General features: G+C 44.3%; 35 protein-coding genes and 2 pseudogenes. 23 read left to right on the plus strand and 14 right to left on the minus strand.

Annotation, left to right across the window (positions count from 1 at the left end; translation table 11 throughout):
• Positions 1 to 100: 100 nt before the first annotated feature.
• From JZI27_RS19925 to JZI27_RS19955, 7 genes are all read left to right on the plus strand, one after another.
• Positions 101 to 748, plus strand: a complete 648-nt coding sequence (locus JZI27_RS19925; protein WP_280208912.1) for a hypothetical protein — start codon at positions 101 to 103, stop codon at positions 746 to 748.
• A gap of 762 nt (positions 749 to 1,510) precedes the next feature.
• Complete coding sequence (locus JZI27_RS19930) at positions 1,511 to 1,822, plus strand: hypothetical protein (RefSeq protein WP_280208913.1); 312 nt, start codon at positions 1,511 to 1,513, stop codon at positions 1,820 to 1,822.
• Between the two features lie 404 nt (positions 1,823 to 2,226).
• Positions 2,227 to 2,913: a hypothetical protein gene (locus JZI27_RS19935; protein WP_280208916.1), complete on the plus strand. Its 687-nt coding sequence runs from the start codon at positions 2,227 to 2,229 to the stop codon at positions 2,911 to 2,913.
• Complete coding sequence (locus tag JZI27_RS19940; protein WP_280208918.1) at positions 2,910 to 3,200, plus strand: hypothetical protein; 291 nt, start codon at positions 2,910 to 2,912, stop codon at positions 3,198 to 3,200. Before JZI27_RS19935 ends, JZI27_RS19940 begins: the two co-directional genes overlap by 4 nt.
• Positions 3,197 to 3,604 (plus strand): hypothetical protein, encoded by a 408-nt coding sequence (locus JZI27_RS19945; protein WP_280208919.1) that lies wholly within the window; start codon positions 3,197 to 3,199, stop codon positions 3,602 to 3,604. The genes JZI27_RS19940 and JZI27_RS19945 overlap by 4 nt, the downstream gene beginning before the upstream one ends.
• 239 nt (positions 3,605 to 3,843) lie before the next feature.
• Positions 3,844 to 3,984 carry a hypothetical protein gene (locus tag JZI27_RS19950; protein ID WP_280208921.1) on the plus strand — a complete coding sequence of 47 codons (141 nt, stop codon included), beginning with the start codon at positions 3,844 to 3,846 and terminating at the stop codon, positions 3,982 to 3,984.
• Between the two features lie 73 nt (positions 3,985 to 4,057).
• Positions 4,058 to 5,635, plus strand: a complete 1,578-nt coding sequence (locus JZI27_RS19955) for a recombinase family protein (protein WP_280208923.1) — start codon at positions 4,058 to 4,060, stop codon at positions 5,633 to 5,635.
• Between the two features lie 116 nt (positions 5,636 to 5,751).
• Here the strand turns inward: JZI27_RS19955 and hepT are convergent, their stop codons facing one another.
• The 9 genes and pseudogenes from hepT to JZI27_RS20000 form a co-directional block, all read right to left on the minus strand.
• Positions 5,752 to 6,159 (minus strand): type VII toxin-antitoxin system HepT family RNase toxin, encoded by a 408-nt coding sequence (gene hepT / locus JZI27_RS19960; protein WP_122910676.1) that lies wholly within the window; start codon positions 6,157 to 6,159, stop codon positions 5,752 to 5,754.
• Positions 6,152 to 6,562: a type VII toxin-antitoxin system MntA family adenylyltransferase antitoxin gene (gene mntA / locus JZI27_RS19965; RefSeq protein ID WP_122910677.1), complete on the minus strand. Its 411-nt coding sequence runs from the start codon at positions 6,560 to 6,562 to the stop codon at positions 6,152 to 6,154. Before mntA ends, hepT begins: the two co-directional genes overlap by 8 nt.
• A gap of 139 nt (positions 6,563 to 6,701) precedes the next feature.
• Positions 6,702 to 7,220, minus strand: a complete 519-nt coding sequence (locus JZI27_RS19970; RefSeq protein ID WP_251242801.1) for a YecA family protein — start codon at positions 7,218 to 7,220, stop codon at positions 6,702 to 6,704.
• 238 nt (positions 7,221 to 7,458) lie between these two features.
• Positions 7,459 to 9,128, minus strand: a pseudogene (locus tag JZI27_RS19975) (DNA/RNA helicase domain-containing protein).
• A 16-nt stretch (positions 9,129 to 9,144) separates the two neighbouring features.
• A complete protein-coding gene (locus JZI27_RS19980) occupies positions 9,145 to 9,441 on the minus strand; it encodes a nucleotide pyrophosphohydrolase (protein ID WP_251242800.1) in 297 nt (98 codons plus the stop codon).
• A gap of 429 nt (positions 9,442 to 9,870) precedes the next feature.
• Positions 9,871 to 11,307 (minus strand): TIGR02679 family protein, encoded by a 1,437-nt coding sequence (locus tag JZI27_RS19985; RefSeq protein ID WP_280208924.1) that lies wholly within the window; start codon positions 11,305 to 11,307, stop codon positions 9,871 to 9,873.
• Positions 11,308 to 11,310: 3 nt separating this feature from the next.
• A complete protein-coding gene (locus JZI27_RS19990) occupies positions 11,311 to 15,603 on the minus strand; it encodes a TIGR02680 family protein (protein ID WP_280208927.1) in 4,293 nt (1,430 codons plus the stop codon).
• Entirely contained in the window at positions 15,590 to 16,807 is a 1,218-nt protein-coding gene (locus tag JZI27_RS19995) for a TIGR02678 family protein (protein ID WP_280208929.1), read from the minus strand. Before JZI27_RS19995 ends, JZI27_RS19990 begins: the two co-directional genes overlap by 14 nt.
• Positions 16,804 to 18,414: a TIGR02677 family protein gene (locus JZI27_RS20000; protein WP_280208930.1), complete on the minus strand. Its 1,611-nt coding sequence runs from the start codon at positions 18,412 to 18,414 to the stop codon at positions 16,804 to 16,806. Before JZI27_RS20000 ends, JZI27_RS19995 begins: the two co-directional genes overlap by 4 nt.
• A 281-nt stretch (positions 18,415 to 18,695) precedes the next feature.
• On the opposite strand from JZI27_RS20000, the gene JZI27_RS20005 reads away from it, so the two are divergent.
• From JZI27_RS20005 to JZI27_RS20020, 4 genes are all read left to right on the plus strand, one after another.
• The gene (locus tag JZI27_RS20005) at positions 18,696 to 18,914 is read left to right on the plus strand and encodes a hypothetical protein (protein ID WP_251242795.1); all 219 of its coding nucleotides are present in this window, start codon (positions 18,696 to 18,698) and stop codon (positions 18,912 to 18,914) included.
• Positions 18,915 to 19,174: 260 nt separating this feature from the next.
• Positions 19,175 to 19,318, plus strand: a complete 144-nt coding sequence (locus JZI27_RS20010; protein WP_251242794.1) for a hypothetical protein — start codon at positions 19,175 to 19,177, stop codon at positions 19,316 to 19,318.
• A 52-nt stretch (positions 19,319 to 19,370) separates the two neighbouring features.
• Positions 19,371 to 21,551 carry a catalase/peroxidase HPI gene (katG, locus tag JZI27_RS20015; protein ID WP_280208933.1) on the plus strand — a complete coding sequence of 727 codons (2,181 nt, stop codon included), beginning with the start codon at positions 19,371 to 19,373 and terminating at the stop codon, positions 21,549 to 21,551.
• 340 nt (positions 21,552 to 21,891) lie between these two features.
• Entirely contained in the window at positions 21,892 to 22,641 is a 750-nt protein-coding gene (locus tag JZI27_RS20020) for an STAS domain-containing protein (protein WP_280208934.1), read from the plus strand.
• Here the strand turns inward: JZI27_RS20020 and JZI27_RS20025 are convergent.
• Both JZI27_RS20025 and JZI27_RS20030 read right to left on the minus strand, forming a co-directional pair.
• A complete protein-coding gene (locus tag JZI27_RS20025) occupies positions 22,560 to 23,174 on the minus strand; it encodes a DUF2306 domain-containing protein (RefSeq protein ID WP_348521376.1) in 615 nt (204 codons plus the stop codon). The genes JZI27_RS20020 and JZI27_RS20025 overlap by 82 nt on opposite strands.
• Positions 23,162 to 23,599 carry a type 1 glutamine amidotransferase family protein gene (locus tag JZI27_RS20030; RefSeq protein WP_280208936.1) on the minus strand — a complete coding sequence of 146 codons (438 nt, stop codon included), beginning with the start codon at positions 23,597 to 23,599 and terminating at the stop codon, positions 23,162 to 23,164. Before JZI27_RS20030 ends, JZI27_RS20025 begins: the two co-directional genes overlap by 13 nt.
• Before the next feature lie 185 nt (positions 23,600 to 23,784).
• On the opposite strand from JZI27_RS20030, the gene JZI27_RS20035 reads away from it, so the two are divergent.
• From JZI27_RS20035 to JZI27_RS20050, 4 genes are all read left to right on the plus strand, one after another.
• Positions 23,785 to 24,495 carry a response regulator transcription factor gene (locus JZI27_RS20035; protein ID WP_280208937.1) on the plus strand — a complete coding sequence of 237 codons (711 nt, stop codon included), beginning with the start codon at positions 23,785 to 23,787 and terminating at the stop codon, positions 24,493 to 24,495.
• A complete protein-coding gene (locus JZI27_RS20040) occupies positions 24,473 to 25,789 on the plus strand; it encodes a sensor histidine kinase (protein ID WP_280208938.1) in 1,317 nt (438 codons plus the stop codon). The genes JZI27_RS20035 and JZI27_RS20040 overlap by 23 nt, the downstream gene beginning before the upstream one ends.
• A gap of 446 nt (positions 25,790 to 26,235) precedes the next feature.
• Positions 26,236 to 27,738: a malate:quinone oxidoreductase gene (locus tag JZI27_RS20045; protein ID WP_122910692.1), complete on the plus strand. Its 1,503-nt coding sequence runs from the start codon at positions 26,236 to 26,238 to the stop codon at positions 27,736 to 27,738.
• Positions 27,739 to 27,991: 253 nt separating this feature from the next.
• On the plus strand, positions 27,992 to 28,669 hold the full coding sequence (locus JZI27_RS20050; RefSeq protein WP_280208941.1) for a hypothetical protein: 678 nt from the start codon (positions 27,992 to 27,994) through the stop codon (positions 28,667 to 28,669).
• A 129-nt stretch (positions 28,670 to 28,798) separates the two neighbouring features.
• Here JZI27_RS20050 and ahpF read toward each other — a convergent pair whose 3' ends face one another.
• Positions 28,799 to 30,328, minus strand: coding sequence for an alkyl hydroperoxide reductase subunit F (gene ahpF / locus JZI27_RS20055; RefSeq protein WP_251242790.1), 1,530 nt, complete (start codon positions 30,326 to 30,328; stop codon positions 28,799 to 28,801).
• 14 nt (positions 30,329 to 30,342) lie between these two features.
• Positions 30,343 to 30,906, minus strand: a complete 564-nt coding sequence (gene ahpC / locus JZI27_RS20060; RefSeq protein ID WP_122910694.1) for an alkyl hydroperoxide reductase subunit C — start codon at positions 30,904 to 30,906, stop codon at positions 30,343 to 30,345.
• Between the two features lie 272 nt (positions 30,907 to 31,178).
• Between ahpC and JZI27_RS20065 the strand changes: the two genes are divergently transcribed.
• From JZI27_RS20065 to JZI27_RS20085, 5 genes are all read left to right on the plus strand, one after another.
• Positions 31,179 to 31,520, plus strand: coding sequence for a zinc ribbon domain-containing protein YjdM (locus JZI27_RS20065; protein WP_122910695.1), 342 nt, complete (start codon positions 31,179 to 31,181; stop codon positions 31,518 to 31,520).
• Positions 31,521 to 31,640: 120 nt separating this feature from the next.
• Positions 31,641 to 33,842 carry a DNA topoisomerase III gene (locus tag JZI27_RS20070; protein ID WP_280208946.1) on the plus strand — a complete coding sequence of 734 codons (2,202 nt, stop codon included), beginning with the start codon at positions 31,641 to 31,643 and terminating at the stop codon, positions 33,840 to 33,842.
• 16 nt (positions 33,843 to 33,858) lie between these two features.
• Positions 33,859 to 34,128 carry a hypothetical protein gene (locus JZI27_RS20075; protein WP_280208948.1) on the plus strand — a complete coding sequence of 90 codons (270 nt, stop codon included), beginning with the start codon at positions 33,859 to 33,861 and terminating at the stop codon, positions 34,126 to 34,128.
• A complete protein-coding gene (locus JZI27_RS20080) occupies positions 34,073 to 34,399 on the plus strand; it encodes a GNAT family N-acetyltransferase (protein WP_251242788.1) in 327 nt (108 codons plus the stop codon). Before JZI27_RS20075 ends, JZI27_RS20080 begins: the two co-directional genes overlap by 56 nt.
• 58 nt (positions 34,400 to 34,457) lie before the next feature.
• The gene (locus JZI27_RS20085; RefSeq protein ID WP_280208949.1) at positions 34,458 to 35,639 is read left to right on the plus strand and encodes a chromate transporter; all 1,182 of its coding nucleotides are present in this window, start codon (positions 34,458 to 34,460) and stop codon (positions 35,637 to 35,639) included.
• Positions 35,640 to 35,925: 286 nt separating this feature from the next.
• On the opposite strand, the pseudogene JZI27_RS20090 reads toward JZI27_RS20085, so the two are convergent.
• Positions 35,926 to 37,295 (minus strand): annotated as a pseudogene (locus JZI27_RS20090) (DHA2 family efflux MFS transporter permease subunit).
• Between the two features lie 136 nt (positions 37,296 to 37,431).
• On the opposite strand from JZI27_RS20090, the gene JZI27_RS20095 reads away from it, so the two are divergent.
• The 3 genes from JZI27_RS20095 to JZI27_RS20105 all read left to right on the plus strand — a co-directional run bounded on the left by JZI27_RS20095 (position 37,432) and on the right by JZI27_RS20105 (position 40,785).
• Positions 37,432 to 37,590 carry a hypothetical protein gene (locus tag JZI27_RS20095; RefSeq protein WP_251242785.1) on the plus strand — a complete coding sequence of 53 codons (159 nt, stop codon included), beginning with the start codon at positions 37,432 to 37,434 and terminating at the stop codon, positions 37,588 to 37,590.
• Between the two features lie 157 nt (positions 37,591 to 37,747).
• Positions 37,748 to 37,948, plus strand: a complete 201-nt coding sequence (locus tag JZI27_RS20100) for a response regulator (RefSeq protein WP_280208951.1) — start codon at positions 37,748 to 37,750, stop codon at positions 37,946 to 37,948.
• A gap of 224 nt (positions 37,949 to 38,172) precedes the next feature.
• Positions 38,173 to 40,785: a right-handed parallel beta-helix repeat-containing protein gene (locus JZI27_RS20105; protein WP_280208954.1), complete on the plus strand. Its 2,613-nt coding sequence runs from the start codon at positions 38,173 to 38,175 to the stop codon at positions 40,783 to 40,785.
• Positions 40,786 to 41,052 lie beyond the last annotated feature (267 nt).

Consider the following 41,052-nt stretch of genomic DNA (forward strand, 5'->3'; position numbering starts at 1 on the left):
GCACGAAAACACCTGAATACCGAAGATTATGATGATTTTGAATGCTGTGAAAAAATTAATGCAACGCTAGTGATATTTTATACAAAGAAAAAAACTATCCATGAGTAAAAAAACTATCATTCTTAGTGCAACTATTAATGAGAAGATATCTAAACTTGTGTTTGGAGAGGAAGTTACATTTGTAGATTTAGGATTGGTTAAGCCTGTTGGCAGTATGCTCCAAGTAACATCTAAGAGTTTTAGTAGATTTACGATCAAAGAAAATCATAAAGAGTTAAAAAGCCTAGCAAAAAACCTTATGGAACGTTATAACCCTGAAAGCGAAATCATCACATATAAAGATTTCTCCACTGGTGGCAAACATGAAGAGATATATTTTGGTAATACTGAGGGAATTGATAACCTAAAAGGAGAAAATATCACAGTAATTGGAACACCGCATCTTAATCCAATTGCCTATCTGTTAATAAGTGTTACCTTAGGTTACCGGATGGGACTTGAGGAAAGTAGGATGGAGTACAGGCCTGTTGAAAGAAATGGATTAAGATTCTATTTTACGACATATAGTAATGATACATTATTGAAGGAAATCCAATTCTATCTTGTTGAAAGTCAATTGTTACAGGCTATAGGGAGGGCAAGAGTAAATAGATTCCCTGCCAAGGTGCTTATCCTTAGTAATTTACCAGTTGTTGGCGCTGAGTACATATCATTTCCACAAAAAGAATTAATAGATCTTATGAAGTAATCCGAGTGCAGTCAGCTTGAAGAAGTTGGCTGCATTGTTTATTAATTTTGAAAGTTAATCGTTATAAGCGTTAACTTTAATTATAATGATTTTATGTATCATATTGATTATTAACAGTTATTAATGAAAATAACTCTTATGAATAGTTACTAATCGTTTATTTTTTTCATATTTTTCGATTTTTTTCGGGTGTATTTATTTTTTTCAATTTATTTCATGTAATACATATAGATTTTACTATCATCTTTATTAGTAAAAAAAATAAGAAATTAGCATAAGCCCGAAGAAATTCGTCCTTTAATTATAAAGTTGCTAAAATGGCTCAAAAACAGGCAAAACGCCGTAATTATGGCATTTTTGAAAGGTTAACATTGATGACAATTTATTGATGGTTAGATGTATTGTTTCCTCAGCTGGATGTCGCAGATTGAACAATATAAACACGAAAAAATTCAAGTTGAAAAATATACTATATTTTTTATCTACGAAAATTTTTTTGAAAGATTACTTTAACGAAAATTATTACAAAAAGTGTGAAAGAAATGATTGATATAATAGTATTTTATTCGGAAAAAGATTTTTTTATCTACGAAATTGGGCTAAAAATGCTTTCGGAATAGGGTTGCAAGGGTTTTTAAGGTGCTATATAATTGCAATCAACATCAAAAAACATAAAACAAATGTTCTCGATGTAATATTCGAAATGAGGCTAAAACTATTAAATTCTTATTACTTTTGAAGAATTAGAAGGGAGATGTTTTGTTGAAAAAGATTATCAATAAGAAAGTGTATGATACTGAGAAGGCAACTCTGATAGCAGAGTATTCCAATGGGTTACCTATTAATGATTTCAAATTTGTGTATGAGGACTTATATGTAACAGAGGCAAGCCAATTTTTTTTACATGTTCAAGGTGGTCCACTAACCAAATATAGTGAGTCAAATGGTAATTCGGCATGGGGAATTGAAACTATTATTCCTCTTAACAATGAACAAGTCTATGGATGGTTAGAAAAACATAATAAAATTAACGAAATTGAAAGTTATTTTCCACAATACATTCAAGAGGGTTGATATTTTTATAAAGTTGCCATTAAATGGGTGAATTATTTATTAGCCCTTCCAAAAGGCAGGGGACATTATGAACAAAAAATAAAAGTATTTGGCTACTTTTTAGTAGAAAAGAGAATTTTCTAATCTTTTAAGAGTAAAGGGTAAGGATGTTTATCTCATAAACTTACACTAGACCATTATATTGTCATGTCACCCAATGGATACCTAGAAGTTATATTGATATTAGCGTATCAAGATAACTTATTATCAACTTGATTATTACTATGTATCACATATGTTACCACAAGGTTATTTAAATGTGAAGTGAAAAATGAAAGATTATTTTTATTACAGAAGGTAGTTCATAACTATAGTCCAAAATAAATGGTTTGAACTATCTAACCTTAAGTAAGGGGGAATGAATTATGTTTAAAAAAGCAATGGGGTTAGTAATTTATGATCCTAAAAAATCAAATAAGATAACTATTTTCAAGAAGTGTAAAGGGATTTTAGAACTTTGTGAGAAACAGGGACAATACTTTACAGATTTCGTTTTTCGCGAAGATTCATTAGAAAATCCTATTCCTTCGGAAAAATTAGGTGAAGAAATGTATGAATTAGCAAGCAGAGAATATGGGGTTGAAATCTTTATTATTCATGATAAAGACCAAACATTTTATGAAGAATTGGGAATTAATTCAACTCTAGATCAAGAAATAAATAAAGAAGGCTTATTGGAATATTTGGCAACCGAAACATCAACAGAAGGTAGCATTAAAAAGGCAGTGGGTTATGTATTAGCCGACTTTCTGAAATCAGATAATGAACTTATTGGGTCATTATGTGACGAAGTGAAAAATTACTGTCAGGAAAACAATACAGAATTTCTTGGTTTCATCTTTATTGATGACGATATCGAAAACCCCATTAACAAAGATTCTTTTGCCTCCGAAGAATTAATAACACTTGTTAGTCAGGAGACTGATATCGATGTTTATCTTGTTCATGATAAACCTATGTATTCAGAGGGAATGCATTGGGAGAATGTTGGACCATTAGACAACCATATAGACGAACTGATTGAAATTATTTACGGGGGTGAAACTATATGAAAAAAGTTATTGGATATGTAAGTGTCAAAAGAGAACACAGGAATCACCCATATCATAAATTTGTCATGGATAGTTTTCAAATGGTATGTGACCAAAATGAGTGGGAATTGGTTAAGGTTTATGAAGATGTTTGTTCTTCTCCAAAAGAGCCAAGAATCGCTCAAATACAAATGCACAATGACCTAGCGAGGCGAAATGACATTGATATCTTACTCCTTTATGCTTTTGGAAAATTAATCGTTATGGACAACTCCGGGGGCATGAAAAGAAAGAAGGTGCCCAAATGAGTAAAGCAATCGCTTATGTTATTACAACGACAGAACAATCAAGTCATGATTGCGTAAATAAACTTAAAAATAAAATTCATGATTTTTGCAGAGTTTATAATATCAAACTTATAAATTTGTTTGAAGATATCGTAGATTACGAGTTTAGTAACCCAATTAGAAACGGCTCTGCTGGGAAAATAATGATGAATTTCATTGAAAGGAATTCAGACTCCATTGACTTCTTCCTTGTCGATGATCTAACCGATTGCGTTGAGGAAGAGGAATGGGAGCAGTTAAAAGCCTTCTTTTCTAAACATAACATCGAGGTTGTTGAGTTACTAATGTGGCAAAAATTAAGGCCAGTTATCGATCCTAAATTAAAAGAGGAACTCGAAAGAGAAATAAATAACGCATTTTCTTAATATTAGGCTGCTTTTGATAATTAAGTGTTTCCTACTTAATAGCATGATAAAGGGAAATAGTTAAAGTGCTGATACATGTACTGCCTATTAACATACGTTAAAATACTCATAAATAATAGCATAAGATGTAAATTTCGTTATTAATTATGAACATGAAAAATTAAGAACTAATTCATAAGGAGGGTGCCTTCACACTAAAAAATCATACTACAACCCTTCCTGAAAGGGGAGGAAACCAAATGAATAAAAATGAAACAAAAATTTTGAATAATGATGAAGAAAAATTCCAGATTCCTAGCGAGGAAGAAATTAAAAGAAAGGAACTAATTTCAATTCTTGCTGAACTTATTTTGAATTATTCAGTAACAAAAAATCAATAACTATTAAATTTAATAACTTAATAACTCTAGCAAGTTAGAGCTTACTAGAGCATTAATAAAGGGGGAGACATTTATGGAAGGTAATGTATTAAAAGTTGCTATCTATACACGGGTAAGTACAGAGGAGCAAAAAAGAACGGGTTTTTCATTGAAAGGACAAGAGGATGAATTAAGGGCATATGCAAAAAATAAAGGTTATGAGGTTGTTGAAGTCTATACAGATGGTGGACATTCGGGAAAAAACTTTAACCGTCCAGATGTACAAAGATTATTTAATGATATGAGAAACCATAAGTTTGATGCAATTTTAGTCTGGAAAGTAGATCGCATATCAAGAAAGAACAGAGACGTTTTAATGCTAATAGATAATGAACTCCATCCGAGGAACATTAAACTATTAGTATCAACATGTGATATAGATAGCAGTACATCAAATGGATATATGTTTATTTCATTACTGGGTACATTTGCTGAATATGAGCGAGCGCTAATTATAGAACGTGTCTCAGCCGGAATGGAGAAACGTGCAATGTCGGGGATGTGGAATGGTGGAATTATTTTAGGATACGATATAGTGGATAAAAAATTAGTTATTAACGAGGAAGAAAAGAACATAGTTAAACAGATATTTGAATTAAGGGCTAGGGGGCTTGGTTATAAGGCGATAACAAACATTTTGAATAGAGAAGGAAAGAAGACCAAGAAAGATAATCAATTCAGTATAAATGCTGTAAAAACTATCTTGGAAAATAAAACATATATAGGTGAAGTTAATTGGGGTAACTACAGAGATTGGGAAGAAAATAGGAGAAAGGGTAAAACAGACCCCATTAGTTCAAACGGTATACATGATGCAATTATCGATTTTGAATTATGGAATAGGGTACAGGAAGTGTGTCAAAGAAATAGAGAGGCTTCTACAAACGTAAAAAATATTAAAAGTGATTTTTTACTATCAGGTATTTTACGTTGCCCCGCTTGTGGTGCTGGTACGGTAATGAGTAAGACTAAAAAAAGAGATGGTTCAGGTTATCACTTTTACTATATGTGTCAAAACTACCATGCTAAGGGCAAAGAGGCTTGTCGATCGAATTTAATAAAAAAGGAAATGATTGAAAAAAAGGTACTGGACTACATAAATGGTCTGATTGTTAATGCTGATATTGTAAATGATGTGTTAGAAAAGATAACCAATGACAAACATAAGGATACTTCAGAACTACAAAAGAGGTTAGCGGCTTATAAAAAAGAGTTAAGGCAGCAAAAGGAAGAATTAGATAGACTGGATAATGATTATTTTGCTAAAAAAATTTCTGCCGAATCTTTCGATAGACTTTCCGTAAAAATTGAAAAAGAAGTCAAAAGACTAGAAGGAAATATTAGTGATTTAGAAAAGGAGAACGAGAAAATCTTGTTGTCTTATTCCATAGACGAAAAAATAGTTAACGAAGCATTAACGAACTTTAGTGATTTGTTTGAGGATGCGAGTAATGAAAATAGGAAGGTTTTAATCAGGTCACTCATTAAGAAAATTGAAATGGAACCAGATAGAAAGGATATAAAACGCATTGTCTTCTGGTTTTTAGAAGACAATGCTATATCTTCAAGTAATGCTTTACCAGTAAATGAATCGGGGAGAACCGTACCATAAGTAAATAAGGTTACAAAAAGACGAGAGAATCTTTTATTAAATTCCTTCGTCTTTTCGTTTTTTCGAGGATTTTCTAAAAACACGCAAAATATCTTCTTCATTTTAATTTAAAATAGCTATGCCTCAAGCTGTAACACTACTTTTGTAAAAATCTTAAAATCATCGATATGCTTTTCTATAATGGCTTCTAAAATACCAAGTTCTAACGCTTGGTAATCGTGTACTGCAATATTGCGGAAACCGACCATGTTCATTAAAGTTTTGGCTAACGTAGCGTCAAGTAATCCATCCTCTTGTAATAGCTTAAAACTTTCTCGACTTGCTTTCGGTACGCCAAGTTTACGTTCACTGACAATATGCATGGCTAAGTCTATACTCGCTTCACAGGCACGTTGAATGTTTAAAATGATACTATCCTGCTTTGTGTAATCTTTTAAATTTTCAGGATTCCCTTCATATACCTCGTGAATACGTTTGACACACCGTTCGATTGTCGTAGTTTTATTTAAAATGACATCATTCATCGCCAAATACACTTCCTCGCTCTTTAATGGATTCAAGAATTGGAGCACGCTGTTCATTTAATGTTGCATACATACTGTACGCGCGCATTTTTTGACGAATAAATTCATTTTCATTTCTAATATAAATGGGGATACCTTGCTCAAAAATTTGCATAGTAAAGACTGTATCAATTTGTTTTAAATCGATTAGATCTACTTCACGACCAGCTATAGCAGCTAAATCGCTAGCTAATAGAAAACGTTCATAAGATGATAAATGCTGTTCACTAAAATAGGCAAGATCAATATCGCTCTCTTCATGTATCAAGCATTTCGAGAAAGAACCAAAGAGAATGATGAAATCAGGATTTAACTGTTGTTTAATCGTTTCAATCAGCTGTTCTTGTAGTTCTTTATTCAGCATGTTATCACCACCTCTTCTTTATTATAATTGTAGATAAAAAAAACCGCACCTATACTTGATACAGGGAAACCGTACCATAAATGATGCTGCGAACGGTCAAATTTATCAAAACCAATAAAATGTAAAACAAGGACAGCTATCAAGGCTGCCCTTGTTTTTTCCATCTTACGGTGTTTATTAATTCACTTGTGATGGGTGAACTGGTATGAAACAACCACTCATCACTGAGGATTTCCTGTGCACGTTTGGAGATTGTTCCTACTGAGACACCGTATTTTTTCGATAACTCAGATTGCGTCACAGGAAGATCCAGTATTTTAGCAACACAGTATTCAATAGCAGCTTCCATGGCACCAGTTTTCCTTATAATTGGTTGAGCAGCGTTTGCGTACAGATTCCAAATTCGAATGGCAGAAGCAATGATAGAAGGTTCGTATTGGGGATACATGGAATTGACAATATTTCTAGCTAACAACTCATATACATAATGACCCCAATCAAATTCCTGTTCTATATATGTGATAAGAAGGGCTTGGGTATTAAGTGGCGCTGATGGTGAAAAACCTCTGAGCTCGTCTTTGGATAGACAACACTTTTTGTACTTTTTCCCACTTCCGCATGGACAGGGAGCATTTCTGCCGATATTCAAAATGGTCACTTCTCTCTTGCTACATATTAGTTGCTACTAGTATATCATAGGTCTATGATGTTCCTTTCAGACGCCATCGCCATGCAGAAGGAGCATCAAAAAAGGATGAAGATGGGAAGGATTGATAAAATGTCTAGAAAAAAGGCAAGTCTTCCACTTCTAAATCTTGCGAAGCTTGATGAAAGGGGGAGATGAAGCCTCCATTTCTAAGCGTGAGCGTAGGTGGAGGTTAGTTCACTTTCACTATCTAATAATCCTCCCGATCTTCAGCCACTCTCAATACTCTTCCAGGAGAAACATCAGTATAAGTTCTTGCTCGCTGCAATCGTTCTTCAAAGTAAGCATTCAACGTAGGGTCCGTACAAAATATAAAACAACCCTTTTGCCCTCTGGTCATAAGAGTTCGGTATGTATTGCGAATGATTTGATCGGCAGTTGCTTGAGCGTTTTCTGGGTCTTTTTTGGCAAGGATTTTGATGCCTTTTAGGGATTGGTCCGTCTTGGCGCGTTTTGTGTAATCAGTGATTACCTGGCCATTTTCATATCGCAAGTCGGGACCAATGATGACTCCAGCATAATCGAATTCTAATCCTTGGGATGTGTGAATGCACCCTGCTTCGCTGACTGAATTTGAATCAATTGCCCAAATGCTGTCTGAAAGATTCCAGCTTATTTCGAATTTATGTTCCGGAATACTGATGTCCTTATGCCTAGTATCATAACGGCCGGCAGTTGGCCATTCCCAGCAGTATCCTGCCAGCAATCTGGATTTATTATTTGTCTGATTAAGCTTTTCAATTTCTTTTCGCATTTCATTCGGGTCATTGTATACCCGAAAGTCATAATCCACTCCATAATAATGGGAGTTCGCTGTTTCTTTGATGTGGAGAACATCATCCAGCCATGATATATAAGCATCTGAACCGTCACAGCGGAATTGTGATGTCAGTTGGCCAGTAATTAAGTCAGCATTTGCTTCCTCTGCAAATTTCTTGATCAAATCGATGCTTCCAATATCTTTCAATGTGACCCTTTGGTTCTCATCGATGAAAAATAATGTGAATTTGGCGGCATGGATTAGTTCCTTGATCTGATTTTCTCCCTGATTTCCGTAAAACCCCGACTTTTCATTTAAACGGTGGGCTTCATCGACAATAATGACATCAAACTCATTAAAAGAGGATTCGGTAAAGCTGCCGGAGCCCTTAAATAAGTTATCAATTTCTGTTTTACGAATTGTTCCTTTCAATTTAGAAGCATACACATCCCTAGGGGCAGAGTTTTTGGAAACATATAGTGTCATAAGCCCTTGGTTTATTAAGTGGACCAGCAAGTTGATCGCCATTACCGATTTACCTGTGCCAGGGCCACCTTCGATCACCATCACTTGCTTCTTATCATTTTTGACACATTCGAGGGCGAGATGAAGTGCTTCTTCATATAATACCTTTTGCTCATCAATCATTAAAAATTCTTCATTGCCTTTTAACATGCTTGTCAGAGAATCCTGCAAAGATTTAGAGGGGCGAATTCGACCATGCTCGATTTGGTAGATGAGCTGATGGCGATCGCCTTTTTTGACATATTTTTTTATGAAATCTCTTAGTTGTTGTCCGACCATTGTTTAAGCTCAACAATGACTACATGGTCCTGCTCCCCATTGTTGCCGGCCACAATGAAGTCTACCCTTTTCGATGTATTAGGAATTTTAAACTCAATGGCCACACTGGCATCATGAGGGATCTCCTGGTCTTGCATGACATTGCACATTCTCTGCAGGGAATTCTCCCATGAGACGATCTCCTGCTTTGATGTACGCCCTACTTTCTCCTGATAGGATTTATAAAGGCGGTCAACCAGCTGTTCATTAATTACATCGGATATGAATTCTGTTTTGGTAGCTTCATATATGATCATAGCCGGCTCCTTAAAACTAGTTATTTATCGGGTACTTACTTGCGTTTTTCTCCATCTTTTTAAAAACTTCTTCTTCTAAGTCTATACCCATTTTATCGGCCAGCTGAAGTAGATAGATAAGAACATCTGCCATTTCTTCTTTAATGTTTTCTGCGGATGATGCCACAGCTTCTTCACTGCTTTTCCACTGAAAGTTTTCAAGAAGTTCATTGGCCTCAAGAGAAATGGAAATAGCCAAATCCTTCTCATTATGAAATGGCAGCCAGCCTCTCTCATCCCGAAACTGTGTGATTTTCTCGATCATTTTTTTCATAAAAAGACCTCCAAGTGCCGTATTTGCTTTAAACACACGAGGTGATGAATTCCATTTCTGAATCAAATAACCGGAAAAAGTAATGAATCGTGTGTAGTAAGCTTTAACAATAGAGAAGGCTTTGGTGTGACTCGTAACAATACCATCTCAGACCTGATCGTGATGACAAGACAAACGAACCGAGCAATTTACACGGTGTATGGCATTTCGGATATGGGTACTATTGTGCTTGAAAATTTACATATTACAGGACAGGTTTCGATTAGGTGGGTGCGTAAATCATCGACAACATTGGGGAAATGAAGTGACCCCATAAAGTTAGACATGTCATTTAATCAGGCCTCGTTGTGGTCCAGCTGTAAAAAGTGTACGAAGAAGCCCCTAACGTTCATTACGTCCGCTAAGAGCTTCTGTAAACATTGTATTTGATCAATACATACTAATCAGATCGGCGAATAACTCATCGATTATCGATTCCTGATAACCGGGTTTTCTCTTCGTAACGACCGCTTGGACCATCTCCTGAAACCAATCAGGCGTATCTGCCCATTTGTTCTGCAATATACTCTGGGCAAACGAATCCCATCTTGCTTCATCAATCTCGTACTGAGTCGTCATTGCCTGTTGATAGTCGCTTGTGGTGTAGCGCCATAGCTTCACTGCTTCTCCCCCATAGCGCCGCCAGACACGAGCCGCCATTTGAAAGCCTTCGGGGTCGAAATCGCCTGAGTAAAAAAGCTGGCATCCCCCCTGCACCAATCGATCCAATAGCGCCCATACAGCCAGAGTAAACTGTCCCGATGAACAAACAAGTGGTGGATATGGATGATCGGACATCTGTTGTTCCCAGCGATCCACAATAGCCGAAAAAACAGCGGGATTTTCCATGACCCAGACTACACGTACATCCGTGTGTACCGGACGCATAACCGGATACCAGACAGGCTTGTTGACCACCGTTCGCAGAGGTAGGCCAATCACCTCATGTTTTGGCCAATGATTCCCGCTATGCTGTTCATCCGCATCCACATAGGTAATTCCACAAACCATGACATGCGACGAAAGATCATCACGAAGCACACGATGCTCGTAAAGTAACTGGGCTATCTCCTCCGCATGTTGTGGCGCATCTTGCTTTTTGGCATGGGCAAGCGCGTAAAGCAAGAGCTTCCCCAGCGCCTGATTGCTATCAAACGCATGGGGGTTCCCTGTTGTTTTCGCAGCCAATACCGGAAGCCGAACATACTCTGACTTGCCCAATGCATCAAGAATACAGAATACTTGTGCGACCATCCGCAGACTCTTCCGCAGTTCTTCAGGCGCAGAGCTATACCATTGACGCACTGCTACGGAGCCTGTTGCCTGTTGCTCGGTCAGATCTTGCAACCAGTCAAAAAATTGGCTCCGCATGCAAACAGGCAAGAATGGCGACTTTTCGTCTGGTTCACGTGTGAAAAGTCCTTTTAGCTCCACTGTCACCTCAATCCAAAACTGTTGCCAGATGAGTTGTTCCTGTTGCTTTTTCTCCTTTTTACTTCGCAGTGGTTCACGGTAGTATGCTTCCACAAGCCGGAGCAGTGACAATTCTCCAAATCTGGTCTCCTTCAAGCCATTCTCCAGATCAGCCAGCTTGATTTGTGCCGATTTACCAGGATCGTAACGCTTGCGGAGTAGTCCGGATAATCTGTCTGCTTCTTCGTTCGAGAGGTTGGTCAAACGAATCTTGTCACCAAATTCACCGTAGCTTTCATACTTGCTGCGCAGCGCTTGAAACAGCTTGTGATATCCGCTAGTTTCTGCTTTGAAATAACGAATTGCTTCTTTAAGTAACGCCCTCTCTGTTTCAGTCTCCCGCATGTCTCCCATCTGTTACTCTCCCTGATCCCATTCCATACTAGCCGCTACCTCATCGTATTCTGGCTGTAACTCTGTCCATTCAGGTTGGAGCATCCGCAGCGTATGTCCATCCCAACGATAACGTGCAACCGTTACATAGTCGGCGTTTTTCGGACGAATCAGTTCACATATCGCCAGGTGGGAAACCGAATGATAATCGCCCCAAAGCGCCTGCGAGTTCATGATGTAGTTGAACCCAAGCTGTTCTACCAACTCGAACATATCGCGGATGTTGTTTTCATCCACACCTGCGAAAGCCTCATCCAGTGAGATGACGCGGGGAGAGAATTTGTCTGCCTCTTGATAACGGGAAAACACGGCAGAAAAAAGCGGAATATACATCGCCATCGCCTTCTCGCCACCACTGAACTGGAAGAAATGGCGGTCGGTCAATTCCTTGGTCGGCTCACCCTCTCTGCGATACCAGAGCTTAAAGCTGAACCATTGGCGATAATCCAGAATTCTTTTCATGACCTGATGCAGCGTCTCGCCACTAGCCTCTCGCTGAATGGCTACTTCCTGTTTCGCTTTCTCAATTCGCGAACGGAAATGGGTCGTGATTCGCTCGATATCCTGATCTCGCATCAGTTTGGGGTCTCGGCGCAGGTAATCTACCAGATCCCTGGTATCCAGTTGGGTTTCATCATCTGCCACAAGCGGAACCCATTTCAACGAGAACGTGAGACCACTTGAGCTATCGCGCTGCTGCATCAGTTCGTTCATCCGCTCTACCCACTTCTCCGCGCGGGCGATGCGATGCTTGATCACTCGACCGACACTTTGCAAAATGACCTCTTCAAAGATTTTTCTGTCTTCTGTCGTGAGGAGAATTCGTTGCAGTTCAATTTCTTGTCCAAGTTTGTCCAAAACAACGTACGGGTGGGTACGCTTTCCTTCATACTCCAGCACGATGATCCGCCGCTTGGCTCTTGCTTTCAAGTCTTCCCATTCACGGGACCATTCCGTCGTTTCCAAGACTTCAACAGATTCCATTGCTTCCTGATTGCCGTCACGATCGGTATAAGCCAACGTATAATCCAGCGATGCCTGATATTCGAGCAAATGAACCTGACGTTCCGTATCAAATACGTTCTGAACCCGGTTGTTGTACGATTCTCGCTCGCGGTTTGCCGCCTGTATTGCGGGCGCTAATGTCTTGACAGATCGGATTGCCAGTTGATCGAGCTTAAGTACTTCCAATTCTGTTTCCTCAGCTTGAGGTATTTCTTCTGTTTGCTGATCAAGCGTATATCTCCACAGACCGAGCAGGTATTCCTCATGAAATACCTTCCGCCATGCTTCGAGCAGTGCTGTCTTCTGTTTAAGTAAGGAGTCAACTTCACGCTGCTTCATTCGCAGTTCTCTTTCGATGGCTTCCGTTTGCCCTTTGGTATGCTGAATCATTTGCAGCTCTTGCGGGATTTGTGCCAGTCGTTCTGCGCAATATCTGATCTTCTGCTGGATTTCCTGTGCGTCGTCGGAAGCAAGTAGACGCTCGATGCTCTCCAATGCTTTTTCCAAACGCTCTCGCTCACGGATAATCGTATTTTCCTCACCCTTAAGCACATCGTACTCATCGGTAGCGATAGCGAGCGATTGTTCTGTTTCCCGTAAACGGTGTTGCAGATTTATTTTGTCCCGGTAGGCTACTTCCAGCTTGCGCAAATCCTCAAGATAATATTGGATGGAGCGGACAGCATGACGCAAGGACTCTTCCTCCATCGGAATAGTCAGACCTTGTCCCATTTGCTTTAGGATATCTCTTTCACGCAGCAATTGTTCCAACGCTTTGCGTACTTTTTCGTTCCGCAGTTGCACCTGCTCTTCCCAAATCTCCAATTTTTGCGTGGTTTGGGTCAACGATTGCAACGATGTTATCAGGTCATCTCCTTTGGGGAGTTGCCCAAGCTCTTCAGCCAGTATCCGCAAATTCGCTTGGGTTTCCTCGATCAATTGAGCAAAGAACGCAATCTCTTGATCGATCTCGACCAGTTGCTTTTCCAGGAGCGTTAGCTGTTCTTCCCGATAACGTCTGCGCGCTTCACGGCCAACATAAACCGACTTTTCGATGGCAGGAGCATTGCCAAGCAGAACGCCCAACCCAAAACGTCCGTTATCGCTGATAAAGGTAGAAGCAGCCGTCTGTTGGTCAGGTTGGCACAAAATGGTTTGCAGCACTGCTTCAATCTCCGCTTTGCCCACTCCGCTTTCTTCTGCTGGGGTAGCGACAAACCATTCCATGATGGTATGGGAAAAAAGCTGGGGATCAGGCAGGATGATCCGATCTTTTACCTTCTCTGACCAGCTTGCTATTTTCTGCACATGCGATTTGGAAACGATCAGTGCATCAAGTAACCCAGCTTCTGTCAGAGCTGACTCAATTTGTGCCCGCATCGCAGGAGTGACTTCTTCTCGAAACTCAACGGCAGCATAGAGCGGGATATGAGGAATTTGTTCAGATTGCAACCATTGTCTTGCTTGTTCTGTTTGTTCGTTACGTGGAGGCTCAGGATCTTTTTTCTCCCGCCACGTCTTGTGCAGTGCTACTACCTGTGAACGCTGCTTGTGTTTTTCCTGTTGTTCGCGCTGTACATCCCCAAGCTTGTCGCGCAGTGTTTGCCTTACTTGCTCATACGTCTTCATCACTGGCTCACGAACATCATCATAGCGGTGGTTCTCCTCAAAAAGAGAGATGCGGTGAATCATCTCACGAACGGAATCTGGCTGCAAACGAAGCTGTTGTACGCTCCCCTGCCACTCATGGAAGGAAGAAATCAGGCGTTCTCTCTCCTCTTCCACGACACGCTCCCATTTTTGTTTGGTAAACATCAGCTCGTCAACCTGCTTGTGCGCTTCTCCCAATTCCTGCTCCGCCTCTTGTTTCACTCGTACAGCCGCACTCACCTTTTGCGCCTGTTCAAGCGATTGCTGAACTTTGTTTCGGTAGTCACTCGCTTCTTTTTGCCACAATTCCATAGAATATCCGGCGCGGGCCCGTTCAAACTCGCCTCGGGCTACTTCATGTGCGGGAAACTCATTTTCGCTTGATTCCTGCTCCAGGCTCTCAAGTAAATCCGTTATTTCCTTGTCGGCTTCCCTGATTTTCAACTCACAATCATCGATAACTCGGCGAAGTTGTGCCATCTGTTGCCGTTTTCCATCGCTGGCCTGCTGCTTTTCCTTGAGCCGTCGGATTTGTTCTTGCCTGTCCGCTTCCAGTTTTACCTTTTCTTTGGCGGCGCGCATCAGATCGTGATCCCGAAGCTGTTCGTGTTCATAGTGGAGCTGTTGTTCCTCTGCCTGCAGTACGTGAATCTGACTCGCGAGTTTTTCCAGTTTGGCTTGCTCATCTGTTACGTTTTGTGTGAACTGCGCTTTGCGTTGCTCTGTCTTTTGCACCTCCGCCAGCGCTTCTGTCAACCCCTTGGCTTTGTCGTACCAAATGTAACGGTTGTACGCCGTATACTCCCTGACAATCCGCGCCAATGATTTATGATCCCGCTCCAAATGCTCCAGCTGCAGCTTGGTTCGATCCATCGATTCGATGGCATCGGAGAGCGGGCGTAATTCTTCATCCGACAAACCGGGCAAAGCGTGCTCCAGAATGTTGTAGATGACGGTAGGCTTAAAATCCTTGGATAGCTTGGGACTGCGCAGCTGGATGAGCAATTTGATTAAATCCTCATAAGCTTCCGGCGATTGAAACCCGAAGAGCAGCTTGTTCACCATTTCCGCGTACTCTCCTTGTGAAAATACCACCCGTCCACCTGCTCCAATTCTCTTTTCCAGCTCTCTTTTGCCCAGCGGAATCCGATCGTCCTTTTGCAATTCGGCGTTATATTCTTTGTTGTAGAGCGAAAAGTCGATTCCCACTCGACGATTGTCCTGAATGGAAAATCCCCAAAAATCCATCGAAGCGTTGCGCTTGGCCTTTAACCCAATCCCGATCGTCAAATACTGGCTGCTCATCGGCTTCATGAACTCCAGATACAAATACCCGGTTCGTTCATCATAGCCTGTGACCTCTTTTTCTCCCAACAAGTAATCTTCCATCCGCCTCGCCTTGGAGCCAAACGGGTCAAGGCGGTCAGGACTTTTCTTGCCATCCAGTACGACAGGAATCAGGCTTTGCATGGTAACCGATTTCCCCGATCCATTCGTCCCGCGCAACAAGAGCTTGCCGTCCGCAAATTCAAATGCTTCTTCATCGTAATACCAAAAGTTGACCAACCCTGCCCGTGAAAGCTGCCATCTATTCGTTTCCATCTTGCGAATTCACTCCTTTCTGCCGTTTTTTCTCATAGTCCTCCGGGTACCTCGCTATGATTCGTCCCAGACTTGGCATCAATACAATCAGTCCGTCTGTCCCATCCTCTTGTGCCATTCCCCACGACTTAAGCTCATTCAATAATTGAGCGGACAATGCTTTTGGCGACATGTCGCGGATTGCCTTGCCCCAGCCATGTCCATAGGTTAACTTGCATTGGTGCAGTAGTGTCTCGTAATCTACTTGTGTCATCAGTATTCGTCCGTCTTTTTGGATCGTACATGTGCCGTCCGCTATTTTTTCCCTTACCGTTCTGGCAAAAAACAATACCACATCACTAATCGCACGACTGTCTGGAAAGATCGTAGCTGCTTGATGCCTCTCATGCAGCATGAGCATTGCGTCTTTCGCGTATAATTCCAGGGACAGACCCAATGTCTCATCAAAATCACGTGCGATCACATTGCGCTGATTACGCAGGTATAACCAGTCTCCGTCGTGCAGCTCTTCCTCTCGCACTACCGGAGAGAGCAGCAATTGGCGATACACCCGATACCTTCTGGCCAGCGTTTCGTTATCTGGCTGGGATACCTGCAATACCTCGTCTATGGATTGAAAATGGGTCAAGTCTTTTGGATACGCGCGCAAAAAGTACTTGACTAGCGGAGTTACTTCATACAAAACCTCGGCAGATTCAGTCATGGCAAACCCTTGTTCATCGCCATCCACCATTTTGAGCAAATACCACTCTTTTGCCTGCTGCAACACGCGAACGAGTGACTTTCGGTGCTCGTAATTGGTCCAGACGACGGATTCCGGGCCGGGGTAGGTGCTTTTCAGTTCTTCGGCAATTTCAGATAAAAGAAATTGGTCATCGATGCTTTTTCCTTCGAGATAGGCCAGCAACAAGCAAAACATCACGTAATCCCGCACTTCAAAAAAGGAGTCAATTCCCATCCAGGGTGCAGGTTGGGTATTCAAAAACTTTTCCAGCTTTACAAATTCATAGTGAACAATCAGACGAAACCCCAGCTTTTCCTGAAAAAACTGGCGCAGAATCGTTTCTCGCTCCCGAACAGACTGATACCTGACGATGTCACTCCTGGGGATCCAGAAGCGCTCCAGCAATTCCCATGCAGCCTCTTGTGCCATATCGTCAAAGCTTGCGGCATATTTGCTTTCTGTTTTTTGTAGCTCGCTCACTTGCTTGCTCCCTTCACCTGATCGTCAAAATAGATCACAAAATCAGGCATGTCCAGCACACCATCCGTACACTGCAATTGAATCCGCTGGTTGTTCCCCAGATCCATCACCTTGAAGCGTCGGCCTTCCTCCGTCTTGCCTTCTCGTGTGGGAGAGGCCATGCTTTTGCCGATCCAGCCAAGCAAGGTTTGTCGCACAAATGGCTCCACAACAGGTAATTCCGCAATGCGAACCCGGCCTGACGTAAAGAGTTTATCCAGTATTTCTTTTTGCTGCTGCTTCTGTATCAGGTATTTTTGTAACATTGCCGTTTTTTCTTCCTGTTTGTTTTCAATTCGACTGGCGCGTGTCCGCTCGCGAAACTCACGAATTCGCGGCTTGATCATCAGTTCGCCAGGTTTGGTGTCCCAGATGGCAGCATAAATATCCTCTGTATTTTTCTCTGACTCCGTCCACAGATGGCGCATGTGAGACAAGCCAAAAATGGCAGCTGACAAACAATCTGCCTCTTCTTTACTTGCGAGAGACGCAAACCACTTGGCGACATACAGGTAATCCGTCCTCCGGCTGCGCATACTGGTATGCCGCTCTCCCATGCGCTGGGCATATCGGGTGATGCGGCGAATAGCTTCGTTCGTTTCCCGTTGCAAATCTTCCAAATCGCTGTTGTTTCCTGCCTGATCACCCAAAAACCACTGATGCACTCCCGCCCACTGATCGCTGTACCTGCGAAGCAATTCCTCTTGAGACTGTTGCGGCTGGTCAAAGCGAGGGATGGTCCGTTCATAGTCGGCTACTCTACCGAAAACGGAATCGAGCAGCACAGGATCTAACGACGAGAGAATTCCCTCGATCTGGAAGGAACTACGTTGCAAGCCAAGCATAAACCTGCGCAGGTAGTCGGTCACCTGATCTTTGTACACCAGAAACTGTTCGGTCATCATCGCGTCTTCTACCTGCACACTATCCAGACTGGCGAGATAGTCTCGTGCATTGTTGGTGACTCGCTGAAACTGGACGTACAGATCTGTCCACCACTGATGCACTTTTTCATCTTGCCATTCTTCTATCTCATAGCGAATTCGCTCCCCCTGTCTTGGCGGGAGGACATAACGGATCGGACGAGTAAGCGGTTCCAGCACCTCTACCAGTTTATCAAATTGAGCCGCTTCCAATGCTCCTCCATAGGAAGTACCCAAATCCTCCAATTCGTCTACTAATCGTTCCAGGCGAATGGTGTAGGGAGTAGCTTGGTAGCGATACCGCTTCTTTTTGAAATCCTCAATTTTGGCTACCTTCCCCGATTGTTTTCGTTCAAGGTTTCGCCATTCATACAACTGCTGCAGATCGTTTTGCAAAAGCTCGTCTGTATAGCTTGCTGCTTCTTCAGGCATCAGCCGTTCCTTCACCGCCTGCAAAATTTCCTCTGGTCGCAACCAGTGGTGAAAGCGTTGCTGTTGTTCATAAAAATAACGAAGGATGGCCCGGTATCGGTAGGTGTTGTCCACTGCCAGATACTTTGCCTCGATCAGCTGCTTGTATGTTTTTCTCGGATGACTGTTTTGACCATCGTACATGAGATTCACCTGCTTTTTGCGTACATTCATGTTCACAGTATCGTATATTTTGAATTTTGTATTCCTTTCATTATAGCGAATTTTAGAGAGGGTGAAGGAGAGAATTGGTGTGAAATTTTGGGTATTGCGCACAAAGAGCATATTTTCCGGCAGGTGCCTCGGCCCCAAAGGTAAGTGGACAACCGATCGCGAGCAATACATTACGGAGAGGTTGGCACAAACTTGGTCCAGACAAAGATCACCTTCGAGGATTATTTGGAGAATGCCTGCTCCAGTCCGTGAAGAGCATTCAAGCATAGATGAGTCGGCAGATGACATTGAATTTCAAAGAAAGTACCTGGCAAGCTGTAAATTGTGATAATGACGACAGTCAGGGGAAGGTGACAGCGGAGCAACTCCGCGGTGAATATCTAGGGCTTTGGAACACCACACATACCGGCGTGCTTGTAGGGCAGAGATATATGGAAGCGGTAGAAAGAATCATTGAATGGCTGAAAAGATATGCATTGTCCTGCGAACAAAGACAATAAAATATAGCTTTTGCTCGCCGTTATTTTTTGATTAACTAGCGAACTCGTCGTATCGTGAGGCGCAGTCTATTATTCTGAATATTTCTAAAACTAAATAAAGGAAAAACGCGACATCATCCTGAATTAGTGTACATAAACATGGTTGGCCGAGATAATTATGAGTTGTCCTAACAACTACTTGCTGAAACGTAAAGTTTGTCTCTGTTCCCAAGAATCCTGGTTTATTCTTCCTACTGCTATCATATGATTAGGAGGACTGATTGAGTTTTAAGGGCACTGTTATGAAGTCATTCGCTCACCAATATGGTAATGGAATGGTTGTTGAAAACGTTGAATCAATCCAAGAAGGCAATCAAAGCGAAAAAAACAAGTTGATTTTCCCTGAAAATAATAATATAAATTAAATAAGAATTATTATCATATGAATTTAATTCTAATTTATAAGGGGAGATTTAAATGGAAAAGGTTTCTTCTAACGCTGGAAAATGCCCGTTCTCACATGGGAGCGTAACTAGTCACAGCTCAAGTGGTACGACGAATAGAAACTGGTGGCCCAATCAGTTGAACTTGAACATTCTTCACCAGCATGACAGGAAATCGAACCCAATGGGAGAGGAATTTAATTATTCGGATGAATTTGAAAAGCTGGACTACCAAGCTCTTAAGCAGGATCTTCGCGATTTAATGACAGACAGCCAAGATTGGTGGCCCGCTGACTATGGACATTATGGTCCACTCTTTATCCGTATGGCATGGCACTCCGCAGGTACTTACCGTACGGGGGACGGTCGTGGCGGAGCTAATACAGGAACACAGCGTTTTGCTCCCCTTAACAGTTGGCCAGACAACGTCAATTTGGATAAAGCTCGTCGACTGCTATGGCCGATCAAGCAAAAGTATGGCAACAAGATCTCTTGGGCTGACTTGCTTATTTTATCAGGTAATGTCGCTATTGAATCTATGGGCGGCAAGACATTTGGTTTTGGTGGCGGACGCGCGGACGTTTGGCATCCAGAAGAAGACATTTACTGGGGTGCTGAAACAGAATGGTTGGGAGATAAGCGTTACACTGGCGATCGTGATCTTGAGAATCCGCTTGCCGCTGTACAGATGGGGCTTATTTATGTGAACCCGGAAGGTCCGAACGGGAATCCGGACCCGCTTGCAAGTGCCCGTGACATCCGTGAAACCTTTAAACGAATGGGAATGGACGATGAAGAAACGGTAGCACTTATCGCCGGCGGTCATACGTTTGGCAAGGCTCACGGTGCAGGAGATGCCGCATTTGTTGGTGCAGAGCCAGAAGCTGCTCCTATTGAAGCACAAGGCTTAGGTTGGGTAAGTACGCACGGCTCGGGCAAAGGTCATGACACGATCGGCAGTGGTATTGAAGGGGCTTGGACTGCGAATCCGACACAGTGGGATCATGGTTTCTTTGAAATGCTGTTTGGATATGATTGGGAGCTTACAAAGAGCCCGGCAGGCGCAAATCAGTGGGCTCCTGTAAATCCTGCTAAGGAGCATCTTGCACCGGACGCAGAAGATTCGTCCGTTCGTGTTCCGACGATGATGACCACTGCGGATTTGGCATTGCGTGCGGATCCGGCATACGAAAAAATTGCTCGCCGTTACTATGAGAACCCAGAAGAGTTTGCAGATGCATTTGCTCGCGCATGGTTCAAACTCACCCACCGGGACATGGGACCGCGCGCAAGATATCTTGGCCCGGAGGTTCCGGAAGAAGTACTGATCTGGCAAGATCCTATTCCAGCTGTGGATTATGAATTATCAGATGCAGAAATAGAAGATCTGAAAACAAAGATCCTAGATTCCGGGCTTACAGTCGGCGAACTGGTAACAACGGCTTGGGCTTCGGCTAGTACCTTCCGCGGGTCTGACATGCGTGGCGGCGCGAATGGTTCCCGCATTCGTCTTGCCCCTCAGAATGAGTGGGAAGTGAATCAGCCTGACCAGCTTGCAAAAGTACTTGCTAAACTGGAAGCTATCCAAGATGGTCTGGAAAAGAAAGTAAGCCTGGCTGATTTGATTGTACTAGGCGGTAGTGCCGCAGTGGAAAAAGCTGCACGAGATGCAGGATTTGATGTAACGGTTCCTTTTACTCCTGGACGTGGAGATGCAACTCAAGAACAAACGGATGTAGAAAGCTTTGGAGTATTAGAGCCGGTCGCTGACGGTTTCCGCAACTACCAGAAGAAGCAGTATCGTGTAAGTCCAGCAGAACTCCTGGTAGATAAGGCACAGCTGCTCAACCTTACTGCACCGGAAATGACTGCGCTAGTGGGTGGGATGCGTGTTCTTGGTACAAACTTCGGAGGCACAAAACACGGTGTATTCACCGATCGAGTAGGCACACTAACAAATGACTTTTTTGTTAACTTGCTTGATATGGGAGTACAGTGGAAGCCTGTAGACGGAAACGTATTCGAAGGACATGATCGTAAGACAGGGGAAGTCGTTCGTACAGCGACTATCGTTGACCTCGTGTTCGGTTCAAACTCTGTTCTGCGTGCCATTGCAGAAGTGTATGCGCAAGAAGACAACAAGGAAAAATTTGTTCGTGACTTTGTAGCTGCTTGGGTAAAAGTAATGAATGCAGATCGTTATGACATTCAATAACGGATACTTCGTGAGTCTCCAAACATCATAAGAAAAAAAGCAAAGAGTAGTATGAGTTGTTGAATACTGCTCTTTGCTTCATGTTATGAATTTTGAAAGTTCACTTTTGAAGTTCAGAACTGCTTATCATTTGGCTCTTTTGTTGAGGCATTTACAGCTTCCTTTCGAGTCTCCTTCGTTAAGTTATGCAAACCTAGGAATAGTTGAAAGGCATGATACTGACAAGTGCTTTTTTTTTTGCGTCCCCACAAGTAACGGCGAAATTTTCAGTCTATAGCCTCCAGTGAGTGTGGTAAATTGCCTTGGAGAGTAGGTATACTAAAAAAAGAAATTAAATTGAATGCTGAAAAACGCCTTTGAGGCTATTCCGGGAAAAGGCTCCATCCATATTGAGCACTGGTCAACGGAAGACGAAGTGATTGTTTGTATCCAAGACAGCTGCGTAGGCATCCCGCCAGAAAAGCTTGGCTTATTGGGCACGCCGTTCTTTACGACGAAAGAAAACGGTACCGGGATGGGGATGACTCTCGCTTTCAAGCTGGAATGGATCCAGGCCGTCCGGCGCGTCATGTGGGATTATCTCTACAATTGCGATCGCCTGAACAATCAAAAAAATAGTAAGGAACATTATTACAACTTGGAGAAAAACATCAACCAGTTAATGGATCAATTCCTCAATCAATTCTTTATCAGCTACTCGCTATTCAAAGACGACCTGATCCGAGCGCAGCGAGAAATCGTTGAGGATCTGTCGGTTCCGATTATTCCATTGACGCGGACGACTTCCATTCTGCCGCTGATCGGTAATATTGACGAGGTCAGGGCGAACACCATCGAGGACAAGGTCATTTCGCAAATCGGCAATGATCGGATCGAAACGTTAATCATTGATTTGTCAGGCGTGATGGAGATGGAGGCCGATGTCGTTAGAAAGCCAAGCTTGGATAATTGCAGACTCGAAATAACAAAAGACGAAACCACTCCGAAAAAAAGAGTGGTTTTGACTTTTTATGAAAGTATCTTTTTCCGAATAACCCATTCTGCAAGGAGCAAGTTGATGCTCCAGCTTAACCAGACCGCGATGGTATAGGAATGTCCGTAGGAAAAACTCATGACGTGATGGGCTACGGCCACAATGATATAAATCGTCATATTTGCAAAGGAAAGAAAGAAGCTTCTCGTGATCCATTGGCTATGCAGGATGACGTTTTTTCTTTTTATAGAAAAGTACCCTAAGATCGTAGTTCCAAGCCATAGGGATGATAAAAGAAGAAACCCGATCGTACTCAGCCATCCCCCTGTGGCAAAGAAGGAGACGTAGATTCCAGGAACGAAATTGAAAAAAATAGACAGGACATAGATGCGGCCATTCCAACGGTGAAAGCTAGTAGATTTAGCCCGGATTGCTTTGCTTACTCCAAGTGGGCCAGTCAAGAGCGAAATAATGGCCAACGCTATATGGGTACGAATCATGAATAACCAAAGCGATTCATTCGTTACCAATTGATCCTTCATCGAAAGAAAGGATTCCAAGCTTGGGTCGACGATAAAATTTTTCGAAAATGTATGGAATACCCACATGATCGAAATCAGGATCATGGATATCCTTACTATCTTTTCCATTTTACAAAGGCTCCTTGAATACGTCGTCCTGTTAATGGAGAGGCAGGAAGAACCCCAGCTCCATCTCTATAAGTGAATTCGAGCAAAACGGATAGCTTATCTATGGGTGTAGAAATCACAGCTTCCCATTTGCCTTCAACGTTCGCTTGGGCATTTGATGGATTGATGGGATTGTAGCTTTCCGGCTCACCTTCTTGAAAGGTTTTCATTTCTATCGGCGAATCACCGGTATTTTTCCAAACAGTGCCCCTGCGTTCATACTCAAACAATTCCTCTACTGCGTGTGCAATGCGAGGACCTTCCGCAGAGACAAGCTCCACCGTTATCTTTTTGTGGGAGTACATCGCTGCTGCTGAAAATACCTCATAGGGTGCAATGGCATCCAATAAATCAAAACCGTCAAACAAAACAATTTGAACATGCATGACTTTTACCTCCCAATCAGTTGCCGGATAAAAGAAAGAATACCAGGCAGATATCACAAAAATGGGATGTAACGATCACGAAACCATCACAACATGGTAGGTTAGCTTGTGACTGGCTGAAAAAATACTACACTTAAAATGATACGTTCTCTCGGAGTAGGTCTTAACAGAAGGGTGCGATAGGCATGAAGGAATGGCAGACGATCTTAGTCGTGGACGATGATACAAGTATCGTCGAACTGTTAAGGGATTTTCTGGAAAATGAAGGCTATCAAGTGAAAACGGCTTCTGACACCATTCAAGCCATGGCTGTGTTTGAAAAAAGCATCATCCATTGCATGATCCTTGACATCATGATGCCGGGACAAAGCGGATTCGAATTATGCCGGCAAATTCGGGAGAAAAGCCATGTACCTATCCTTTTCCTGAGTGCGCGAAGCGGTGATATAGACAAGATTCGGGGTCTTGCGCTCGGAGGCGATGATTATATCGTCAAAACGGCTTCACCTGGAGAAATTGTTGCCAGAGTAAAGGCGGTGTTGCGGCGTACTCGTGTACAACAAGAGTCCATGAGAAAAGTCTTGCATTACGGAAGTCTGACATTGGATTTATCATCAAGAGAGGTATGGTCAGATGGGGAAATGATTGCTCTTACGCCCAAAGAATATGAACTTCTATGCTTGTTTGCCGAGCATCCGAAATATGTTTTTTCCTATGAGCAGTTATTGGATAAATTTTGGAGTGGAGTAGGGGATAAGCATACGGTCCGTGTCCATATCAGCAGACTTCGTGAAAAAATAGAGGCGGATCCGAATCGTCCGAAATGGATTATCAACGTATGGGGGATTGGATATCGATTCATAGGAGAAACACATGAAAACCATACGTATACGTAAATTTACCATCCTCAGCTTGTTTTTGCTTTCCCTATTGCCATGGGTGTTTTTTGTGGCTGCTCATTTTATGGAGACAAATACATTGCGGTTTGAAAGGGCGGATTTCCAACAGGAAAACGTGGATCAGACGATTTATCTGATAGAAGCCAATTCGGATAAATGGAAGGACACAGCGTGGCAAAACCAGCTGAGCCGTCATTTGAAAGAGAGGGACCTGGGTGTAACAATTCTCTCAGAAACCAATGACATTCTATTTCAAATGAGTGATGCGAGGAAACAGGCATTTACCAGAGTGGAGCAGTTTTCCGTGATTCAAGACGGGAGTCTCATAGGTAGGGTCATGATTGACGATTCGAATTCAAGAATCCTTCCATTCATAGCAGCATTCGCTGGTTTGATTCTAGCTTTTGTGATTATCGGCTTGGCCATGAAGCGTTGGATGATCAAGCCTCTTGAGAAATTGAGTATGAGTGCTCGGGAAATGGCAAAAGGGGATTTTGACGTAAAGCTACCTTCGTCACCTATCGCAGAAATCGTAGAAGTTCGTGATGGCTTCAACGCGATGGTTACGGGTCTCAAAGAGTCGTTTCAGAAGCAGGCGGAGCTGGAAAATGAAAGACGATTTATGATTGCTGCTGTGGCACATGATTTACGTACGCCATTATTTGCTCTGCGAGGATATTTGGATGGATTGGAGCAAGGCATTGCCCGATCACCTGAGAAAATAGATAAGTATGTAGCCGTATGCAAGGAAAAGTCAGCGCAGCTGGACAGACTTGTGGAAGATCTTTTCACCTTTTCGAGAACGGAATACTTTGAGAATGAGCTGAACCAGCATCCTGTTGATCTCTCACAGGTCATCAAGCAGTCAGTTCAGAGCATCAGACTGCAAGCACAGCAGAAGAACATCTCGATCATGGAGAGAGCTTTCGGGAATAAAGGTACGATTCGTGGCGATGCACACTTATTGGAACGCGCAGTGAACAATCTGTTGGATAATGCACTAAGACATACGCCTGATGGTGGCGAGATTGTTGTTCAGTGCGATAGACAAGAGGACAAAATCACTTTCACCATTCAAGATACCGGGAAGGGCTTTTCCGAGGAAGAGCTTCATCACGTTTTTGAACCTTTGTATCGTGGGGATGTATCGAGAAGCCGATCAACAGGAGGAGCTGGATTAGGGTTAACGATTTCACAAAGAATCATGAGACAGCATGGAGGGGACCTGACCGCATCCAATCATTCTGATGGTGGCGCCGTTTTGACGGGATGGATTCCTTTGGGAAAATAACCTTCTTTCTAAAAGGCTTTAAAGTTAGCAGAAGTCCCGACCATTGTCTCGAATGGAAGGGACTTTTTTACATCATCACATCTTTTGTAACTGATATGTGTAAAATGGGGGATGGAATATTTTGACCAAATCACACCAGTTCCACAATGTCAAGGCACCTGGAGGATTTCTATATACTGGAGGCGTTCAACCAAAGCCACACCCCCTGCCAAGCATCCGGGTGAAGAACTTCGTTTATGTATAGTTATATGTGATACTAGCAAATATTTTAATTTGAAAATAATAGTGATACACTATTATCATAATAATGATACACTATAAGTAGGTTTTCATTTATCCAGAAAAGGTATGTGAATTGGTCGCAACCTGGTTTGCTGAGAAGATAAAAGCTAAAGCAGGAGCGCCTACATCTTTTCTTCAAATAATAGCGAGTTAGGACGGTTAAAATGAGTAGCAGACAAACTGAAACAGACGTTATCTTGATTGGTGCCGGAATCATGAGTGCGACTTTGGGAACGTTGCTAAAAGAATTAGTACCGGACTGGAACATTACAGTTTTTGAGAAGCTCGAAAGCGCAGGAGAGGAAAGTTCCAACGAATGGAACAATGCGGGTACAGGTCACGCAGCACTGTGCGAGCTGAACTACACCGTCGAAAAAGCGGACGGATCTGTAGACATTAGCAAAGCTGTAAAAATTAATGAACAGTTCCAGATTTCCCGACAGTTTTGGTCTTATCTTGTCAACAACAATCTGATAAGTAATCCGCAGGACTTTATCAGACCGTTGCCTCATTTGAGTTTAGTTCAAGGTGAAAGTAATGTTTCGTTTTTAAGAAAGCGTTTTGAAGCACTGGCCAACAATCCGCTGTTTCAAGGGATGGAGTTCTCCGATGACCCGAAAAAACTGATGGAATGGATTCCGCTTATTATGGAAGGCCGTAATACGAGTGAAGCTATAGCAGCAACCAGAATCGAATCCGGGACGGATGTCAATTTTGGTGCTTTGACGCGCATTCTGTTTGACCACTTAAAGACGAAAAACGTCGATATTCGGTACAAGCATCAGGTTGATGATATTAAACGTACGAGCGACGGCAAGTGGGAATTGAAAGTATGGAATGTCGAGAACGGTGATATCGAAAGCCATACTGCAAAATTCGTCTTTATCGGTGGTGGCGGTGGAAGCCTGCCACTACTCCAAAAATCCGGTATTCCTGAGAGCAAGCATATTGGGGGCTTCCCAGTAAGCGGCTTATTTATGGTGTGCAAAAATCCGGATGTTGTCGCGCAGCATCATGCGAAGGTTTACGGCAAAGCTAAAGTTGGTGCTCCTCCTATGTCTGTTCCGCATCTGGACACCAGATATATCGACAACGAAAAATCACTGCTCTTTGGACCGTTTGCTGGCTTCTCACCAAAGTTCCTGAAAACGGGTTCCATGTTTGACCTGATCGGTTCTGTAAAGCCGAATAACGTCTTTACGATGTTGGCTGCAGGCGCTAAAAACGTTCCATTGACCAAGTATCTGATCCAGCAAGTGATGTTGTCGAAAGAACAGCGTATGGAAGAGCTGCGCGAATTTATCCCGAACGCCAAAAGCGAGGATTGGGACATCGTGGTAGCTGGCCAACGCGTACAAGTGATCAAAGATACGGATTCCGGTATGGGAACGCTTCAATTTGGTACAGAGGTAATCAGTGCTGCTGATGGTTCCATCGCTGCATTGCTCGGTGCCTCACCTGGTGCTTCTACTGCCGTACACGTCATGATTGAGTTAATGAAAAAATGCTTCCCGCAACATATTCAAGAGTGGGAACCAAAAATAAAAGAAATGATTCCTTCTTACGGCGTGTCACTTTTGCAAAAACCTGAGCTGATTGATGAGATTCATACTTCAACATCGCGGGCGCTTGGTCTGGCAAGTGAAGAACTGGCTCTCGTCAGGTAGACTGACTGTAGACAATAGGAATGAGTAAAACGGCCTTCGTCCTGATTTTATTGGGACGGAGGCTGTTTGTATTCTGGCGAAAAATCATCCTTATGACAAAAGGCTGATGGACTGCAACGCCTTTCTGAAGCGAAGGGCCGAGTACCAAATATACCCATTGTGATAAACTACAGACCATAAAAGCAGCTTTCGCTTCGATAGATTGATCGCGAAGCACTTGATAGAGAGTGTTCACCCAATAGGAGGTGTATTCATGTACATGGTATCTAGCCCTAAGCCGCTGTCTGATAGCCAAAGTAAAGCGCTAGCTCAAGAAGATTCCACTTCTTTTCCGCCGGGTTACTTCCGTTTTTTGCAGCGATTTGGTGAAGGTACTTACAGAGGCTGGATGAATGTCTGTTTGCCGGATACGGAGGTACTTAAACCTTTTGCCGAGTACGATTTATGGGAGCATGACGAAGACAGTCCGATTACGCAAGAACAGATCGGACAATGTGTCGCTATAGGCACAACGGTAGATGGTGATTTTTTGGCGGTGCATGCTCTGACGGATCAACTGCTTTGGCTGCCAGCTGATGAGGTGTACGCCCGGGTGTTGGATGAAATATTTCGTCAGGTGTATGGAAGCAGCCTAGAAGGAGCCGCTTATTATGAAGCATGGTCGGGGACTCAATCTCATGTCTTTTTGCGGTTGCCTCCGGAAATGGGTCCGTCTTCGCTGGAAGAGCTGGCCAGAGAGTGCAGAATGGCTTTTTTGCCAGATCTGTCCATAGAAAACCAATATGTTTGCTATCTGTTCTACCGGGCACGCAATTTCTTGATTACCATTACAATCGTCAGGGTCGTTGATAGGATTGAAAAAAGAATCAATAACACAAGAAAAGTGTTCAATGGTACTCACCTCGCTGTCCATCATTTAAACGCTTTGTAGATCATGAAGGTAAGGTTTTGCCCAAATCGCGACGGATGAGATCCAGCATCCAGTAACAGGTTTTTGGCAGTCCCTAAAATACAAAAAGCCGCTTTACTACCCATCAGATAGTAAAACGACTTTCTTCTATTAATTCCGAATCAGATAATCGAATGCACCCAAAGCTGCATTCGCACCGGATCCCATGGAAATAATGATTTGCTTGTACGGACTGTCCGTGCAGTCACCTGCGGCAAACACGCCAGGTAGGCTGGTAGCGCCATGCTTGTCGACCACAATCTCACCCATTCTGGTGCGTTCCAGAGTGTCGCCCAACCAATCCGTATTCGGAACAAGACCGATTTGGACAAATACACCCTGCAATTCTACATGGTGAACTTCCTTCGTATCACGATCCATGTAGGAAATGCCATTTACCTTGTCGGTACCGGTAATTTCTGTGGTTTGAGCGTTCGTGATGACAGTTACATTCGGCAGACTGTTAAGACGCTCTTGCAGGACAGAATCCGCTTTTAGTTCGGAGTTAAATTCAATAACAGTAACGTGCTTTACAATCCCTGCGAGGTCAATAGCTGCTTCAATACCGGAGTTTCCGCCACCGATAACAGCTACGTGTTTTCCAGCAAACAATGGACCGTCGCAGTGAGGGCAATAGGCAACGCCTTTATTTTTGAACTCGGCTTCGCCAGGGACACCAACATTGCGCCAGCGAGCACCTGTCGAAAGAATGACGGTTTTGCTTTTGAGAACAGCACCGTTTTCCAGTTCAATCTCGATCAGGTCCTTCTTTTCCAAGCGTTTGGCACGCTGCAGGTTCATCACGTCTACGTTGTACTCTTTCACGTGCTCTTCCAGACTTGCAGCAAGCTTAGGACCTTCTGTGTATTTCACACTGATAAAGTTCTCAATACCCATCGTGTCCATGATCTGACCGCCAAAGCGCTCTGCCACAATACCGGTACGGATACCTTTGCGAGCTGCGTAGATCGCGGCACTGGCACCAGCTGGGCCGCCGCCGACAACAAGCACATCGAATGGCTCTTTATCGGCAAATGCGGATGCATCTGGTCCATTACCCATTTTGGCGAGAATTTCTTCGAGCGTCATACGACCGCCGCCGAAGTGTTCACCATTCAGGAACACCGTAGGTACGGCCATGATGTTTTTGCTTTCCACTTCTTCCTTGTATGCTGCACCGTCAATCATGGTGTGTGTGATGCCAGGATTGAGGATACTCATCAGGTTCAATGCTTGTACAACATCGGGACAATTGTGGCAGCTCAGGCTGACGTAAGTCTCGAAGTGATATTCGCCTTTAATGCTTTTCACTTGATCGATTACGCTTTGATCAACCTTTGGAGCTCGTCCGCTTACTTGCAGCAGGGCGAGCACCAATGAAGTAAATTCATGTCCCAACGGTACACCAGCAAAAGTGACACCCGTGTCTTCGCCGATGCGGTTTACACTAAAGCTTGGTGTTCGCGACAAGTCTGTTTGCTCGACTTTGATTTTCGGTGAAATGGTTGCCAATTGGTCGACCAGCAGGTTCATCTCATTCGAAACTTTATCGGAGCCTGCACTAACTTTGAGCAATATATCGCTTTCCAGCAATTGAAGGTATTGCTCTAATTGCGCTTTAATGTCTGCATCTAGCATCATTGTTATCGCGCTCCTTAAATTTTACCCACGAGGTCAAGACTTGGTTTCAGTGTAGCGGAACCTTCTTGCCATTTCGCTGGGCAAACTTCACCTGGATTGTTGCGTACGTATTGAGCAGCTTTCAGTTTAGCAACAACTGCGCTAGCATCGCGACCGATACCGCCAGCGTTGATTTCAACAGTTTGGATGATACCATCTGGGTCGATGATGAAAGTACCGCGATCAGCCAGTCCATCTGCTTCGATCAGAACATCGAAGTTGCGGGAAATAACATGGGAAGGATCGCCGATCATGGTGTAGGTAATTTTACCGATGGTTTCGGAAGTATCGTGCCATGCTTTATGAGTGAAATGAGTGTCAGTGGAAACGGAATATACTTCAGCTCCCATAGATTTCAAAGTTTCGTATTGGTTTTGCAAGTCTTCCAGCTCTGTAGGGCAAACGAATGTGAAGTCAGCTGGGTAGAAGCAAACAACACTCCATTTTCCTTTAAAGTTTGCTTCTGTAACTTCTACAAAATCTCCGTTTTTGAATGCTTGTGCTTTAAAAGGGAGTACTTCTTTTCCGATGAGAGACATATTCAATTTCCTCCTTGGGATTTGTTTGTAATAATTCTAACTCGATAATCATTATTATTCAATATCGAGTGTTTGTCAACCCAAATAATAATGATTTTAATTAAATAAATGTTACTAATTTGTATACTTTACTTTATTGAAACCGGGCGCTTCTCCGCGCTACATTATACTAGCTTTGCCAAGATAGGCTAGTTATTATGCAGTCGGATTATTTTTGCTATAATGGAAATGAAATGGATAGATTCATCAATAACCCAAGGAGAACTAGAAACATGTCTACTTTGCCAAGCTGTCCAAAATGCACCTCCGCCTACACCTACGAAGACGGAAATCATCTGGTTTGCCCGGAATGTGCCCATGAATGGGTACCAGGCTCCGAATCTGATAGCCAGGAAGATCAAAAAGTCGTCAAAGACGCCAACGGAAATGTCTTGAATGACGGGGATACCGTTACCATAATTAAAGACCTGAAAGTAAAGGGAAGCTCATCCGTCCTGAAAATCGGTACAAGAGTAAAAAATATTCGTTTGGTTGAAGGTGACCACGATATTGATTGCAAAATCGATGGTTTTGGCGCGATGAAGCTAAAATCCGAATTCGTGAAGAAGGTCTAAATCGATGAACCTAAAGAGCCATTCCGAGTAAAAGGGGTGGTTCTTTTGTTTTCCCCACGGCTTGGTTTTTGGTTAGAATGGAGCTAATGAAGGTTATTTGGCTTGGAAAGGATGTCGGAAATGAGCAAAACACTTGTACTGGCTGAGAAGCCTTCTGTTGGGCGCGACATCGCGCGAGTCTTGCAATGTCAGAAAAAAGGAAATGGTTATTTCGAAGGAGATACATATATCGTGACGTGGGCGCTGGGCCATCTCGTCACGTTGGCTGATCCCGAGGTGTATGGGCAGCAATTCAGTTCGTGGAAAATCGAGGATTTGCCAATCATGCCGTCTCCATTGAAGCTGGTGATCATTAAGGAAAGCCAAAGGCAGTTTCATACCGTGAAACAACAGATGAAACGAAATGATGTAAAGGAAATCGTCATTGCGACGGATGCGGGGCGTGAGGGAGAGCTGGTCGCACGCTGGATCATTGAGATGGCGCATGTGAGCAAGCCCATCAAGCGTCTTTGGATCTCATCGGTGACCGACAAGGCAATCCGGGAGGGTGTTCGCAATCTCAAGGACGGCAAAGCGTATGAAAAGCTGTATGCATCCGCAGCCGCGCGTGCAGAGGCAGACTGGCTGGTAGGGATTAATGCTACACGAGCTCTAACCTGCAAGCATAATGCCCAGCTGTCCTGTGGTCGCGTGCAGACTCCTACCTTGGCCATCGTCGCGAAACGAGAGGAAGAGATACGCCAATTTAAACCGAAGCCGTATTACGGATTGACTGCTGTAGCTGAAGGGCCAGTCCAGCTTCAATGGCAGGATCAGCAGACAAAGGATGTAAAAACCTTTTCCCAGGAAAAAGCAGATCAGCTGCTGGCGTCATTGAAACAGGAAAAAAGCGCCGAGGTGATTGAGGTCACCAAGGCTCACAAGAAAAGCTTTGCGCCACAGCTCTACGATCTCACGGAGCTGCAGCGGGATGCCAACAAGATGTTCGGCTATTCGGCAAAGGAAACGCTCTCCATTATGCAGGGACTCTACGAACATCACAAGGTAGTGACGTATCCGCGGACAGATTCGCGCTATCTCTCAGCTGATATCGTAGAAACCTTGCCTGATCGCATCAAGGCTGTCCAGATGAAGCCATACGCGCCGCTCGCCGCCAAGGTCTTGCGCGCTCCAATCAAAGCAAGCAAAGCCTTCGTCGATGACAGCAAGGTGTCGGATCACCATGCGATCATTCCGACAGAGCAAACGGTTTTGTTGAGCGACCTCAGCGACAAGGAGCGAAGGATTTTTGATCTCGTGGTAAAGCGATTCCTGGCCGTTCTCTTTCCTGCCTTTGAATATGAGCAAACCACGATTCAGGCGAAAATCGGAAAAGAGCTGTTCGTGGCAAGAGGGAAAACCGTGCTGTCGCAGGGGTGGAGAGAGGTATACGACTACGATGTGGAGGACGAGGACTCCAAAAGTGGGGTAGCGGAGCAGACGCTGCCTAAGCTGACAAAAGGGGATCGTCTGCGTATCCAGGCTATTTCACAAACCAAGGGGGAAACCAAGCCGCCGGAGCCGTTCACCGAAGCCAGTCTGTTGTCAGCGATGGAAAACCCCGCGAAATACATGGCAAACGAGAGCAAAGAGCTGATCAAAACCATTGGTGAGACCGGCGGACTGGGCACCGTGGCGACTCGTGCCGATGTCATCGAGAAGCTGTTTAACAGCTTTTTGTTCGAGAAGAGAGGCAAGCATATTTACGTCACTGCAAAAGGAAAGCAGCTGCTGGAGCTGGTCCCCGATGACATGCAATCGCCAACGTTGACTGCCCAATGGGAGCAGAAGCTCGGAGCGATCGCCACAGGAAGCTTGAACAAGCAGGTGTTTATCGGCGATATCAAAGCCTACGCAAAAACGGTTGTCCAAGAGATCAAAAACAGCGAGAAAACATTTCGGCACGACAACCTGACCAGAAGCAAATGCCCGGAGTGCAGCAAGCTTTTGCTAGAGGTCAATGGCAAGCGGGGCAAAATGCTGGTGTGCCAGGATCGGGAGTGCGGCTACCGAAAGAACATTGCCAAGACGACAAATGCCAGATGTCCCAAATGCCACAAACGGCTGGAGCTGCAGGGACAGGGTGAAGGACAAACCTTTGTCTGTGCTTGTGGACACAGAGAGAAGCTGACTACCTTCCAGGAGCGCAGAGATAAGGAAAAGGGCAGCAAGGTTTCCAAGAAAGAGGTAGCCCAGTATCTGAAGTCGCAGGAGAAGGATACAGACGAAGGGATGAACATGGCGCTGAAGGACGCACTCGCCAAGTTCAAATTTGATAAGTAGCGAGTAGTGTTCCTTCATGGAAACGAATTCACTGGGCGAGGTGATCGCTGCTGCTTCCCTTATGATTACGGAATATCAAACCCTCAGGGCGCACATGGAACGGTTGAGCTTTGCAGTAGAAAGGTACTCCTTCCTGTTCGTAAGAGAAAGCCCGGAGGTACCTGAATATGACTTGCAGAAGGATTATGAGATCAGGGCTTTTCGAGCAGGAATGGATGAGGGGATCTGGTGTGACGTGCGTAATGCTGGATTTGCCAGGCGGCATGATGTTCCTGTTCCATCATGACAAGCCTGTGGGGATCGTTCGGGGGGCAGCTGACGAATACGAAGGGGAACCGATCATGAATATCGGGCCGCTTGCCATCCTCCCGGAGTATCAGGGGAGAGGCTCGGGCCGCATTTTATTAAGAGCCGCCCTGCGATTTGCCAAGGAAAAATCCTATGCAAGAACAATCCTGTCGGTAAATGGTGAGAACGAGCGAGCGAAAACACTCTACCTGCAAGAGGGCTTCCGACAGGTTGAGGCAGTGGCCTGCTACGCTTATCGGCTGAAGTGAAAGCTGGTGTTTAACAAGTCATTTGAAAAATAACGATGGTGGGCGGGAGAAATCAGACATGACTAGACAAATAAGACTTCTACTGGAGATCCTGATCGTTTCTACAAGACTGGGACTCACTTCTTTCGGAGGACCGATCGCACATCTTGGTTACTTTCATCATGAATACGTTCGCAAACGAAAATGGATGGATGAAAAGAGCTACGCGGACTTAGTGGCATTGTGCCAATTCCTGCCCGGCCCTGCAAGCAGCCAGGTAGGTATCGGCATTGGAGTCATGCGTGCTGGTGTTATAGGTGGAATCGTCTCTTTTCTTGGCTTTACTTTACCTTCTGTGATTGCATTGATTGTGTTTGCTTCTGTTCTGCAAGGAATGGATATCAATGATGCAGGCTGGATCCACGGTTTGAAAATCGTGGCAGTGGCAGTTGTAGCGCACGCGATAGTAGGAATGGCACAACAGCTGACACCGGATACCAAGCGAAAGGCCATTGCTCTCTTAGCGTTGACAGTGACCCTATTGTGGCAAACAGCATACACGCAGATCGCGATCATTCTCTTGTCGGCGGTTCTTGGCTATCTCATCTACCAAAAACAGAATCAGGATCAAAATTCACAGACGCCTTTTTCCATACCTTTATCACGTGGGCTTGCAATTATTTGCCTGCTTTTATTTTTTGGATTACTCATCCTTCTTCCCATCCTGAGGGAAGTCACAAGCCTTCGTTGGATTGCGATGTTTGACAGTTTTTATCGGGCAGGGGCACTTGTATTTGGTGGAGGACACGTCGTTCTGCCTTTGCTGGAAAAGGAGTTCGTACCGACCGGGTGGTTGAGTGAAGCGGATTTTCTTGCCGGCTACGGGGCGGCTCAGGCAGTGCCAGGACCCCTGTTTACGTTTGCTGCCTACCTAGGAGCTGTTATGAATGGGTGGATAGGTGGGGCCGTAGCGACCATCGCGATCTTCCTGCCGGCTTTTCTGCTCGTTTTGGGCACTCTTCCGTTTTGGAATGATCTGCGTCGCAATCCGAAAATCAAGGGCGCTTTGATGGGTGTCAATGCTGCGGTGGTCGGAATATTGATCGCTGCATTTTACCAGCCTATCTGGACCAGTTCTATCCAGGGGCCAATGGATTTTGCCCTCGCGGCTGTCTTATTCAGCTTGCTCGTTCATTGGAAATTGCCGCCGTGGATGATAGTCGTAATAGGTGCAGTCGGTGGTATGCTGCTGACACTTTAGAAATAAATAGGTTGTTTATTCATTTACTGCGACTGTTCTCCAATTACCTAGCGGGGAATCGTCGCTATTTTTCTTGGGCTTCTAATGTCCAAATCACAGGGAATACTAGCAAGGTCGACTGAAGCCATGCAAAATCGGGTAAAATAGAATAGGCATGACGATTCGGAAGGAGCACCTCACGAAAAATATTCCATTTACCCGAAGATATCCGTGATTTTGAAGGGATGGAATATGACTCTGTCCTCCAAAAACATGGGTACGACTTGATTTTCATTTTTATTTTTAATCACTCTTCTGGCGCCTGTGCACGTTTCGTGAACAGAGCAAAAATGAAGGCTGCGACCGCAAACCCGAATCCGATGAAAAAGGCATTGTGTACACCCGCAACGACCGACTCCGCTAGCTGTACGGGAGAAGTCGGATCAGTCGATTGCTCCAGGAAGCGTTGCTGTCCGGAAGCCATAACGCTGATAAAGAAGGCAACACCGATTGCGCCAGCGACTTGAGAGATGGTGTTTAATATCGCTGTCCCATGCGGGTAATAACGACGCGGAAGCTGGTTCAGACCATTGGTTTGAATGGGCATCATCACCATCGAGATCGCGATCATCAGGCAGATATGCAAAGGGCTCTCGGCCCGAAGCGATCGAACAGCTTGCCCGTCACCGGAGAGACAAGCCCGTTTAACAGGCTACCCGGCAGCAGGAGAAGGCCAGAAGCGTACACGCTCATGCCAAGCGCTCCTTGGAACAGGAAAGGTAGCAGAACCATCGTCGAAAACAAGGTCATCATCATGATAATCATCATGATCGCTGTCTGAGAAAACATCGGGTACTTAAATGCCCGAAGGTCCAAAAGCGGTTCTTCCATTCGCAGTTGTCGAAAAACAAACAACAAAAGAGCGATGGCTCCCAACAGTACCGAACCGTAAACTTGCGGACTCGACCAGCCTGCTTGACCTTCTCCAGAGCTGCTGAATCCAAATACGATTCCGCCAAATCCGATCGTAGACAAAAGGATCGACAGGACATCTACCTTGGGCTTGGATGGCTGTGAGACGTTCTTCAGATAAATAAACGCAAACACGATGGAAAAGATAGCAAAGGGCAGTACAAGGTAAAACAACCACCGCCAGTGCAGCGATTCCAGAATCAGGCCGGATAGCGTAGGGCCGATAGCCGGCGCGAACATGATGACAAGCCCGATGCTCCCCATCGCAGCTCCCCTTTTTTCCGGGGGATACAGAAGGAGAATCGTATTCATCAGCACGGGCATCATCAGCCCGGTGCCCGCAGCTTGCAGCAAACGTCCGATCAACAGAACCGAAAATCCGGGAGCGATCCCACAGATCAAGGTTCCCAACGAGAACACGATCATGGCGCCCAGAAACATTTGCCGAGTTGTAAACCATTGCACCAGTAAAGCTGAAGCAGGAATTAACACTGCTACCACGAGCATGTAGCCAGTCGCCAGCCATTGCAGCGTAGAAGCAGATACATTCAATTCAGTTACTAACTGCGGAAAAGCAATGTTCAGCAGTGTCTCGTTCAATATCGAGAAAAAGGCCCCGATAATCAGCGAGATTAAGATAGGAAGCCTCTTCACATTCCCAAGTTGCGCAGATTGGGGAGAAGCTGATCCTGACTCCGTATGCATTTCTCTTTCCTCCTCACTTCCCGTGGACAGAACAGTCGCCGACGCGACCTCTATTGGTTTATGTTGTCCTCGATCAGGCTATGTTATCAGGTTTTCCCTTGCGAATAAAACCCCCAAACTAAGGCTTGATCAGTACTTGTCGATTTACCCGCTCTCTGAAGAGATGAATTTGCTGCTGCTGCAGGTCTATATTCGCAGTGGAGTAACAGAGAAAGTGATGGAGCATTACGCTAAATTCGAATCCGATTATCGCCGTGAGTGGGCAGCCGACCCCCGCTGGAAATTAAACGTGTAGTGATCCCATTTGTAAAAAAATGAATGCTGTGTGAGACAGGGAGATGATTCTCTCTGTCTTTTTTTTGGAGGGAAATGCCATTTTGTGAGAATCTTGTGAGAACGAAACACTATGATTGCTAGATAGCATAGCTTGGAGGAGAGGAGTATCAATCACGATGGATATTAACATGCCCAACCTGGATGGGATTAGAGCTCTCCTTGAAATCAAGCAATTTGATCCCGATGCGCGAGTGATCATGTGTTCCGCAATGGCGCAACGCAAACTTATACTGCATGTGATCAAGGGAGGGGCATCTGATTTTATAGTGAAACCAGTTCAAAAGGAAAAAATGCTGAATGCATTGAAAAATTATTAAAAAAGTGAATGGCTATACTCGGTAAAGTCTATATTTAGAATTTATTCAGAACCGAGTGATAGGATAGTAACAGCGACCGGATAAATTACGACATTTATCGTCATTAAGTCCCTTTAAATTAGGTCTTTTTGCACTTGGCTCCTTGAAAACATCTCATGTAGCTTCGTAGGTTATGTCATGTTAATATATGGGAATAAAAACGGGCAAGTCAGGAGGCACCAAGCATGGAGAAGCGAAGACAGAAGCATCAGCTCATCATTCGTGCCATGAAGATGAGTTTTCTCCTGTTGATGACCCTCATGATTGCAGTGTCTTACTCTCCGATCTACGCATCCCCCAGCTATCATGCATCGGGAAAAGTGTACTATGTGGCGAGTGATGGCGACGACAGCAATCCAGGTACACTGGATTCTCCTTGGCGTACGATTCAGAAGGCGGCGGATACGCTCGTAGCGGGCGAAACCGCGCTGGTAAGAAAAGGCGTATACGAGGAATTCGTGACCATCCGTTCATCCGGTTCCGAATCCCGAGGGTATATGATCTTCCAAGCATATCCCGGCGAACGGCCAGTCATCGATGGTTCCAATCTCGATATCGAAAGTGGCGAGAGTGCGCTTGTACAAATCTTGAGCGCGAATTACATCGTATTTGACGGGTTTGAGGTTCGCAATCTCTTTTCCTCAAGCAGCTCGCAATATCCAGCAGGCATAAGAGTTCAAGATGGGGGCTCCAACATCCATATCTTAAACAACGATGTGCACCACATCGAAAATCGCTCCGAGGACGGCAATGCGCATGGCATCCATATCTATGGAAATGCGATCAGACCGCTAAAACAGGTCCGTGTCAGCGGGAATCGTGTGCATCATCTGATTCTCGGCTCCAGCGAATCACTGACGTTAAGTGGGAACATCGACGGCTTCACGGTCGACCAGAACGTGGTCCACGATAATAACAACATTGGGATTGATATCGCTGGTTTTTACGGAGCCTGTTCTCGCCCTTGTACGGACCAAGCAAGGAATGGTGTGGTTTCGGGGAATACGGTGTACAACATCGATTCCTCAGTCAATCCGGCTTATGGCAGCGGCTCCAACAGTGCTGGTGGCATCTATGCAGACGGGGCGACCAATGTCATTATCGAGCGCAATCATGTGTACAAAAGTGATTTTGGGATCGAGATTGCTAGTGAAATTCAAGGGAAAACAACGAGCAACATCACCGTGAGGAACAATTACATCCATCATAATGATGGCGCCGGAATCATTATGGGCGGTTCTAAGGCTACCAATGGCGGTGCCGAAGCGAATCTGTTTGCCAACAATACCCTGGTCGAAAATGATCAGCTGCAGCAAGGGTATGGCGAAATCACGTTTCAGGAGAACAACAGGAACAATGTCATCGTGAATAATCTGATATACGGATTGCCAGGCAAAGCGATGGTCTATAAATCGAATTCCAGCGGATATGGCAATGTGATTGATTACAATCTGTACTATCGTCCGGACGGAGCAGATGGAAGGTCCTGGCGTTGGGAAGGCAAGTCGTACAAGACCTGGGATCAATTTAAGCAGGCAACCGGACATGATACCCATTCGATTTTTGCCGATCCCAAGTTTGTCGATTTCGGGGAGGACATTCGTCTCGTAAGCAGCTCGCCAGCTATTGACCGAGGTACGGAAGCCTATTCGACGAAAAGCGAGCATGATTTTTACGGTTTCGCCCGCATTCAAGGCTCGACGATCGATATTGGAGTGACGGAGTTTAATGGAAAGGCGAGTCCCCTTTCAGAACAGCAGCCGGTACTTGTTGATCTCACGCCCCCGCCTCCTCTCTTGGATACGAAGCCATCCGAGCCAGAGCGTTTTGTCATCGATGGAAACTTCTCGGATTGGACGGATCTTCCCGAGCTGAGTTCGGGTAAGTCCCGCGTTCGTTCTATTAAATCCGTGATGGCTGACCAGCAGCTGAACGTACTGGTAACAGGCAGTCTGCTTAGCGATAAAGGCCAGCTCTACTTGAATACCGATCACCATGCAGATACGGGATTTGAGGCACCATTCTGGAGTGGCATGGGAGCCGATTACCTGGTGGAAAATGGCGTTCTGTACAAGTACAGCGGGAAGGGCGGAACCGATTGGGGTTGGACGGAGATACGTTCATACAAAAGAGGGAGGTTCATGGCCACGTCAACCGTCGTAGAAATCTCTATCCTTTTGGAAGATATCGGTTTGCGTGAAGCTGATTCGGTGTCGATCGGCTATGTGTGGAAAGACTCAGCTGCAGATAAGCTCCCTGAGGGAAGCAGCCCGATCTTGGTTAGCCGCACTACCAATCTGCCTCCAACTACTGCAGGAAAGACTGTCATCAGCGTGGATGGTTCCAGGAACGACTGGAGTCAAGTAGCTGCCTTGAGTACTGGCGAATCGACCCCTCGCGTTCTCAAGGTCCACAATGACTCCGAGTATTTGTACGTATTGGTAGAGGGCAGTGGACTGAAAACGAAGACGCAGTTCTATCTGAATACGGACAATCGAAAAGAGAGCGGCTACAAGGCATCCAATCTGAACGCCGGGGGAGCTGAGCATCTTCTCGAATTCGGCATCCTTTATGAGTACACCGGCAAGGGATCGAACTGGTCCTGGAACGAGAAATCCAATTTAAAGCGTTCCAATGCATGGGTGGAAAGTGATGAATGGATCGAGGCAGCCATTCCGTTGAGTGATCTGGGATTAAGACCTGGCCGTACCCTTACATTGGGTGTTCTGAAGGATGACAAGAGTGAGACACAACTGCCAATCAGTAGTGGGGGTAAGTCGAAATACCTAGTTAAATAGCAGAATTTGATAGATCAACACATCAGACTGAATTCTGTCCGTCACGGATCTTTCGTGGTGCGACAGAATCAGTCTTGATGTACATAAACTCGACATAAATTGGAACTTAAAGCAGAAAAAGTACATTATTTGTGTAATTAATTGTATTTAAGTACACTAGCGTTGCATAAATCTTTTCACATCATTAAAAATAACCATAATCTTCTGTATTCAAGCGTTCACGAGCATAAAAAAATCCTTTACACTGGAAAGGTCAGGTAGTTCCTG

Origin of the sequence: Brevibacillus sp. AY1 (genome assembly GCF_029870785.1) — a bacterium.
Classification (GTDB): Bacteria; Bacillota; Bacilli; order Brevibacillales; family Brevibacillaceae; genus Brevibacillus; species Brevibacillus invocatus.

What these genes read in the sequence shown, in the direction of transcription:
- ahpF (WP_251242790.1), bottom strand. Translation starts at nt 30,328, where the DNA reads ATGATGCTAGATGCAGACATTAAAGCGCAATTAGAGCAATACCTTCAA.
- JZI27_RS19925 (WP_280208912.1), top strand. Translation starts at nt 101, where the DNA reads ATGAGTAAAAAAACTATCATTCTTAGTGCAACTATTAATGAGAAGATA.
- JZI27_RS20030 (WP_280208936.1), bottom strand. Translation starts at nt 23,599, where the DNA reads ATGCATGTTCAAATTGTTTTGTTTGACGGTTTTGATTTATTGGATGCC.
- JZI27_RS20020 (WP_280208934.1), top strand. Translation starts at nt 21,892, where the DNA reads ATGCTGAAAAACGCCTTTGAGGCTATTCCGGGAAAAGGCTCCATCCAT.
- JZI27_RS19945 (WP_280208919.1), top strand. Translation starts at nt 3,197, where the DNA reads ATGAGTAAAGCAATCGCTTATGTTATTACAACGACAGAACAATCAAGT.
- JZI27_RS20035 (WP_280208937.1), top strand. Translation starts at nt 23,785, where the DNA reads ATGAAGGAATGGCAGACGATCTTAGTCGTGGACGATGATACAAGTATC.
- katG (WP_280208933.1), top strand. Translation starts at nt 19,371, where the DNA reads ATGGAAAAGGTTTCTTCTAACGCTGGAAAATGCCCGTTCTCACATGGG.
- JZI27_RS19955 (WP_280208923.1), top strand. Translation starts at nt 4,058, where the DNA reads ATGGAAGGTAATGTATTAAAAGTTGCTATCTATACACGGGTAAGTACA.
- JZI27_RS19980 (WP_251242800.1), bottom strand. Translation starts at nt 9,441, where the DNA reads ATGAAAAAAATGATCGAGAAAATCACACAGTTTCGGGATGAGAGAGGC.
- JZI27_RS20045 (WP_122910692.1), top strand. Translation starts at nt 26,236, where the DNA reads ATGAGTAGCAGACAAACTGAAACAGACGTTATCTTGATTGGTGCCGGA.
- JZI27_RS19950 (WP_280208921.1), top strand. Translation starts at nt 3,844, where the DNA reads ATGAATAAAAATGAAACAAAAATTTTGAATAATGATGAAGAAAAATTC.
- JZI27_RS20025 (WP_348521376.1), bottom strand. Translation starts at nt 23,174, where the DNA reads ATGGAAAAGATAGTAAGGATATCCATGATCCTGATTTCGATCATGTGG.
- JZI27_RS20040 (WP_280208938.1), top strand. Translation starts at nt 24,473, where the DNA reads ATGAAAACCATACGTATACGTAAATTTACCATCCTCAGCTTGTTTTTG.
- JZI27_RS20065 (WP_122910695.1), top strand. Translation starts at nt 31,179, where the DNA reads ATGTCTACTTTGCCAAGCTGTCCAAAATGCACCTCCGCCTACACCTAC.
- JZI27_RS19940 (WP_280208918.1), top strand. Translation starts at nt 2,910, where the DNA reads ATGAAAAAAGTTATTGGATATGTAAGTGTCAAAAGAGAACACAGGAAT.
- JZI27_RS20070 (WP_280208946.1), top strand. Translation starts at nt 31,641, where the DNA reads ATGAGCAAAACACTTGTACTGGCTGAGAAGCCTTCTGTTGGGCGCGAC.
- ahpC (WP_122910694.1), bottom strand. Translation starts at nt 30,906, where the DNA reads ATGTCTCTCATCGGAAAAGAAGTACTCCCTTTTAAAGCACAAGCATTC.
- mntA (WP_122910677.1), bottom strand. Translation starts at nt 6,562, where the DNA reads ATGCTGAATAAAGAACTACAAGAACAGCTGATTGAAACGATTAAACAA.
- JZI27_RS20005 (WP_251242795.1), top strand. Translation starts at nt 18,696, where the DNA reads ATGACATTGAATTTCAAAGAAAGTACCTGGCAAGCTGTAAATTGTGAT.
- hepT (WP_122910676.1), bottom strand. Translation starts at nt 6,159, where the DNA reads ATGAATGATGTCATTTTAAATAAAACTACGACAATCGAACGGTGTGTC.
- JZI27_RS20075 (WP_280208948.1), top strand. Translation starts at nt 33,859, where the DNA reads ATGGAAACGAATTCACTGGGCGAGGTGATCGCTGCTGCTTCCCTTATG.
- JZI27_RS20105 (WP_280208954.1), top strand. Translation starts at nt 38,173, where the DNA reads ATGGAGAAGCGAAGACAGAAGCATCAGCTCATCATTCGTGCCATGAAG.
- JZI27_RS20050 (WP_280208941.1), top strand. Translation starts at nt 27,992, where the DNA reads ATGTACATGGTATCTAGCCCTAAGCCGCTGTCTGATAGCCAAAGTAAA.
- JZI27_RS19935 (WP_280208916.1), top strand. Translation starts at nt 2,227, where the DNA reads ATGTTTAAAAAAGCAATGGGGTTAGTAATTTATGATCCTAAAAAATCA.
- JZI27_RS19985 (WP_280208924.1), bottom strand. Translation starts at nt 11,307, where the DNA reads ATGGGAGACATGCGGGAGACTGAAACAGAGAGGGCGTTACTTAAAGAA.
- JZI27_RS19990 (WP_280208927.1), bottom strand. Translation starts at nt 15,603, where the DNA reads ATGGAAACGAATAGATGGCAGCTTTCACGGGCAGGGTTGGTCAACTTT.
- JZI27_RS20000 (WP_280208930.1), bottom strand. Translation starts at nt 18,414, where the DNA reads ATGAATGTACGCAAAAAGCAGGTGAATCTCATGTACGATGGTCAAAAC.
- JZI27_RS20100 (WP_280208951.1), top strand. Translation starts at nt 37,748, where the DNA reads ATGGATATTAACATGCCCAACCTGGATGGGATTAGAGCTCTCCTTGAA.
- JZI27_RS20085 (WP_280208949.1), top strand. Translation starts at nt 34,458, where the DNA reads ATGACTAGACAAATAAGACTTCTACTGGAGATCCTGATCGTTTCTACA.